The 57671-nt window shown below is 71.5% G+C and carries 42 protein-coding genes (2 of these 42 cut by a window edge); 17 read left to right on the forward strand and 25 right to left on the reverse strand.

Annotated features, from left to right (window positions below):
- Positions 1-1140, reverse strand: partial view of a peptide ABC transporter substrate-binding protein gene (locus IE239_RS31365; RefSeq protein ID WP_190152824.1) — the 5' portion only. 477 nt of this gene lie to the left of the window's left edge; the window shows 1140 of its 1617 coding nt (coding positions 1-1140); the start codon lies at positions 1138-1140; its stop codon lies off the left edge, out of view.
- A 662-nt stretch (positions 1141-1802) separates the two neighbouring features.
- On the opposite strand from IE239_RS31365, the gene IE239_RS31370 reads away from it, so the two are divergent.
- The gene (locus tag IE239_RS31370; protein WP_190152825.1) at positions 1803-2588 is read left to right on the forward strand and encodes an AfsR/SARP family transcriptional regulator; all 786 of its coding nucleotides are present in this window, start codon (positions 1803-1805) and stop codon (positions 2586-2588) included.
- A gap of 28 nt (positions 2589-2616) precedes the next feature.
- On the opposite strand, the gene IE239_RS31375 is transcribed toward IE239_RS31370, so the two are convergent.
- The gene (locus IE239_RS31375) at positions 2617-6210 is read right to left on the reverse strand and encodes an AfsR/SARP family transcriptional regulator (RefSeq protein ID WP_229878423.1); all 3594 of its coding nucleotides are present in this window, start codon (positions 6208-6210) and stop codon (positions 2617-2619) included.
- Between the two features lie 531 nt (positions 6211-6741).
- Between IE239_RS31375 and IE239_RS31380 the strand changes: the two genes are divergently transcribed.
- Positions 6742-7953 (forward strand): alpha/beta hydrolase family protein, encoded by a 1212-nt coding sequence (locus IE239_RS31380; protein ID WP_190152826.1) that lies wholly within the window; start codon positions 6742-6744, stop codon positions 7951-7953.
- A gap of 155 nt (positions 7954-8108) precedes the next feature.
- Here the strand turns inward: IE239_RS31380 and typA are convergent, their stop codons facing one another.
- Both typA and IE239_RS31390 read right to left on the reverse strand, forming a co-directional pair.
- Complete coding sequence (typA, locus tag IE239_RS31385; RefSeq protein WP_190152827.1) at positions 8109-10016, reverse strand: translational GTPase TypA; 1908 nt, start codon at positions 10014-10016, stop codon at positions 8109-8111.
- A 244-nt stretch (positions 10017-10260) separates the two neighbouring features.
- Positions 10261-12648 carry an ABC transporter family substrate-binding protein gene (locus tag IE239_RS31390; RefSeq protein WP_190152828.1) on the reverse strand — a complete coding sequence of 796 codons (2388 nt, stop codon included), beginning with the start codon at positions 12646-12648 and terminating at the stop codon, positions 10261-10263.
- 284 nt (positions 12649-12932) lie between these two features.
- Between IE239_RS31390 and IE239_RS31395 the strand changes: the two genes are divergently transcribed.
- The 4 genes from IE239_RS31395 to IE239_RS31410 are packed head-to-tail and all read left to right on the forward strand — an operon-like array spanning position 12933 to position 16840.
- Positions 12933-13223, forward strand: a complete 291-nt coding sequence (locus tag IE239_RS31395) for an Rv0250c family protein (RefSeq protein WP_190152829.1) — start codon at positions 12933-12935, stop codon at positions 13221-13223.
- A 31-nt stretch (positions 13224-13254) separates the two neighbouring features.
- Positions 13255-14091 carry a succinate dehydrogenase subunit SdhC gene (gene sdhC / locus IE239_RS31400; RefSeq protein WP_190152830.1) on the forward strand — a complete coding sequence of 279 codons (837 nt, stop codon included), beginning with the start codon at positions 13255-13257 and terminating at the stop codon, positions 14089-14091.
- Between the two features lie 41 nt (positions 14092-14132).
- A complete protein-coding gene (locus IE239_RS31405) occupies positions 14133-16073 on the forward strand; it encodes a fumarate reductase/succinate dehydrogenase flavoprotein subunit (RefSeq protein ID WP_190152831.1) in 1941 nt (646 codons plus the stop codon).
- Complete coding sequence (locus IE239_RS31410) at positions 16070-16840, forward strand: succinate dehydrogenase/fumarate reductase iron-sulfur subunit (protein WP_190152832.1); 771 nt, start codon at positions 16070-16072, stop codon at positions 16838-16840. The genes IE239_RS31405 and IE239_RS31410 overlap by 4 nt, the downstream gene beginning before the upstream one ends.
- Here IE239_RS31410 and IE239_RS31415 read toward each other — a convergent pair.
- Positions 16821-17153: a hypothetical protein gene (locus IE239_RS31415; protein ID WP_190152833.1), complete on the reverse strand. Its 333-nt coding sequence runs from the start codon at positions 17151-17153 to the stop codon at positions 16821-16823. The two genes, IE239_RS31410 and IE239_RS31415, sit on opposite strands and share 20 nt — an antisense overlap.
- Positions 17154-17254: 101 nt before the next feature.
- A complete protein-coding gene (locus IE239_RS31420) occupies positions 17255-18472 on the reverse strand; it encodes a glycoside hydrolase family 18 protein (RefSeq protein ID WP_229878424.1) in 1218 nt (405 codons plus the stop codon).
- A 263-nt stretch (positions 18473-18735) separates the two neighbouring features.
- On the opposite strand from IE239_RS31420, the gene IE239_RS31425 reads away from it, so the two are divergent.
- Positions 18736-20340, forward strand: a complete 1605-nt coding sequence (locus IE239_RS31425; RefSeq protein WP_229878425.1) for a hypothetical protein — start codon at positions 18736-18738, stop codon at positions 20338-20340.
- 46 nt (positions 20341-20386) lie between these two features.
- On the opposite strand, the gene IE239_RS31430 is transcribed toward IE239_RS31425, so the two are convergent.
- The 14 genes from IE239_RS31430 to IE239_RS31495 all read right to left on the reverse strand — a co-directional run bounded on the left by IE239_RS31430 (position 20387) and on the right by IE239_RS31495 (position 38303).
- On the reverse strand, positions 20387-23035 hold the full coding sequence (locus IE239_RS31430) for a SpoIIE family protein phosphatase (protein ID WP_190152834.1): 2649 nt from the start codon (positions 23033-23035) through the stop codon (positions 20387-20389).
- 271 nt (positions 23036-23306) lie between these two features.
- Positions 23307-23735 (reverse strand): ATP-binding protein, encoded by a 429-nt coding sequence (locus tag IE239_RS31435; protein WP_190152835.1) that lies wholly within the window; start codon positions 23733-23735, stop codon positions 23307-23309.
- 196 nt (positions 23736-23931) lie between these two features.
- Complete coding sequence (locus tag IE239_RS31440) at positions 23932-24342, reverse strand: (deoxy)nucleoside triphosphate pyrophosphohydrolase (RefSeq protein ID WP_190152836.1); 411 nt, start codon at positions 24340-24342, stop codon at positions 23932-23934.
- 114 nt (positions 24343-24456) lie between these two features.
- Positions 24457-24711, reverse strand: a complete 255-nt coding sequence (locus IE239_RS31445) for a hypothetical protein (protein ID WP_190152837.1) — start codon at positions 24709-24711, stop codon at positions 24457-24459.
- A 547-nt stretch (positions 24712-25258) separates the two neighbouring features.
- On the reverse strand, positions 25259-26011 hold the full coding sequence (locus IE239_RS31450) for a GntR family transcriptional regulator (protein ID WP_190152838.1): 753 nt from the start codon (positions 26009-26011) through the stop codon (positions 25259-25261).
- 147 nt (positions 26012-26158) lie between these two features.
- A complete protein-coding gene (locus IE239_RS31455) occupies positions 26159-27484 on the reverse strand; it encodes a DUF4190 domain-containing protein (RefSeq protein WP_190152839.1) in 1326 nt (441 codons plus the stop codon).
- A gap of 328 nt (positions 27485-27812) precedes the next feature.
- On the reverse strand, positions 27813-29492 hold the full coding sequence (locus IE239_RS31460; RefSeq protein ID WP_190152840.1) for an ABC transporter substrate-binding protein: 1680 nt from the start codon (positions 29490-29492) through the stop codon (positions 27813-27815).
- A 325-nt stretch (positions 29493-29817) separates the two neighbouring features.
- The gene (locus IE239_RS31465) at positions 29818-30726 is read right to left on the reverse strand and encodes an ABC transporter ATP-binding protein (protein ID WP_308435438.1); all 909 of its coding nucleotides are present in this window, start codon (positions 30724-30726) and stop codon (positions 29818-29820) included.
- Positions 30723-31577: an ABC transporter ATP-binding protein gene (locus IE239_RS31470; RefSeq protein WP_190152841.1), complete on the reverse strand. Its 855-nt coding sequence runs from the start codon at positions 31575-31577 to the stop codon at positions 30723-30725. Before IE239_RS31470 ends, IE239_RS31465 begins: the two co-directional genes overlap by 4 nt.
- Positions 31574-32431, reverse strand: coding sequence for an ABC transporter permease (locus IE239_RS31475; RefSeq protein ID WP_190152842.1), 858 nt, complete (start codon positions 32429-32431; stop codon positions 31574-31576). The genes IE239_RS31470 and IE239_RS31475 overlap by 4 nt, the downstream gene beginning before the upstream one ends.
- On the reverse strand, positions 32428-33426 hold the full coding sequence (locus tag IE239_RS31480; protein ID WP_229878426.1) for an ABC transporter permease: 999 nt from the start codon (positions 33424-33426) through the stop codon (positions 32428-32430). Before IE239_RS31480 ends, IE239_RS31475 begins: the two co-directional genes overlap by 4 nt.
- Before the next feature lie 136 nt (positions 33427-33562).
- Positions 33563-35215, reverse strand: a complete 1653-nt coding sequence (locus IE239_RS31485; RefSeq protein WP_190152843.1) for an amidohydrolase — start codon at positions 35213-35215, stop codon at positions 33563-33565.
- A 40-nt stretch (positions 35216-35255) separates the two neighbouring features.
- Positions 35256-36737: an amidase family protein gene (locus tag IE239_RS31490; RefSeq protein WP_190152844.1), complete on the reverse strand. Its 1482-nt coding sequence runs from the start codon at positions 36735-36737 to the stop codon at positions 35256-35258.
- Positions 36738-36842: 105 nt separating this feature from the next.
- The gene (locus IE239_RS31495) at positions 36843-38303 is read right to left on the reverse strand and encodes a benzaldehyde dehydrogenase (protein ID WP_190152845.1); all 1461 of its coding nucleotides are present in this window, start codon (positions 38301-38303) and stop codon (positions 36843-36845) included.
- A gap of 212 nt (positions 38304-38515) precedes the next feature.
- Here IE239_RS31495 and IE239_RS31500 point away from each other — a divergent pair, with 212 nt between their 5' ends.
- The 3 genes from IE239_RS31500 to IE239_RS31510 all read left to right on the forward strand — a co-directional run bounded on the left by IE239_RS31500 (position 38516) and on the right by IE239_RS31510 (position 41833).
- Positions 38516-40006 (forward strand): aldehyde dehydrogenase family protein, encoded by a 1491-nt coding sequence (locus tag IE239_RS31500; protein WP_190152846.1) that lies wholly within the window; start codon positions 38516-38518, stop codon positions 40004-40006.
- A gap of 110 nt (positions 40007-40116) precedes the next feature.
- Positions 40117-40746 carry a nuclear transport factor 2 family protein gene (locus IE239_RS31505; RefSeq protein ID WP_190152847.1) on the forward strand — a complete coding sequence of 210 codons (630 nt, stop codon included), beginning with the start codon at positions 40117-40119 and terminating at the stop codon, positions 40744-40746.
- Positions 40747-40984: 238 nt separating this feature from the next.
- Positions 40985-41833 (forward strand): IclR family transcriptional regulator, encoded by an 849-nt coding sequence (locus tag IE239_RS31510; RefSeq protein ID WP_190152848.1) that lies wholly within the window; start codon positions 40985-40987, stop codon positions 41831-41833.
- Between the two features lie 28 nt (positions 41834-41861).
- On the opposite strand, the gene IE239_RS31515 is transcribed toward IE239_RS31510, so the two are convergent.
- Both IE239_RS31515 and IE239_RS31520 read right to left on the reverse strand, forming a co-directional pair.
- Positions 41862-43364 carry an alpha/beta hydrolase domain-containing protein gene (locus IE239_RS31515; RefSeq protein WP_190152849.1) on the reverse strand — a complete coding sequence of 501 codons (1503 nt, stop codon included), beginning with the start codon at positions 43362-43364 and terminating at the stop codon, positions 41862-41864.
- Between the two features lie 4 nt (positions 43365-43368).
- Complete coding sequence (locus tag IE239_RS31520) at positions 43369-44841, reverse strand: carotenoid oxygenase family protein (protein ID WP_190152850.1); 1473 nt, start codon at positions 44839-44841, stop codon at positions 43369-43371.
- Positions 44842-45084: 243 nt separating this feature from the next.
- Between IE239_RS31520 and IE239_RS31525 the strand changes: the two genes are divergently transcribed.
- Positions 45085-46170, forward strand: a complete 1086-nt coding sequence (locus tag IE239_RS31525) for an amidohydrolase family protein (protein WP_229878427.1) — start codon at positions 45085-45087, stop codon at positions 46168-46170.
- 127 nt (positions 46171-46297) lie between these two features.
- Here the strand turns inward: IE239_RS31525 and IE239_RS31530 are convergent, their stop codons facing one another.
- Positions 46298-48478, reverse strand: a complete 2181-nt coding sequence (locus IE239_RS31530; RefSeq protein WP_190152852.1) for a DEAD/DEAH box helicase — start codon at positions 48476-48478, stop codon at positions 46298-46300.
- A 631-nt stretch (positions 48479-49109) separates the two neighbouring features.
- On the opposite strand from IE239_RS31530, the gene IE239_RS31535 reads away from it, so the two are divergent.
- The 5 genes from IE239_RS31535 (at position 49110) to IE239_RS31555 (ending at position 55089) form a co-directional block, all read left to right on the forward strand.
- Positions 49110-49379: a type II toxin-antitoxin system Phd/YefM family antitoxin gene (locus IE239_RS31535; RefSeq protein WP_190152853.1), complete on the forward strand. Its 270-nt coding sequence runs from the start codon at positions 49110-49112 to the stop codon at positions 49377-49379.
- On the forward strand, positions 49372-49635 hold the full coding sequence (locus IE239_RS31540) for a type II toxin-antitoxin system RelE family toxin (protein WP_190152854.1): 264 nt from the start codon (positions 49372-49374) through the stop codon (positions 49633-49635). The genes IE239_RS31535 and IE239_RS31540 overlap by 8 nt, the downstream gene beginning before the upstream one ends.
- Positions 49636-49978: 343 nt before the next feature.
- Positions 49979-50359 carry a CPCC family cysteine-rich protein gene (locus IE239_RS31545; RefSeq protein WP_190152855.1) on the forward strand — a complete coding sequence of 127 codons (381 nt, stop codon included), beginning with the start codon at positions 49979-49981 and terminating at the stop codon, positions 50357-50359.
- Positions 50360-50914: 555 nt separating this feature from the next.
- A complete protein-coding gene (locus IE239_RS31550) occupies positions 50915-54160 on the forward strand; it encodes a P-loop NTPase (RefSeq protein WP_190152856.1) in 3246 nt (1081 codons plus the stop codon).
- Positions 54157-55089, forward strand: coding sequence for a hypothetical protein (locus IE239_RS31555; protein ID WP_190152857.1), 933 nt, complete (start codon positions 54157-54159; stop codon positions 55087-55089). The genes IE239_RS31550 and IE239_RS31555 overlap by 4 nt, the downstream gene beginning before the upstream one ends.
- A gap of 44 nt (positions 55090-55133) precedes the next feature.
- On the opposite strand, the gene IE239_RS31560 is transcribed toward IE239_RS31555, so the two are convergent.
- Both IE239_RS31560 and IE239_RS31565 read right to left on the reverse strand, forming a co-directional pair.
- Positions 55134-55664 (reverse strand): NUDIX domain-containing protein, encoded by a 531-nt coding sequence (locus IE239_RS31560; RefSeq protein ID WP_190152858.1) that lies wholly within the window; start codon positions 55662-55664, stop codon positions 55134-55136.
- 1 nt (position 55665) lies between these two features.
- Positions 55666-56763: an NsdA family TPR-like regulatory protein gene (locus tag IE239_RS31565; protein ID WP_491591154.1), complete on the reverse strand. Its 1098-nt coding sequence runs from the start codon at positions 56761-56763 to the stop codon at positions 55666-55668.
- Positions 56764-56800: 37 nt separating this feature from the next.
- Between IE239_RS31565 and IE239_RS31570 the strand changes: the two genes are divergently transcribed.
- Positions 56801-57671, forward strand: partial view of a tyrosine-type recombinase/integrase gene (locus IE239_RS31570; protein WP_229878428.1) — the 5' portion only. It continues 209 nt past the right edge of the window; the window shows 871 of its 1080 coding nt (coding positions 1-871); its start codon is at positions 56801-56803; its stop codon lies beyond the right edge, outside the window.

Raw genomic sequence — 57671 nt, forward strand, 5'->3', positions numbered from 1 at the left:
CAGCGTGTTGCCGGGCAGCCCGCCGCTCTTCTTGTACAGCTCCTTGGCCTTCGCCGGGTTCAGCGTGCAGGCCTCACCGCAGGCGCCCTTGCGGTAGCCGTCGATGATGGGGCTGATGTAGTCGTCCGCGGGGGTGCGTGCGCCGAGGAAGATCTTCTCGGAGATCGTCTTCCGGTCGATCGACATCGACACGGCCTTGCGCAGATCCGCGTTCTGGAAGGCCTTGTTGTACTTGACCGGGAAGCCGATGTAGCCGACGGCCGAGTCGGGCTCGTCGATCGTACGGTTCGGCAGGTCCTTCTTGTACGTCGGCAGACCCGAGGTCGGGATCGTCAGCAGGCTGTCGAGGTTGCCGGCGACGAGGTCCTTGTAGGCGGTGTCCAGGTTCGAGTAGATCTTGAAGTTGACGCCCTTGACCTCGATCTTCGAGGCGTCCGGGTACTTGTCGTACTTCGTGGTGCTGATCGACTCGTTGTGCTTGAACTTGCCCTTCATCTCGAAGGGGCCGTTGCCGATCGGGGCCTCGCCGAAGCCCTTCGGGTCCTTGAAGAACGCCTTGGGCAGCGGCACGAACGCGGTGAACGAGAGCTGCGACGGGAACGCGGAGAACGCGCCGGTGAGGGTGACCTGCAGCGTGTCCTCGCCGACGGCCTTCAGACCCGAGAGCTTGTCGGTCGTGGGCTTCTTGCCCTCGCCCGGGTTCAGGTCGCTGTAGCCCTGGATGTGGCTGAACAGCGGGTTGGTCTGCTGGGCGTTGGTCTGGTTCGCGCCGTAGTTCCAGGCGTCGATGAAGGACTGGGCGGTGACCTTCTCCCCGTTGTGGAAGGTGTAGCCCGGCTTCAGCTTGATCGTCCAGACCTTGTTGTCGGTCGAGTCGATCGACTGCGCCATCGCGTTGACGACCTTGTTGCTGGCGTCAAGCTTGGTCAGCCCCGTGAAGAGGGCGTTGATGACCTGGCCGCCCTCGGTCTCGTACGTGTTGGTGGGAACCAGGCTGTTCTGCGGTTCGCCGATCTCCACCGCCACGGTGCCGTCGCCCTTGGCCGAGCTGCCCGAGTCCCCGCCACCGCCACAGGCCGTCGCACCCAGCGCCACAACGGCGGCTATCGCAACCCACTTGGCGCTCTTGGCACCACGCATGGGGCTCCTCCTCATGAGTCCATTGGTTCACCGCATGAAGGGGCACATGACACCACCGTCACCGGTGCCTGAAACAGTCAGGTGCCCCCCTGGCTCGCGAGTCGCCGCAGCTGCAGCGCGTGACCCGTTCATTCCGAGCTCTACGCGCCTAACTATCTGCCATGGGCGAAGGGCGAACCACACCCGAAAGGTCTCGGTTCGATCACACCTGATGTGTACTTCTTCCAAAATCCGGACAAACAGCTAGCAGAAAGATCCCTGCGAAACGGACTTGTTACACATCTATCGGGGATGGCTGTCCGTATTCCGGACAGCAGGGAGGGGAAAATCACTTGCCTCCGGATCGGCCGTGTGCATCGGCCGTCTCGACTGCCCCTGACGGGGCCTCCCGAAGACGCACGGAGGCGCGCTCGAAGCCGCGCAGGCCGTCCGTTCACACAGCAGGCTAGTGGGAAAACGGCTTGAAGCCGACTCGATGGCGAGGATGAAGGGTTTTCCCTACGTGTCCCTCGACCCCCCTCGACCAGCCCGCTCTCCCGGGCGGCACGCGCCCGCACGCCCGCGTCGATCCCCTCGCGCGCTTCCGTGCAGCATCCATGCGCCACCCGAACACCGCGCGCGCACAGTGGTGACTCAAGTGGTTCGAGGTACGGGGGTACGGCATGGACATCCAGTTGCTGGGCTGCGTGGAGGCCCGCACCCACTCCGGCGACAAGCTGCCGCTTCCGCACGGCACCAAACTGCTGCTGGCGGCGCTGGCATGGACCCCGGGCGTCTTCGTGGCCGACGAGACGCTGATCGAGCGGGTGTGGCAGGAGCGTCGGCCCGTGCGTCCGCGCGACGCGCTCTACATCCAGGCCACCCGGCTGCGCAAAGCGCTGGGGGCCGACGGGCAGCGGAGCGGGAGCTTCGAACTGGCCCGCAGACGGGGCGGGTACGTCCTCGCCGTCGACGAGCGGTCCGTGGACACCGCGCGGTTCCGCGCCCTCGTCCGGCAGGCGCGGCACACCGCCCGCGCCGGCGAGACCGACACGGCTCTCGGTCTCTACGGGCGGGCCCTCGAACTGTGGCACGGCGAGCCGCTGTCCGATGTGCGCACGCCCTGGGCGGAGTCGGCGCGGACGGCGCTGCGGCGCGAGCACCGGGAGGCGCTGATCGGCAGCACGGAGCTGTACCTGCGCGCGGGGCGGCACGAGGAGTGCCTGCCGCAGCTGCACTGGCTCGCCGAGATGCACCCCTTCGACGAGAAGGTCATCGGCCTGCTGATGGTCACCCTGCACCGGAGCGGACGTCAGGCGGACGCGCTGGACTGCTTCCAGCTGCTGCGCCTGCGGATGGTCGACCTCCTCGGCTGCGAGCCGGGTCCGGAACTGCGGTCCCTTCAGGAACGCATCCTGGCCCGCGACCCCCGGCTGGGGCTCGGCAGCGCGTATGCCACGTCCGTCTGAGCGGCCGCGCCGCCGGCCTCGGCCTCGGTCAGCCGTCGAAGTGCTCGGTGAGATAGAGGGTGAGACGGGACTCCGCGTCCTGGGGCAACTCCCGGTGCCGGTGCCCCGGCAGGGGGCGCGGCGGCACCCGGGAGCCGGTCTCGACTCCGATCGTCGCGTACAGCTCTTCGGCCCGGGCCCGGGCGGTGTGCGCCGACTCGGCGTCGCCGTGCGCCTCGTGCGCGGCGGCCAGGGCCGCGAGGGAGTGAGCGTGCAGGAGGCGCTGACCGGAGGCCTCGGCCAGAGCGACGGCCCGGCCCGCCTCGGCACGGGCCCGGGCCCGGGTCGGGGCCGGGGCCGGGGCCGGGGCGCCGACGGTTCCGGCTCCGGAGCCGCCGGAGCCGCCGGAGCCGTCTGCGGCGTCCGCTGCCTCCGCGTGTGCCTCTGTCCCGGCGCCCATGCCCATGCCCGTATCTGTACCTGCGTCCGCGCCTGCGTCCGCGTCCACTTCTGTGGCTGTATCTGCGCCTTCGTCCGTTTCCAGCAGCGTCAGGGCGGTGGTGAGGTGGATGCGGGGAAGGGCGAGGGGGGTGCCGTCGGTGGCGAGGCTCTCGGCGCGTTCCAGGCAGTCCAGGGCGTCGGCGGGGCGGCCCCGGGCGCGGGCCAGGTCGGCGCGGGCCAGCAGCACCTCGACCAGGCCCGCGCGGTGACCGGTGCGTTCGGCGGTCTCGAAGGCGGCGTCGAGATGTTCGGCCGCCTCCTCGGCGCGGCCCGCGCGCAGTTTCACCGAGGCGATCCCGACCAGGCTGTCGACCTGGCAGTTGCGGTTCTCCACCCGGCGGGAGACGGCGAGGGCGTCCTCGTGGGCGAGGAGCGCGCGGTCGTCCCGGCCGGCGTCGGCGCGGACCCGGCCCAGCGCCTCCAGCGCCACCGCCTCGGTATAGGTGGAGCCGGAGTCGCGGGAGACGAGGAAGCAGGTGCGCAGCGCCGCCGCCGCCTCGTCGAACCGGGCCTGCCGCTGCCGCACCTGGGCGAGGCTGACGAGCGCCATGGCCCGGTTGTGGTGGACCGTGTCGCCGATCAGGTCGAGGGCCGCGCAGGCCGCCTCCTCGGCCGCGTCCAGCCGCCCCAGGGCCAGGTTCAGGGACGCCGTGTTGATCAGCATGATCTCTTCGTTCTTGACGTTCCCCAGGGTGCGGTAGAGCGCCAGCGCCCGGTCGTAGCAGGGCAGTGCGCGGCGCAGCTCGCCGAGGAGCTTGAGGGTGACGCCCTTGCCCTGGAGGCTGCCGGCCTCGCCGTACGCCCAGCCGGCCCGGCGCGCCAGCTGCTCTCCCTCCTCGTACTCCGCGAGCGCGCCCCGCAGGTCCCCGTTGCGCCAGCGGGCGCTGCCGAGGGAGAGGCACATGGAGGCCTGGCCGACCTCGTCGCCGTGGCGCGCGGCCACCTCCCGGGCAAGGGTGGCCAGCCGCATCCAGTCGGACAGCGGACGGCGGTGATGGAAGAGGTCCTGCAGCGCGTCCACCAGCCACCACACGAACCGCGCGGGGCCGTGCTCGGCGGCGTGTCCGATCGCGGCCGCGATGTCGTCCCACTCTCCGTCGAACCAGGCGTACGCCTCCTCGACCGTGCCGAACTCGCGCGGCAGCGAGCCTTCCACGGGCCCCGGACGGGTGCGCATGACGTACAGGCCCGCCGTGGCGGCGGCGTTGACGACGCTCTGCAGATAGTGGTCGAGGACCCGGGTGACGGCGGCCTCCCGCTCCTCGGGGGCGTCCTCGGCGAACGTGCGGTCGCGGGCGTACTCGTGCACGAGGTCGTGCCACGCGGGGCGGCCGTGCTCGACGTCGCGCAGCAGGTGCACGCGCTGGGCCTGCCGCAGCAGGTCGGCCAGGCGGCGTTCGTCGGTCCCGGCGGCCGCGGCGGCCGCCGGGACCGACCGGCCGGTGCCCGGCAGCACGCCCAGCCGGCGGAAGGCCGACCGGGCCTCGTCGGGCAGCGTCGCGTAGGACAGGTCGAGCGCGGCCCGTACGGCGACGGACTCCTCCCCCTCGACGTGCAGCCGGGCCAGTCGCCCCCGGTCGGCGAGGTCACGGACGTATGCCCGGATACTGCCTGGCCGGTCGCCGATCCAGGAACCCGCCACACACAGGGCGAGGGGCAGGTGGTCGCAGAGTTCGACGAGCCGGGTCGCGGCCTCCGGATCGGCGGCGACGGCCTCCGCGCCGACCGCGCCGCTGATCAGCTCCAGCGCGGCGGCGCTGTCGAGGACGTCGCAGGACACCCGGTAGCCGCCGTCCAGGGTGACCAGGCCGCTGAGCTTGTCGCGGCTCGTCACCAGCGTGAGCGAGCCGGCCGAGGCGGGCAGCAGCCGCCGTACGCAGGACGCGTCGGCCACGTCGTCGAGGACGACGAGCACCCGGCGGTCCACCAGCAACGTCCGGTACAGCGCGGTCTGCGCCTCGGCGCCCAGCGGAATGTCGCGCGGGGCGCAGCCCAGACCCTGCAGCAGCAGCGGCAGGGCCTCGTCGGGGGTCATCGGCTCGGCGTTGTCAAAGCCCCGCATGTCGAGGAAGAGCTGGCCGTCGGGGAAGCGGTCGGCTACCCGGTGCGCCCAGTTCAGCGCCAGGGCGCTCTTGCCGACGCCCGCCGGTCCCACGATGAGGGCGAGCGGCTCGGCGTCGCGCAGGCAGGAGTCGAGACGGGCGAGTTCCCGGTCGCGACCGACGAAACGGCGCGGTGTGGGCGGGAGTTGGCGGGGCACCGGCCGCTCGGAGGCGGCGGTCGGCGCCTGTGCCTGCGCCTGCACCCGAAGCGGTGACGACGGCTGCGGCTGAGACTGCGGCTGGGACTGCGACAGGCGGACGCCGGGTCCGGCGGCGAGGACTCCGCCGGCCCTGCCGCCGCCCAGCAGGCGCCGGTGCAGGTCCCTGAGGTCGACGGAGGGTTCCATGCCCAGTTCGTCCACCATGCGCCGACGCAGCGAGGCGTACAGCTCCAGCGCCTCGGCGCTGCGGCCGTCCTGGTGCAGGGCGGCCATCAGCAGGCCGTGCGGGCGCTCGCGCAGAGGGTGGGCGGCGGTCAGCCGCAGGAGCTCGGCGATGGCGTGGCGGTGCCGGCCGGTCTCGATCTCCGCCTCGGCGACGCTCTCCCGGGCCACCAGGTGCAGTTCGCCCAGGCGTTGACGCTCCGCCTCGCGCACCGCGACCTCCGGGAGGTCGGCCAGCGGCTCGTCCCGCCACAGCGCGAGGGCCTCCTCGCCGCGGTGCCGGGCCGTCCGCCAGTCGCCGTCGGCCGCGGCCCGCGAGCCGCCCCTGACGAGGTTCTCGAAGGCCAGCAGGTCCAGTTCGGCCGGGCCTGCGTGCATGACGTAGCCGGGCCGGCGGGTGGTCAACACGTCTGTCCCCGAAGGGCCGAGAGCGCGTCGCACCTCGGCGACGAGGGCCCGTACGCGAGCCGCGCCGGCGCCGGGCGGACGGTCGTCCCACAGGCACTGGATCAGCCGGTCGACGGAGACGACGTGGTCGGCGTGCAGCAGGAGGACCGTGCACAGCGCCCGTTGCCGTCCGGTGAGCGAGACGGCCCGTCCGTCGATCTCGATGTCCAGGGGTCCGAGCAGACGGAACCGGATCCGTGGGGTGAGCATTGACAGAACGTAGTCCAGCGGCGACGGCCGGGCAACGCCGGGCTTCGCCGACGCGAACCACCGGGCCGCCCGTGGTCGGGATCCGGCCAACTGCGGGCGTCCGGGCCGGGGTCGGCGGGCGCGGCGCGGCACGAGGCGACGCGGAGGCGGGCGCCGCATGTCCCCCGTCGGTCGCCCGCCCCGCACCACCAGTGTCCGGGATCCGTCTTTCCCGGATCCTTCGGCGATCTTTCCCTGGTCTTTCAACGGCCTTTCGATCGGCCTTTCACCGCTCTTTCAGCAGACTTTTGATGCCCAGGCACATCGCAGCGAGAACCAGAGGTCGTCGGCGTGGCTGTTCGGCGACCACCTGGCATGTGGGCTTTGCGGCCTCGACGGTGGAACCGGAGGGGCGGCACCGGTGACCTTACGAGGCGTCCGCACAGCCATGACGTAGTCCCGGCGGATGACTCCGGTACCTCGCGAGGACTACGAACGGTTCAGATCCATGGGCTGATTCGATGCGGAGCTGCAAAACCTAGCGTCGATCCCATGAAACGCAATCGCCGTACCAGCGCTGTCGCGGTGCTGGCTCTCGCCGCCCTCGTCACCGGAACCGGCGCCGGGTACGCCGCCACGACCACATCGTCAGCCACACCGATGGCCACGCACGCGTTCGACACCGCACCGGCCACGGCGACGGCCACCGCGCCCACGCCGTCCTTCCACGGCACGCTCCCCGCGCCGACCGGCCCCTACGCCGCCGGCGAGGACGTCGTCCACCTCACCGACGCGAGCCGTCCCGACCCGTGGGTGCCGTCGTCCGGCCCCCGCCGACTGACCGTCACGATGGTCTACCCGGCCGTCCCCGGGACCGGGACTCCGGCCCCTTATATGACCCTCGCCGAGGCAGCCGGATCCATCCAGCGCCGGAAGTTACCGGCGAGCTCAGGAGTCACCCCACAGAACCTCGCCGGCGTCACCACTCACGCCTTCGACGGCGCGCGGCCACGGAGCGGCAGGTATCCGCTGGTGGTCCTCTCACCCGGGTTCGAGGACCCGCGCATGGTGCTCACCTCGCTCGCGACCGAGCTGGCCAGTCACGGCTACGTCGTCGCGCTCGTCGGCCACACCTACGAGGACAGCGGTGAGACGCTGGCGAACGGCCAGACGCCGCCGTGCGCGATCTGCGATGACCCGGCGCTCGACTTCGACTTTGTCGCCGCCAGCCGCGCGCTGGACGTGTCCTTCGTGATCGACCGGTTGACGCACGGCAATACCGCGTGGCGCCTGGCACACCTCATCGACAAGCACGAGATCGGCGTGGCCGGGCACTCCCTCGGCGGAGCGGCGGCCGCCGCCACGATGATCGCCGACCCGCGAGTACGGGCCGGAGTGAACATGGACGGCGCCTTCCACCCGGCCCCGATGCCCGGCCAGATCGACCGGCCGCTCCTCATGCTGGGTGCGGCCGACAACCACCCGGTCGGCGGCCACGACACCACGTGGGGGCAGACCTGGGCCGCCCTCGGCGGCTACAAGAAGTGGCTGACGGTCGCCGGCGCCGACCACTTCAGCTTCAGCGACCTGGACCTGCTTCTGGAAGAGGCCGGGTTCCCGACGCCGCCCCTCTCCCCGGCACGCGGGGTGGTGATCACCCGCGAGTACGTGACAGCGTTCTTCGACCGGACGCTGAAGGGAATCCACAGTCCGCTGCTGGACGGCCCCTCGCCGAACAGTCCGGAAGTCCTCTTCCAGTACTAGTGCAGCGCCGCGTCGGTCCTTCGGGGGCTCGTGCGGCTTCGAGTGGGCTGCCGTGGACTCACGTCGTCCTGACGCCGATCCGGTCCGCGGTCACAGATGTGCCGGGCGCCCCGCGGGGCGCCCGGCACATCTGTGTGAAGCCGACGACCGCGGCGTCAGCCGTGCTTGGCGCGGCTCGCCGTGCGGGCGCGGTCGCGCTGGTCGAGGACGACCTTGCGGATGCGGACCGCCTCCGGGGTCACCTCGACGCACTCGTCGTCGCGGCAGAACTCCAGCGACTGCTCCAGCGACAGCTTGCGCGGCGGGACGATCGCCTCGAACGAGTCGGCCGACGACGACCGCATGTTCGTGAGCTTCTTCTCCTTGGTGATGTTCACGTCCATGTCGTCGGAGCGCGAGTTCTCGCCGACGATCATGCCCTCGTACACCTCGGTGCCGGGGTCGGTGAACAGGACGCCGCGCTCCTGGAGGTTCGTCATCGCGAACGCGGTGACGGCGCCGGCGCGGTCGGCGACGAGCGAGCCGTTGTTACGGGTCGTCAGGGTGCCGAACCACGGCTCGTGGCCCTCGTGGATGGAGTGGGCGATGCCCGTGCCGCGCGTACCGGTGAGGAACTCGGTGCGGAAGCCGATGAGGCCGCGGGACGGGACCACGAACTCCATGCGGACCCAGCCGGAGCCGTGGTTGGACATGTTGTCCATCCGGCCCTTGCGCACGCCCATGAGCTGCGTGACGGCGCCCATGTGCTCCTCGGGCACGTCGATCGTCATACGCTCGACGGGCTCGTAGACCTTGCCGTCGACGAGCTTGGTGACGACCTGCGGCTTGCCGATGGTCAGCTCGAAGCCCTCGCGGCGCATCTGCTCGACCAGGATGGCCAGCGCCAGCTCACCGCGGCCCTGCACCTCCCAGGCGTCGGGACGCTCGGTGTCCAGCACGCGCAGCGAGACGTTGCCGACCAGCTCGCGGTCGAGGCGGTCCTTCACCTGGCGGGCGGTGACCTTGCGGTCCTTGACGGCGGCCTTGTTGTCGGCGCCCTTGCCGGTGCCGCCCCGGCCGACCAGCGGCGAGGTGTTGGTGCCGATGGTCATCGAGATGGCCGGCTCGTCGACCGTGATGAGCGGCAGCGCGACGGGGTTCTCGGGGTCGGCGAGGGTCTCGCCGATCATGATGTCCGCGATGCCGGCGACGGCGCAGATGTCACCGGGGCCCGCCACCTCGGCAGGCTTGCGGGTGAGCGCCTCGGTCATCAGCAGCTCGGTGATGCGCACGTTGGCCATCGTGCCGTCACGCTTGATCCACGTGACGGTCTGGCCCTTGCGCAGCTCGCCCTGCTCGACGCGCAGCAGCGCGATACGGCCGAGGAAGTTGTCGGCGTCCAGGTTGGTGACGTGCGCCTGGAGCGGGGCCTCCTCGTCGTACTCGGGAGCCGGGACGTGCGACAGGATCGTGGAGAAGAAGGGCTCCAGGCTGTCGCTGTCCTTCGGGACCGTGCCGTCCTCCGGCTTGGTCAGCGAGGCGACGCCGTCCCGCGCGCAGGCGTAGACGATGGGGAACTCGATCTGGTCCTCGTCGGCGTCGAGGTCGAGGAAGAGGTCGTAGGCCTCGTTGACGACCTCGTCGATGCGCGAGTCCGGGCGGTCCGTCTTGTTGATGCACAGGATCACGGGCAGGCGGGCCTGCAGCGCCTTGCGCAGCACGAAGCGGGTCTGGGGCAGCGGCCCCTCGGAGGCGTCCACCAGCAGCACGACGGCGTCGACCATCGACAGACCGCGCTCGACCTCACCGCCGAAGTCGGCGTGGCCGGGGGTGTCGATGATGTTGATGGTGACGACGTCCCCCCCGTCCTTGGGGTGGTACTTCACCGCCGTGTTCTTGGCGAGGATCGTGATGCCCTTCTCACGCTCCAGGTCGTTCGAGTCCATCATGCGGTCGTCGAGCGACTCAGCGGCGTGCGCGGCGAAGGCGCCGGCCTGCTTGAGCATGGCGTCGACCAGAGTCGTCTTGCCGTGGTCGACGTGGGCGACGATGGCTACGTTGCGAATGTCGTGGCGCGTGGCCATAAAGCGGCGTTCTCCCGGAGTGTGAGGGCGGCCCTGCTGCGTACGTCCGTGTTACGCGGGCCCTGCCGGGCTTGACACGCCACGGCCTCACCCCATCGTACGTGGCCCCGCGGGGGAAGGCCCCCGCAGGGCCGCACGGTTCATCCGGCGATCACCTCGCGCTCACCTACGGACCCGGTTCCGAGCCCGGTTCCCGCCCGGTTCCGGAACCGGTTTCCGCCCGGTTCCGAGCCCGGTCGCGCCCTCACTTGCGCTGCGGTCCCGCGGCGGCCTTCGCGCCCTTCTTCAGGAAGCCCATGTCCTCGTAGACGGGCGTCTGGAAGCCGAAGGCGCCCGCGTTCACCACGTCCTTCCGCACGGCCGTGAGCTGGGGCCGCTGGTAGAGGGGGATCGATCCGGCGGCCGCCCAGATGCGCGAGTCGGCCTTGCGGATCAGGGAGCGGGCCTCGTCCCGGTCCAGGGTCGCGAGCGCCTGGGCGAACAGCTGGTCGACCTGGTCGGTGCCGACCCTGGTGTAGTTCTGTTCGACGGTCAGGGAACCGTCGGCGGCCGGCCGCGGCTTGGCGTAGATCGGCCGGGCGTCGGTCGCCGGGAAGGCGGACGCGGGCCAGGAGTACAGGGCGAGGTCGTACTCGCCGGACGCGATGTGGTCCTTGAAGTAGCTCGCGTCCGAGACCTTGGTGATCTCGGTGCGGATGCCGACCTTCGCCAGCATCTTCGTGATCCGCTCGGCGACCGCCTCCAGGGACTGCGATCCCGGTCCGGACGGCAGCACGAACCGCAGGTCGAGCGCCTTGCCGTCCTTGGCCAGCGCCTTGGCCGGGGCGCCCACGGGCGTGGCGCCGGCCTGCGGAGCGGCGCCGGCCCTGAGCTCCGCGCCGGCCCCGGGCGCGGCGGTGCCCTTCGGGGCGTAGGCGCCGGGCACGCCTCCCTGGTGCGGCCCCTCGTACTGCTTGCCGTCCTGGGCGATCTGCCGCTCGCCGGCGTTGTTCTTCGCGGCGTGGTGACTCTCGTCACGGCCGGTCTCGGCCCGCGCCTTGTCGTCCTCGCCGACGACGTACGTACCGTCGCCGTCCGCCTTCTTGCCGGCCGAACCGGCCGCCTTCTCGCCCTTGTCCTTGTCCTTGTCCTTTTCCTTTTCCTTGTCTTTCGCCTTCGCCTTCGCCGTTTCTTTGTCCTTGTCCTTGTCCTTCGCCTTCTCCGTGACGGGGCCTCCGACCACCCATCCGGCGTCCGCGAGGAGTGCCTGTGCCTCGGCCGTGTCCTGGCCGCCGAGCGCTCCGCTGCCGTCGGCGTACGCGTCCTGCCCGGCCAGGGCCAGATGGCTGCCCACGGGCTCCGCGGGCAGGCCCAGCGGCTTCAGGACGACCTTGGCCAGCTCCTTGCGGTCCAGGGCGCGGGCCACGGCCCGCCGCACCCGCTCGTCCGCCAGGGGCCCCTGCGCACCGTTCAGGGCCAGCTGGGTGTAGGCGGGCTCCAGCGATCTGCGCACCTCGAACGCGCGCAGCGCCTTCCGGCGGCTCTCCCATTTCGCGATCGCCCTGGTCAGCCTCGCGCGGGAGCCGGCGCCCGCCGCGCCCCCGGCCCCGTCCGAGGACTTCTCCCCGCCGTCGGACTCGCCGTCGGACTCGCCGTCGGACTGCTCGTCGGACCGGTCGTCGGCCCCGGCCGTGTCGATGCCGTGGGCGAGGGCCCACTTGCGCAGGGCCTCCACGCCGGCGGGCCCGGATCCGGCGGGCGGTCCGGCCGTGCCCTTCGCGGCGCCGTCGACGCTCTGCGCGTCGGAGGGATCGATCTCGGCCAGGTCGATCTTCCCGGCGGCCAGCGCGGACGTCCGCTCGTCCCGCGGGACGGCCGTCAGCACGATCTCGGAGAGCTTGGCCGGCCTCCCCCACCAGCGGGGGTTGCGGGCGAGGCTGACCTGCTTGTTCTTGCGGTCGACCTTCTTCACGGAGAACGGTCCGGCGGTCACCTTCAGCTTGCGCCGCGCGCCGTCGTTGAAGGAGTCGGGCGTGCCCATGACGTCCTTCGGGTACAGCGGGGAGAACAGCGACCTCCAGTCGGCGTAGGTCCGGCTGAAGGTGACCCTGACCTCCAGGTCGTTGGCTCCGCGCTCGATCTTCTCGATGCGGTCGTAGCCGGCGTTGCGGGCGGTCCAGTACGCGCTGTCCTTGCCCGACAGGGCTCGCCACTGGGCGGCGAAGTCGGCCGCGCCGATCTCCCGGCCGTCGCTCCAGACGGCCTGCTGGTTCAGCTTGTACAGCACGACCTGCTTGGGCTCGGTGGCGACGACCTTCGCGGACTCCAGGTAGTCGGCGTCGCGCTGCGGCCGCCCGTTCACGTCGGTCCGGTACATCGACGGGAGCACGGCCTGGGCGACCTGGGCGGTCGTGGCGTCGGCGTCCGACTGGAAGGCGTTGAAGGTCTCCGGGACGGTGTCCACCGCCCAGCGCAGTGTGCCGCCCTCGGCGACCGAGGCGCGGGTGGCCCGGGCGACGTCCTGGTGGGCCAGGGGCCGGCCCGCCTCGTCCGGGGAGCCGCAGCCCGTCAGCAGGGGCACCGCGAGCACGCCCGCGGTGAGGAAGGCGACCGAGCGCGTCACCGCGCGCGGGCCGACGCCGTCGTGGGACATCTCTGGTACCTCCGGTGAGCCGCTGCCGGTGCGTTCTGATCACATTTGGCGGTATTTTGGTGTTGATCAGATCTACGGCCTACTGAAAGGGAAACGGTTCGCCTGCCGACGGCGACACGGCGGCCAGGCCGCCCAAGGCCACTCGCGCGGAGCAACGCACCCCTCGCACATCCGCCAATCGCTGCACACGCCTTCACATCCACCGGTGTGACGCGCAACACTCGCAGGCGCATGAACGTTGCCGTCCCAGGGCACAGCCGCCCACGGAAACGAGGTCATGTCACATGTCCGTACAAGACGACCTGTCAGCGGTACAGCGCTCCCTCGAGGACCTCACCCGGTCCGTCGGCCGCCTGGAGCAGCAGCTCGGCAGCGGCGGCCTGGAGATGCGCCGCGTCCGCGCCGACGCCAGTCACCTGAAGGAGAGCGTGGCACTGCTGCGCGAGGCGGCCGGCCGGACCGGCACACCGCGCCGGCCCGAGCTGGTCACCATCCCCGACACCCCGTACGACGACTCCCTGTGGATCGACACCGACGACGAGGGACTCGGCGCCCGGCACCGGCACGCACCCTGACCCGAGCCCCTGACCCGACCGGAGTCCTGAGTTGGCCACTGGCACGGAACCACCTCCCTCCACCCACCCCCGTCCCTCGAGCGGCGTACGCGGCGCCGGCCGCGCCGCGATCGCCGCACCCCATCTGCGGACCGACCGCTGGTGGCTGGCCCCCGCCGCCACCGCGGCCGGCCTGCTGGCGTTCATCGTCTACTCGACCTGGCGGGCCTTCGCGAACGCGGACTACTACGCGGCGCCGTACGTCTCGCCGTTCTACTCGCCGTGTCTGGCGGAGAACTGCCGGCCCATGCACGCGGGGCCGAACGCGGACGTCTTCGGCGGCTGGTGGGGCATCTCGCCGGCGATCATCATCCTGATCTTCCCGCTCGGCTTCCGGCTGACCTGCTACTACTACCGCAAGGCCTACTACCGGGGCTTCTGGGCCTCGCCCCCGGCCTGCGCGGTCGCCGAGCCGCACACGAAGTACACCGGCGAGACCCGCTTCCCGCTGATCCTGCAGAACATCCACCGGTACTTCTTCTACGCGGCGATCCTCGTCGCCGGGATCCTCACGTACGACACGGTGCTCTCCTTCCGCGACGAGCACTACGCATGGGGCCACATGGGCCTCGGCACACTCGTCTTCCTGCTCAACATCACCCTGATCTGGGCGTACACGATCTCGTGCCACTCCTGCCGGCACATCGTGGGCGGCAAGCTGAAGCACTTCTCCCGGCACCCCGTGCGCTACCGCGCCTGGCAGTTCGTCGGCCGGCTCAACGCCCGCCACATGCTGCTGGCCTGGGCGTCGCTGGTCAGCGTGGCGCTCGCCGACTTCTACGTGTATCTCGTCGCGTCCGGTGTCTTCGACGATCCGAGGTTTTTCTAGATGCTGCCGAACCTGATGAGCCTGATGAGTGGGGCCTGCTGATGTCCGTGGTCGACCGCCAGGAGTGGGACGTCGTCGTGGTCGGTGCGGGGGGCGCCGGGCTGCGTGCCGCCATCGAGGCCCGTGAGCGCGGAGCCCGCACGGCCGTCATCTGCAAGTCGCTGTTCGGCAAGGCGCACACGGTGATGGCCGAGGGCGGCATCGCGGCGGCGATGGCCAACGCCAACGAGCACGACAACTGGCGGGTCCACTTCCGCGACACCCTGCGCGGCGGCAAGTTCCTCAACCAGTGGCGGATGGCGGAGCTGCACGCCCAGGAGGCCCCGGACCGGGTGTGGGAGCTGGAGACCTGGGGCGCGCTGTTCGACCGCACCGCGGACGGCCGCATCTCCCAGCGCAACTTCGGCGGCCACGAGTACCCGCGCCTCGCCCACGTCGGCGACCGCACCGGCCTGGAGCTGATCCGCACCCTCCAGCAGAAGATCGTCTCGCTGCAGCAGGAGGACCACCGGGAGACCGGCGACTACGAGTCCCGGCTGAAGGTCTTCCAGGAGTGCACGGTCACCCGGATCCTGAAGGACGGCTCGCGGGTGAGCGGGGTGTTCGCCTACGAGCGCGAGACCGGCCGCTTCTTCGTGCTGCAGGCGCCCTCCGTGGTCATCGCGACCGGCGGCATCGGCAAGTCCTTCAAGGTGACGTCGAACTCGTGGGAGTACACCGGCGACGGCCACGCGCTGGCCCTGCTCGCCGGAGCGCCCCTGCTCAACATGGAGTTCGTGCAGTTCCACCCCACGGGCATGGTCTGGCCGCCGTCGGTCAAGGGCATCCTCGTCACGGAGTCGGTCCGCGGCGACGGCGGGGTGCTGCGCAACTCCGAGGGCGAACGCTTCATGTTCGACTACGTCCCCGACGTCTTCAAGGAGAAGTACGCCGAGTCGGAGGAGGAGGGCGACCGCTGGTACGAGGACCCGGACCACAACCGGCGTCCCCCCGAGCTGCTCCCCCGCGACGAGGTGGCCCGCGCCATCAACGCGGAGGTGAAGGCGGGCCGCGGCTCCCCGCACGGCGGGGTCTTCCTGGACGTGTCGACCCGCATGCCCGCCGAGGTGATCCGGCGGCGGCTGCCCTCGATGTACCACCAGTTCAAGGAGCTGGCGGACGTGGACATCACCGCCGAGGCGATGGAGGTCGGGCCGACCTGCCACTACGTGATGGGCGGCATCGCGGTCGACTCCGACACCGCGGCCGCGCGCGGGGTGCCCGGACTGTTCGCGGCCGGCGAGGTGGCCGGCGGCATGCACGGCTCCAACCGGCTCGGCGGCAACTCCCTCTCCGACCTGCTGGTGTTCGGCCGGCGGGCCGGTCTGCACGCGGCCGGACACGCCGCGGCGGCGGCGACCGGGCGGCCGCTCGTGGACGACGCCCAGGTGGACGCGGCGGCAGCGGAGGCCCTGCGGCCCTTCTCCGCCGAGGCGGCCGGCGAAGAGCCCGCGACCGGCCCCGCGGAGAACCCGTACTCGGTCCACCAGGAGCTGCAGCAGACCATGAACGACCTGGTCGGCATCATCCGCCGGGAGAGCGAGATGAAGCAGGCCCTGCTCAGGCTGGCGCAGCTGCGGATCCGGGCCCGTCGGGCCGGCGTCGAGGGGCACCGCCAGTTCAACCCCGGCTGGCATCTGGCCCTCGACCTGCGCAACATGCTGCTGGTCAGCGAGTGCGTGGCGCGGGCCGCTCTGGAACGCACCGAGTCGCGCGGCGGCCACACCCGCGAGGACCATCCGGCGATGAAACGCGCCTGGCGCAACGTCAACCTGCTGTGCCGGCTCGCCGATCCGGCCGACGGCCCGGCGGCGGCCGGCCCCGAGGACGGTCGGATCCGGCTCGAGCGGCAGACCACCGACCCCATCCGCCCCGACCTGCTCGCCCTCTTCGAGAAGGAGGAGCTGGTGAAGTACCTCACCGAAGAGGAGCTGTACGAATGAGCAGCTACGACGCCCACTTCAGGGTGTGGCGGGGCGACGTGGAGGGCGGGGACCTGGAGGACTTCACGATCGAGGTCAACGACGGCGAGGTGGTCCTGGACATCGTCCACCGCATCCAGTCCACCCAGGCGCCCGATCTCGCCGTCCGCTGGAACTGCAAGGCGGGCAAGTGCGGTTCGTGTTCGGCGGAGATCAACGGACGGCCCCGGCTGATGTGCATGACCCGCATGTCGGTCTTCGACCGCGCGGAGACGATCACCGTCACTCCTCTGCGCGCCTTCCCCGTGATCCGCGATCTGGTCACGGACGTGGGCTTCAACTACCACAAGGCGCGGGAGGTCCCGGCGTTCGTGCCGCCCGAAGGGGTCGGGCCGGGCGAGTACCGGATGTTCCAGGAGGACGTGGAGCGCTCGCAGGAGTTCCGCAAGTGCATCGAGTGCTTCCTGTGCCAGGACGTCTGCCATGTCGTGCGCGACCACGAGGAGAACAAGACGGCCTTCGCGGGCCCGCGCTTCCTCATGCGGGTCGCCGAGCTGGACATGCACCCGCTGGACGCGGCAGAGGAGAGCGGCCTGGACCGCAAACGCGCGGCACAGGACGAACACGGTCTCGGCTACTGCAACATCACCAAGTGCTGCACCGAGGTCTGCCCCGAGGGCATCAGGATCACGGACAACGCGCTGATCCCCCTGAAGGAGCGGGCCGTCGACCGCAAGTACGACCCTCTGGTGTGGCTGGGCTCGAAGATCAGGAGGCGGCCGTCGTAGACGCCGGGGGCAGCCGGGGGGCGCGGCCGGGGCGCCGGGCGCGGATCCGGATCAGCAGCCCCACCATGAACAGGACCCAGCCGGCCCACGCGACGTAGACCGACGCGCCGTGCGGCCGACCGTTCAGCGGGCCCACGAACATCCACACCGTCGCTCCGGTCGCGGCGATCAGCGACCCCCAGCCCCACAGCCGCGGCCGGAGCACCCTCGACCTGCCCCACGGCGCGACCCAGCCGGTCGCGACACCGGCCGCACCGCCCACGGCCAGAACCGTCACGGCCAGTGCGGACACCACCACCAGAATCGCGTGCACGGCGCCCATGATCGCAGGGCCCTCGGGCGCCCGCGAGAGCCTTGACCCGACGATGGCCCGGCCGATGCCCGCGCTTGGGAGACCCCCGCTCGCCGCGGCGCCTACCGCACCCATCCCTCCTCGTACGACGTCCAGTCGGTCTCGGACGCCGCGAAGTCCACGTAGGCCGCCACGCCGAAGTTCGCGCGGTCGGCGTCGGTCCGTGACAGCCCCAGCCGGACGCCCCGGACGGCGGCGGCGACGGTCTCCGCGTGCGCCCAGTGGCCGAAGCGGTTCTCGCGGTAGAACGGCAGACCCATCAGCAGGTCGGTGGAGGCCGGGGTGACCTCGAGGGCGAGCGAGGTCTGCTGGGCGACATAGCCACCGTAGGTGCTCTGCAGCGGCTGCATGGTGTCGTACGACATGACGGCGATCTGGTCGACGCGGCGGGCGACCTCGCCGAAGAACCTCTGCGACCACCACTTGGGGTGCCCGGTGGTCGCGCCCCAGAACGCGTGGAATCCGGGGACCGGGTCGATCTGGTGGGCGGCGACGGAGAGCTGGGCGTGCCGGGCGCGGGTGACGGCGCGCAGGGCGTCGAGGAGGGCGAGGTAGTCGCCGTCGCCGGAGTGCAGGGGTTCGAGGTCGAAGTGCGCGCCCTCGAAGCCGGCCGCGAGGACCTCCCGGGTCGACCGCACGACGGCGGCACGGGTCGCCGCACGGTCCAGACGCATGCCGTCCGGGCCCTCCCCGGCGAGCACGTCGCCGAGCCAGGCCTGGACGCGGAGCTTCGGCGCCTCCCGGTGCACGGCGGTCGTGAACCAGCGCGCACGGGCGTAGGCGGACGCGGGCAGCGTGCCGTCGTGCTCCAGGGGACCGGCGTGCACGTAGAGGTCCCGGATGCCGGTGTCCCGCAGCCGGCGGCCCAGAGCGTCGACGTCGGCGTCCGTCTTGCGGCCGTCGACCCAGGCGTGGCCCAGCCAGAGGGCGTCCTTGCCGCGCGTGTGCGTGCCCCCGGCCGGATCGCCCAGGTAGTTCACGCGCAGCGTGGCCTCGGCGACCAGCACCGGCCCGAGGACGAGCAGCACGACGGCTGACGCTCCCCGGCGCACCCACCGCCGCCACCGCTTCCCCGGCTCTCCCGGCCCCCGCTCTCCCCGCGCGACTCCCTCGCCGCCACCGTGGCCGTCGCCGGGGCCGTCGTCGACCTCGTGCTCGTCCTCCCGCTCGTCCTGGCGCCCGCTCCCGTCCGCGTCTTCGTCGCCGGCACGGGCCGGCGAGCGCGTGGGGCCTGTCTCTTTCCCGGTGTGTGCGGACGGTCGTCCCGGCGATCGTCGCATCGGGTCCCCCTTCGGTGTCGTTCCGCCCCATCTCCCCCGACTCGGGTGCATCCCGCTCGCGTGGCCGCGAACACGGCCATACGCTCGCAAACGTGACCTCTTCGCAGCCTCGTCGAGGCCGGCCCCGGCGAACCGGCTCGCGCCTGTCCGCACAGGTGGTTCACACCGTTCTGGGCGGTGCGGTCGGGACGGTGTGGCTCGTGTTGCCGGGAATGACGTCCGGCGCCGACGTTCCGGTTGCGATCAAGGAACCGACGCCCGCCGTGAGCACGACCGCCGTCGCCGTCACGACCGCGGGCGGCGGGCGGTCCACCGTCGATCTGGTGCTGCCGCTGGTGGCCGTCGGCGCGGCCGGCGCGGCGGCCGGGTACGCGTACATACGCCGGGTCAGACGCGCTCACGGCCGGACGACTCCGGGCGGAGCGAGCAGCCCTCCCCATCCGCCCGGGCCTCCGCAGTCCGCGTCGCGGCCCGCCCTCGACGAGCAGGCCTGCGCCGCGCTGGTCGCGGCCGACGACCGGATCCGGGCGGCCCGTTGCGAACTCGGCTTCGCCGAGGCGTTGTTCGCGGCGGAGGACACCGCGCGTTTCCGCCGTACCGTCGACGAGGCCGCGGCCGAGCTGGCCGCCGCGTTCCGGATGCGGCAGCGGTACGACGAAGGGGTGCCGAAGGAGGAAGCCGCCCGGGGACACGCGCTCGCCGGGATCGTCGGCCGGTGCGAGGAGGCGCAGGGGCTGCTGGACTCGGCGGCCGGGGCGTTCGAGGGACTGCGGGAGCCGGGCCGGGCGTCGGGGCAGGCCCTGGTGGTCGCCGAGGGCCGGTTCCGGGAGCTGACCGGACGGGTGGGGGCCGCGGAAGCCGTCCTCGCCGGGTTGCGGGCCCGGTACGCGCCCACCGCCACCGCCGACGTCGTCGGGAACGTGGAACAGGCCAGGGACCGGCTCCTGTTCGCCACCGTCAGGCTGAACGAGGCCCGCCAGTCGGCTGATTCGGGGCAGCGGGAGCAGGTGGCCCGGCAACTGCGCGCCGCCGAGGGCGCCATCACCCAGGCCGGCGTCCTGCTGGAGGGCGTCGACCGGCTGGCCGCCGAGCTGCAAGCGGCCGAACAGGCGGTGCCGGCCGCCCTCGCGGCAGCGGAGGCGGAGCTGTCCCGGGCCCGGGCAGAGGCAGAGGCGACGGAAGAGGGGTCGGAGGGACAAGGGGAAGGGGAAGAAGAGGCGCCGGACGCCTCCCCGGGAGAGCTGCACGCCCGGCTGCTGCGGACGGACGCCGTACTCGCCTCGATCCGACGCGGGCTGCCGGGTCGGCAGCCCGCGGCCGGTAAGCCCGACAGCCGGCCCGCCGGACCGGACTCGCACCGGCGGGACGCGCACGGCCGGACCCCGCACGGACCGGACTCCGACGGCGGCCCGGACACCGGCGGGCAGGGGGCGCATGAGGCGGGCTGGGATCCGGTCGGGGTGCTGCGGCGGATCGTGCGGGCGACCGCGTCCCACGGAGCGGAACGGGACGGGGCGCTGCAGGCCGCCGCCCTGATCACCGCCCGGACCGCCGGCGGCGCAGCGGCCGACTTCGTCGAGACGCACCGGGGGGCCGTGGGCGTGACCGCGCGCACCCGGCTGGCGGAGGCGCAGCGGCTCCTCGCGACGGGGGACCCGGCGGACCGCGCCTCCGCCGAGGCCCTCGCCGAGGAGGCGCGGGAGCTGGCCGAACTCGACGTCCGGGCGCACGGCAACCCCTACGGGGGGCCGGACCACACGGCGGGCGTCGGCGGAGCCGTTCTCGGCGGCGTCGTTCCGGCCGAGGACCCCGACGGCGGGACGCCCGCGGGCTTCGCCGGGCCTGCCGCGCCCGCCGCCGACGGGTGAGCGCCCGTCAGGACGGGCTCAGCGCGTCGGAGACGAGCACAGCGCGTCAGAACAGGCTCAGCAGGGCTTCCGCCGGGTCCGTCAGGGTCGTCTCGCCGTCGGGCAGGGGCAGTTCGAACCACACCGTCTTGCCCCGCGGGGTGCGGCGCGAGCCCCAGGCCGCCGAGAGCAGCCCCACCAGCTGGAGTCCCCGGCCGCCCTCGTCGGTGTCCCGGGCGCGGCGGCGACGCGGCTGGACGAGGCCCGCGTCCCAGACCTCGCACACCAGGGTGCGGTCCAGCAGCAGCCGGAGTCTGATCTCCCCCTCGCCGTAGCGCAGGGCGTTGGTGACCAGTTCGCTGACCAGCAGTTCCGTCGTGTCGACGAGGGCTTCCAGGTCCCAGGACAGCAACTGGCCCCGCGCGTACTCCCGCGCCCGGCCCACGCTGCGCGGCTCGCGCGGCAGCGTCCAGTCGCCGACCGAGCCCGCGGGCAGACCCTGCACCCGTGCCATCAGCAACGCGATGTCGTCCTCGCCGTGGTGCGAGTCGAGGGTGTTGAGGACGTGGTCGCAGACGTCCTCCAGCGGCAGCGTGGGGTCGGTGAGCGCCCCGACGAACGCGTTGAGCCCCTCGTCCAGGGGATGGTCGCGGGATTCGACCAGTCCGTCCGTGTACAGCGCCAGCAGCGCGCCCTCGGGGAGGTCGACCTCCACCTCCTCGAAGGGTTCGCCGCCCACGCCGAGCGGCATGCCCGGCGGCACGTCGAGCATCAGGGCCGGTTCGCCCGGCTCGACGAGGACCGGGGGCAGATGGCCCGCGTTGGCGAAGGTGCAGCGCCGGGTCACGGAGTCGTAGACCGCGTACACGCAGGTCGCCAGGTACACCTCGGAGAGGTCGGCCTCGCGGGGGCGGCGGGCGGCCCGGGTGGCCTGCTGGACGCCGCCCGGGGTGCCGAGCCCGCGCGCGATCTCGTCCAGCGCGGAGAGCACCTCGGCCGGTTCGAGGTCGAGCAGGGCCAGCGTCCGCACGGCCGTGCGCAGTTCGCCCATCGCGACCGCCGCCCGCAGGCCACGGCCCATCACGTCGCCCACCACGAGCGCCGTGCGGTGGCCGGGCAGTTCGATGACGTCGAACCAGTCGCCGCCGACCTCGCTGGGGCGGCCCATGGAGACGTTGCCGGGGAGGTAGCGGCAGGCGATGTCCAGGCCCGACGCCACCGGGTCGCCGGGCGGCAGCAGCGACCGCTGCAGTATCAACGCCCGTTCGTGCTCGCGCCGGTACAGGCGGGCGTTGTCGATGCAGACCGCAGCCCGCGCCGCGAGTTCCACGGCCAGATCGCGGTCCCGGTCGCCGAACGGCTCGCTGCCCTTGGTCCGCGAGAACTGCGCGAGGCCGACGACGGTGTCGTGGGCGACCATCGGGACGGCGAGGGTGGTCTGCACGAGGCCGCCCTCCTCGCCGGGGATGCTCTGCGAGCGGGCGGTGCGCAGGGCGTCCGCGCAGGGCGAGTTGAACGGGAAGTGGTGGACCGCGCCGACCGCGACGGGCGCGCCCGCGCCGGGGAAGGGAGCGTCGGAGACGGCGGAGGAGAAGGCGACCCGGCGCAGTTGCGCGCTGCCGTCGGCGAGGCCGGGCGGGGTCTCGTCTCCGGTCAGGAGCCCCTGGTAGAGGTCCACGGTGGCCAGGTCGCAGAAGCCGGGCACGACCACGTCGAGGAGTTCCCGCGCGGTCGTCTCCAGGTCGAGGGAGTTCCCTATGCGGGCTCCCGCGTCGTTCAGGAGGGCGAGATTGCGCCGTGCGGCGGCGGCCTCGCGGGCGGCGGCGCGGCGGGCGGTGATGTCGGTGCCGAGCCAGGCGATGCCGATGGGCCGGCCGCTGCCGCTGTGCACCCGGTACAGGTTGATCGACCAGTGCCGGCGTTCGTCGGAGCCGGGCACGAACCCGGTGACGTGCATGTCCGTGATGGAGTCGCCGGTCTCCAGCACCCGGCGCAGGGTGGCGCTGACGCGCTCGGCCTCGGGCCGGGGCAGGTAGTCGTGGACGCCCTTGCCGTGGTGTTCGTCGGGGGTGCCGCCGAAGATGGAGGCGAACCGGCGGTTGGCCCGGCGGACCCGCAGGTCGGGGTCGATCAGCAGGAAGCCGAACGGGGATTGACCGAAAATCGCCTTCGAGGCGGCGAGGTCGGTCTCGATGCTGCGGAGCGTGCGGACGTCGACGACGATGCACACGGCGGCCTTCTCGCCGTCCAGCGTGCGCGTCGGCATGACGTAGACCTCGGCGAGGCCCCTCTCGCCGCGTCCGCCGCCGGGCACCGGCTCGGGCATCCGAAAGGGGACCACACCGGTCCACTCCCGCCCGTCCAGGATCTCGGCCATCTTTCGCTGTCCGCGTTCGCGCAGGTCGGGGTCGACGAACGCGTCGATGGGGTCCATGCCGACGGCTCGCTCGGCGGGGATGCCGAAGATCTGCTCGGCGCGCAGACTCCACTGGTCGACGAGGCCGTCGGGGCCGATCGAGAACGAGGCGACCCTGATGTAGTCGTAGATCGAACCGGGCGGGCTGCTCTGCCACATGGCGTCACCGGGCGCCGCCGCTTCGCCCTCCCCGCCGGCGGCGCCGCGCACGGCGTCGGCGGCGAGCGCGCCCGCGGCCCTCGCCCTCGCGCGGCCCGACGGGTCCTCGGACTCCGTGGCCTTCGCTGGTATCTCGCTCACGCGAACCGTCCCCTCCAGCTCACCGCGTCCGGCACCGGTCACCGGCGGCGGCTGCCCGCAGTATCCAGCACTACGGGTCCGCACGACACGGTGTTCACGATCACAGCACGGTCCAGGCGTTTTTTGGCCCGTCCCGCGACAACACTTCCAGTCTTCTAACCAGCGGGCACGTGGTCGAATCACACCTTCCGGCACCGGTCGTGGACCGGCGCCGGACAGGCGGCGGCGGGAACCCCGCCGTACACCGGGGTCATCCCCGCATCACGCCCCGTCAACCCGGCACCGCGAGCTCGAACCACACCGTTTTCCCGGCGGCTCCGGGCCGGGTGCCCCAGCGGCGCGCGGCGGAGGCCACGAGCTGAAGCCCGCGCCCGCTCTCGTCGTCGGGCAGGGCGACCCGCTCGCGCGGCGGGTCGGGCAGCGGGTCGGACACCTCGACCAGGAGCACGCCCTCCAGGCGCGCGGGGCGCACCAGACGGACGCCGATGGGACCGGTCGCGTGCCGGAGGGCGTTGGTCACCAACTCGCTGACCAGCAGAGCCGCGATGTCACCCAAGCCGTCGAGGTCCCAGTGGCGCAGCTGGTTCCTGACGGCTCGGCGGGCGGTGCGCACCGCACCGGGCTCCGCGGGAAACGACCACTCGGCCCGGTCGCCCTCGGTGTCGATCACGCCGATCACTTCCCAGCCCAGCGAGTACACCCATGTCCGATTTCATGGGGTTAATGGGCACATACCCGATACTCAGAGGCCAGTATCGCTCGACAGGGCGCACAGTGGCACGGACGGCGTACAACCCGCGACCGCTCCGCCCGCCGACGCGCCCCGCTGACACACCTCCGCCGTCGTGCCTCCGCCGTCGTGCCTCCGCCGACGCGCCTGCCCCGGGGGCCCTGACTCAGCGCGCGCCGGAGGCGAGTCCGGCAAGCGTCGCGCGCACCGCCGGCACGTCCTGGTCGAGCCAGTCGACGTCCCAGACCTCGTCCGGGGCGAGCCAGCGCAGCGCGTCATGATCCTGGAGCGGCTCGGGGGCGGCCGAGCCGGGCCGGAGCCGGGCGGTCCACACCTGGAGGACGTAGGGCGGCCTCAGGGGCCACTCCCCCGGGACCGGTTCGACGGTCTCCGCCTCGACGCCGAGTTCCTCGCGCAGTTCGCGCACGAGCGCCGCCTCGGGCCCCTCCCCGGGCTCGACCTTGCCGCCGGGCAATTCCCAGCGTCCGGCGAGTTCCGGGGGCGCGCTGCGGCGCGCGGCGAGCAGGCGGCCGTCGTCGAGCAGGGCGGCTCCCACCACCACGATCCGTTCCGTCATGCGGCGGAGCCTACGGGACCGACGCCGGGTCCGGGCCGGGGCCGAGACCGGCGCCCGGTGCGGGCGGGGAGTGACGCCCGGTGCGGGCCGGGTCCGGGCCGGGTACGGGTCAGTTCAGGGTGCGTCGCCGTTCTGGGCCTGCGCCTGCGGCTGTGTCTGGGGCTGATGCGCGGTCGGGGAGTGGCGTGACGACGGCCCCTGCTGGCCCACGCGCTCGACCCAGTAGAGCTGCTTGTGTCCGCGGCCGTCGAGGCTGTCCGCGATCTCCTGGGCCTCGGCCCGGGTCGCGTACCTGCCCACGCGGTAGCGGTTGCCGTTGTCGTCCTGCCGTATGACGAGCCAGGGCAGAGAGGTCGTGCTGTCGTTCATCACGCCGCCCGCCCCCTTCCCGTCCCGGCCGGGCCGGATCCTGTCCGCGGCGCGCCGCGCGTCCCGCCTGCCAAGGAAACCGCAATCCGCATATGCCCGAGCGTACGCCTTACCTTTACGCACCGAACACGACTTTGCACAAAGAGGTACGCAACCAGCCAAGACGCAGGGGGCGCACGAGACCGAACGCGCCGTACGTACGACGCAACGCGTCCGGTCGGCGGCGTTCCGGGCGCGCACCGGGCGACCTGCGGGAACGATCGGAAACGACCGGATTCCGACGCCCTGCGGCCGCGCCCCGGGCAGGCGAGTTCCGGAGGCAACTGCCGGAAGGGTGTGCGCCGCCCGACCGTATGCGCTACAGCACCTGCCCGCGCCCCCGCCTCCCCGGCCTCCCCTTACCCGGACCCGTGTCCTTACCCGCCCTCACACCCGCGTCCTTACCCGCCCTCGCGTCCGCACCCGCGTCCTCGCGCGGCCGGACGCGGCCTCGGGCGGCCCCCTCCGCCGCCCGGCCGCTCCGGCACGCGCCCCCGCTACGGGCCGGCTACTTCACCGGCAGGTGGTACGCGACCCGGTAGCGGTCGGCCGGGATCACCACGTCCGCCGTCTCGACCGGACGGCCCGACGCGCAGTACGTGCGCTGCACGACCAGGACCACGTGACCCGGGACGCCACCGAGGGCGAGGAGTTCCTCCGCGAGGCCGGGCCGCGCCCCCACCTCCTCGGTGACGTTGTCGACGATGACGTCGATGGCCCGCATCCGCTCGACGACTCCCATGCCGCCCAGGGGGCCCTCCTCGGGGAGCATCACCGGGGTGCGGCCGGTGACCGCGAGGGGCTCCCAGGAGGTCGAGAGCATCATCACCTCGCCGGACTCCCGGAAGACGTACTTCGTGCGCATCACGCGGTCGCCGGGCTGGATGCCGAGCCGCTCGGCGACGGCGACGCCCGCCTCCACCTGCTCGCTGCTGGACTCCCACGTCCCCCGGGAGTGTGCCTCGGCCTGCTCCTGACGGAACGGCGTGGCCCCGCTCACCGGGCGGTAGCCGGAGCGGGCGATCCGGCGGGGAACGGGCCGCTCGCGCACGTACGTCCCCGAACCGGAGCGGCCCTCGACGAGCCCCTCGGCCATCAGCACCTTGCGCGCCTCCAGGGCGACGGTGTCCGAGACGCCGTACTCCTCGCGGATTCTCGCCTGGGAAGGGAGGCGGGTGTGCGGTGGCAGCGATCCGTCGGCGATCTTCTTGCGGAGATCACCCGCGACACGCAGATACGCCGGCTGCTCACCGAATGTCACTGGCCACTCCCATCAGGTTGTACAGACAGCTACAGCCTGGCAACCGTGGGTTGGGCCGTGCAAGCAAAGGCCAGAGAACCACTCGATGTGATGACATCTGCCTGCGAAACGCTTTAGCCAGGCACTTTCTCCCCGCTGCGGACGCGATCACACATCGAGGCCGCTGTCGCTGTCGCTCCCGGCCCTGTCGCCGCCCCCGGTGTCGGAGCTCTCGCCGTAGGCGGGCGGCGTGGTGGCCAGGCCCAGAGCCTCGCGGGCGGTGACGGTGGTGGTGCCGTCGACATACCCGTAGGCGGTCTCGTAGTGCTCGTAGAATCCGTCGGCGTCGCCGGCCCTCGCGGCGGCCGCCCACTCCCTGCTCGCCGTGCGCATGTCCTTCACCAGGGCGGCGACCGGCCCCCGGGCCTTCGCGGACCAGGTGCGGGCCTTGAGCGCGACCGCCTGCTCGCCGGTGACGTCCCCGGCGTCCGCGGCCCACGTCCGGTCGGCCGTCAGGCTCCCCTCGGCGGAGTCCTCCGGCTCCTGGTAGAGAACCTCGTCGACGGCGGCCATCGCCTTGAGGAAGGCCAGCTGGTCGGCGTCGAGGGTCGTCTCGTCCGCGCGCAGCGATCCGGTCAGGGTGCCCTTGTCGTCCACGGGGCCGAAGACGCAGGTGATCTCCCGGTCCCCGAGGTCCCAGCTCCCCGAGGTGGGCGTGAGGTAGTAGACGTCCACCTCGTCGGTCAGCGCCCAGGGGTCCATCGCGTAGGCGTCCCGGAGCCGGTAGCACTTGTCGTCGGCCACCTGCGTGACGCGGTCGTCGCCCGGGAAGCTGCCGCCGGACAGCGGGACCGTCGCGAAGACCTCGGCGTCGTGCTCGCCCGAGCAGGGCACCTCGTCGACGTCGTAGACGTCCTCGTCGAACGTCCCGCCCGGCATGTCGAAGCAGTCGCCCTTGGCCAGCGAGAAGCCGGAGCGCGCGCCCGCGCCCTCCTTGAACCCCTGCCAGAAGTCGGACGCGCCGCCCGTGGCCAGTGCCAGGACCCAGAGCGCGAGCCCGGCGGAGGACAGGATCATGCCCGCGACCGCCATCCCCTTGCCGCGCTCGCCCCGCTTCCTGATCTGCGTCAGGGCGACGATCCCGAGGACCAGGCCCACGGCCGGCAGGAAGCAGAGGACGCCGAGCACGAGGGCGGCGATGGCCAGGCCGTTGACCGCCGGAGTCCGGCCGTAGGGGCTGTGTCCCTGCCCCCAGACCGGGTAGGGCCCGGCCCCGTAGGGGGCCTGCGCGTAGGGGGCCTGCGCGTAGGGGGCCTGCGCGTACGGGCCCGGGGATCCCGGAGGGCCCGGGTAGCCCTGCGGACCGTACGGCCCCCGCGCGTACGGGTCCTGCGGCGGGGCGAACGGATCCTGCGCGTGCGGGCCCGGCGGCGGTTGCGGAGGCTGGTACGGGTCCTGGGGCTGGTGAGGCTCTGGAGGCGGAGGTATGGACACGAGCACCGTGCTCCTGGTTCTGGCGGTTCAAGCGATCAGGCGGTTCAGACGGTTCAGGCGGTCATGCAGGGGCCAGGCCTCGCACGGACTACCGGTCGGGTGGTCCGGCGAGACGGCCGATCATGTGCTCCGGTCAGTCTGGCAGGGGATTCCGACAACGGATCCGAACCGGCGTGCGACAGATCCGCCCCGCTCATGGCCGGCGGTCGACGGGCCGACCTCAACGGCTCTGCCCGGTCGGCCAGTAGGCCGGCCGGGCAGAGCCGTTGAGGGGTCGTCAGAGGTGGGAAAGGGAGGAAATCCGCCTCACTCCTGAGTCAGTCCTGCGTCACTTGGTCGCTCCCAGTTGCTGCGCCCAGGGGTAGTACCAGTTCACGAAGGAGGCCGGCGGGCCCGTCACGCTGTTGTTCAGGTACAGGACATTGGCCACGTCCACCACGGGAATCCACGGCATCCGGTCGAACAGTCGCTTGTCGGCTTCGGCGAGCAGCCCGTCGCGTCTGCCCTCATCGCCTTCCGCGCCCGCCTGCTGGATCAGCTTGCTCGCCGCGCCGTCCGCGAACTGCGAGTAGTTCGAGGGGTCCTCGGGGTTCGCCCACACCGAGAACAGCGCCTGCGGGTCGGCGACGGGGAGGCTCCACTGCGAGCCGAAGGCGTCGGCGCCGGTGCCGCGCCAGCCCTGCGGACCGGAGAAGAGCTCGTAGAACTGCCCGACGGTCACGGGCTTGTAGACCGCGTCGAGGCCGATCTTCCGCGCCGCCTCGGCGACGGCCTGCAGGGTCTGGGTGAGGGAGTCGCTGATGGCGGGAGCTCCCGCGAGGACGATCTTCCCCTTGGGAGATCCCGCCTCCTTGACGAGCTTCCTGGCCTGCGCGATCTCCTCGGGGCTTCCTCCGGCGCCCTCGCTCCTCGTCGCCTTGACCGGCCCGTACACGTCGGCGGGAAGCATGCTGCGGGAGGCGACCGCGGCGCCGCCGAAGGCGGTGCGGGCGACCGCGGTCCTGTTCAGCGCCAGGAACAGGGCCTGCCGGATACGCGGGTCCCGCAGCGGGCCGCTCTTCGCCGTGGGGACGAGGTAGAACGACAGCAGGGACTTGCCGTAGTACACCTTGCCGTGCTCGCCGAGCCTGCCGAGGGCGGAGGCCGGCGGCTGGTACATGCCCTCGATCCCGCCGCCGGTGAGCGCACGGGTCTGCGAGCTGTCGCCCTGAAGGAAGCTGAACACCACCTGACGGGTTTTGGCCGTGACGCCGCGCCAGTAGTGCTCGTTGCGCTCGAGCGTCAGGCTGGACCCCGTCTTCCAGGACTTGAACGTGTACGGCCCGGAGCACATGGGCGGAACGCTCGGCTTGCCGTAATCGGGGTGAGCGGTGGAGTACCGCGCCTGAACCACGGCGCCGGCGAACGTCGCCATCATCTTCCGGAAGAGGAGATCGGGGCGCGTCAGGTCGACGGTGACCTCACGGGGCCCGGTCGCCCTGATGCCGCTGACGGCGGCGAAGTACTGGTTGTAGTCGGGCGCCTGCTGGGCCGAGGGATGCCAGGCACGGTTCAGGCTGAAGGCCGCGTCGGCGCCGGTGACCGGCTGTCCGTCCCAGAAGCGGGCCTTGGCGTCGATGGAGTACACCAGCCGCTTCCCGCCGTCCTCGACCTTCAGCGACGCGAGGCCGTCGCTGATCGAGAAGTCGGGGTTCAGCGTCTGCAGGCTCTCGCACATGTTGGCCAGGACCTCGTTGACCCCGTAGTTGTTCGCCTGCTGGGGGTCCAGGGTGGTGGGTTCGAGGATGAGGTTCCAGTGGGCGGTGTCGAGGTTTCCGGCGGCCCCGGGGGTGGTGGTGGCCCAGCCCTTGCTGCTCGGGGCCTTCTCTGCGGTGGTGGTCCCGCCGCCGCAGGCGGTGACGAGGGCGAGGGCGGCCGCCACAGCCGCGACCTGGACGGTCCGCCGCCGCTGTGTGTCGGACGGCGTGTGGTGGCGGGCGCGACGTGAAGGACCGAGCGGGAGCGACATGAGAGATCCCTTTCGAGGAGGTCGGCCGACGAGGGCGGGCGCGGTGTCCGGCCCGGACGCGGGCGCCGAGGCGTCATATTCAGCCATCCCGCGGTCACGGGCTCTGGCGCGAGGGGAGGCGATTCTGCGGTGTGGAAGATGCGTCCGGAGGAACGGTCGTCGGCGCGGTCGCGGGCGTCTGCCGCGAGGCGGCCGGCACGGCGAGGGGCCTCGCCGGGCCGGCCGGCACGCGTGCGGACAGAGGAGGAGGGACGTCGACGTCGGTGAGCCGACGAGGAGCGCGGGGTGCGAGGTGCGAGGTGCGGGGGTGGAGGGCCCGGCGGCGTCAGGCCGGGACCGTCGGGCTGTCGTCCGCGGGACGGCGGGCCGGTTTCCAGCCAGGCCGGGGAACGGAGTCGCGCAGGAGACGGGTGTAGGGGTGCTCCGGGTGGTCCAGGACCTCCCCGGCGGGCCCGTGCTCCACGACGCGCCCGGACTTCATGACCAGGACGTCGTCGGCGATCTGCCGCACCACCGCCAGGTCGTGGGTGACGAACAGGTAGCTGACGTCCGTCTGCTCCTGGACGTCCGCCAGCAGGTTGAGGACCTGCGCCTGGACGAGCACGTCGAGCGCGGCGACGGCCTCGTCCAGGACGATCGCGCGCGGGTTCGTGGCGAGCGCGCGGGCGATGCACACGCGCTGCCGCTGGCCGCCCGACAGTTCGCGGGGCAGGGCGTCGAGCAGGTTGTGGGCCAGCCGCACCATGTCGAACAGCTCGGCCGTCCGGGCTCTGCCGTCCTGACGGCCGAGGTCGAAGTGGTGCCGCAGGACCTCCTCGACGGCGGCGCCCACGCTCTGACGGGGATCGAGGGAGCGGTAGGGGTTCTGGAAGACCATCTGGATCACCCGGGCGTGGGCCCGCCGGTCGCGGGTCCGCATCCGCCGCGGCTGCGCCCTGCCGAAGAACTCGACGGACCCGCTCGTCGGCGGCTCGAGTCCCATGATCATCCTGGCCAGGGTGGTCTTGCCGGACCCCGACTCACCGACGACGGCGAGCGTGGAACCGCCCGCAAGGGCGAAGGAGACCCCGTCCACCGCGACGACCGGCTGTCCGGCGTTCAGGAGACCACGGGGCTGGAAGGTCTTGCGCAGGTCCCGGACCTGCAGGACGGGGGCGGCCGCGTCCCCGGGGCCGGCGGCCGATTCCCGTGGTCCGTGCGATTCCCCTGGTCCGTGCGATTCCTGACTGATCACTGGGCGGCCCAGCCTTCCTCGAACGCGCCGGCCGGGACCGCCGGCAGCCGGTGGCGGCGTCGCGTGATGTCCGGGCGGCAGGCGAGCAGCGCTTCGGTGTACGGGTGTGCGATCTTGCCGCCGTGCAGTCGGTCCGGCGTCAGCTCCTCGACGATCCGGCCCTTGTACATCACCAGGATGCGGTCGCACAGGGCCCCGACGAGTTCGATGTCGTGCGTGATGAAGATCAGCGACGTGCCGCTCTCGCGCCGCAGATCGGTGATCAGGGCGGCGACCTCGGCCTGCGTCGTGACGTCGAGTGCCGTCGTGGGCTCGTCCGCGAGCAGCAGGCGCGGACCGCGCAGGAGGGCTGCGGCGATCATCACGCGCTGCAGCATGCCGCCGGAGAGTTCGTGCGGGTAACAGCCGAGGATCCGCGCCGGATCGTCGATGCGCACCTGGTGGAGCAGTTCCAGGGCGCGGGCGGCGGCGACGCGCCGTTGCTCCGGGCCGTCCTTGCGGTAGGTCTCGGTGAGGAAGTCGCCGATGCGGTGCACCGGGTTGATCGCCGCGTGCGGATCCTGGAACACCATGCCGACGTCGTCGCGGCGCATGCGCATCAGCTCGCGGGGCGACATCGCGGGAACGGACCGTCCGTCGAGACGTATGTCGCCGTCGATCCTCGCGCCCGGCGGGTGCAGTGCGGCGACCGCCCGGATCGTCAGGGTCTTGCCGGAGCCCGACTCACCGACGATTCCGACGGCTTCCCCGGCGCCCACGGTGAACGAGACGCCGTGCAGGAGTTCCTGTCCCTGTGGATCCCGGCCGCCGACCGTCAGACGGAGGTCGTCCACTTCGAGCAGCGGGGTCATCGGCGGCCTCCGTCCCGTCGTTCGGACAGGAGGTCGCCGAGGCTGAGGAAGCACACGACGGCCAGGACGAGGACGATCCCGGAGTAGAGGGATTCCTGGGGGAAGCCGCGGACGATGCTGCCCTGTCCCGTGTTGATCATCGCGCCCCAGTCGGCGGTGGGGTCCTGCACGCCGAGGCCGAGGAACGATATGCCCGCCAGCTCGACCATCGCGTAGCCGAAGGACATGGTCACCTGGGCGACGATCACCGGCCACAGATTGGGCAGGACGTGACGGACGCACAGCCTGACCGGTCCGAATCCCTGGGTGTACAGGGCTTGTACGTACGGCTCGTTCACCTCGCGCAGCGCGGTGGAGCGGACGAGTCGTCCGATGGCCGGCACGAAGGCGATGGAGACGGCGAGCGCGGCCGAGAACAGCCCCGGGGACATGACCGTGACGAACAGCAGCGCCAGCAGCATCGAGGGGAAGGAGAACACCAGGTCGAAGAGGCGGCCGATGAGGGAGTCGACCCATCCCCGGTTCCAGGCGGCGAGGACGCCGAGGGCCGTTCCCACGGACGTGGCGATCAGGACGACCACGAGCGGGCCGAGCAGCGCGGTCCGTGAGCCGAACACCAGGCGTGAGAACAGGTCGCGGCCCGACGCGTCGGTGCCGAGCCAGTGCTGCGACGACGGGGGCTGCAGGACCGAGAGGACGTCTCCCGCGTTCGGATCCGCGGGGGCGATCAGCGGCGCGCAGAGGGGGAGGAGGACCAGCAGCACGGCGAACGCGCCGAAGCACCGGATCGCCACCGTGGCGCCGCCGCCGGAGCCGCGCAGGGGTCCGGTCCGGGCCGGCACCAGCGCGCTCACCGGGTGCCGCCGTCGCGGGTGCGCGGGTCGATGACGCCGTACAGGAGGTCGACGAGGGCGTTGACCACGAGGAATGCGGTGATGACCAGGATGCTCGTGCTCTGCACGACGGCGTAGTCCTTCCGTGTGATGGCCTGGACCAGCAGGGAGCCCACCCCGTCGAGGCCGAAGGCGTTCTCGACGATCACCGTCCCCGCGATGAGACCGGCGGCGACGATGCCGGTGATGGTGGTGATCGGCAGCAGCGCGTTGCGTATGACGTGCCGGCGCAGAACGGTCGGGGTGTCGAGTCCTCGCGCGAGGGCGGTGGTCACGTGGTCCCGGCGTTCCTCGTCCTTGACGGCGGCCCGGGTCACCCGGGCTATCGCGGCGCTGCTCGACAGGGCGAGCGTGACGGCGGGCAGGGTCAGGTGGTGAAGGCGTCCGAGCAGGCCGTCCCCGCTGCCGAAGACGGGAAACCAGTTGAGGTAGAGCGAGAACACCGTGATGAGGACGATCGCGATGACGTAGGTCGGTGTGGCCAGGGCCACCGACAGCAGGACGGAGATTCCCGTGTCGACCGTCCGGCCCGCGCGGGCCGAGACGAGTCCCGTCACGAATCCGAGGACGAGAACGAGGAGGCCTCCGTAGGCCACCAGCAGGGCGGTGGTGGGGATCCGGGCGGCGATCAGTGACGAGACGTCCTCCCGGAAGATGAACGAGGTGCCGAGGTCGCCGTGCAGGAGTCCGGTGATCCAGTGTCCGTACTGGACGAGGAGCGGCTGGTCGAAGTGGTACTGCGCGTTCAGGCGCCGGACCGCCTCCGCGTCTCCGGCCTTGTTGCCGAGCATGATGTCGACCGGGTTGCCCGGTGCGCGTTGCAGCGCCACGAAAATCAGGAAGCTCGCCGCGAGGAGCGTGAGCGCCATCTGGGCGAGGCGGCCCGCCCCTGCCACGAGCACCGCGGCCCACTGTCTGCGGGCGGAGCGCGGCAGACTGTGTTCGACGATCGCCAAGACTCCTCCTCTCCGTCGTTGCCCCGTGAACAATTGCTGCACCATAGGCGTTTTCCAGACATCGGACCGGCGCGAGGGCCGCCGATTCTGCGGCGCGGAAAGTCGCGTCGTCCGCACGCCGGCGGCGCCCCGGACGTCACCCGCGCCGGTGCACACACCGGCCGCCGAGCCAGGTGCCGACGACTGCCGTCCCGGCGATCTCGTGCCGTGGTCCCAGGAAGGGGTCACGGTCGAGGAGCACCAGGTCCGCGAGGTACCCGGGCTCGAGCCGGCCGGTCTGCCGCTCGCGGCCGTTGAGGCGGGCGACCCCGTGGGTGTAGGCGTCCCACGCCACGACCAGGGGGAGGCGCTGCCGCGGCAGGAACGGCTCGGCGTCGGCCGGCGCGTGCTCGGCCGTGCGGTTGACGGCGACATGCATGCCCTCCAGGGGACTGGCGCTGGTGACCGGCCAGTCGCTGCCGCCCGCCAGCGCGGCGCCGGCCTCGTGCAGGTCCAGGAACGGGTACTGGAGGTCCACGAGGGACGGGTCCAGGAACGGGATGGTCAGCTCTCTCATCTGCGGGTCGTAACGGGCCCAGAGCGGCTGGATGTTGGCGACCGCTCCGAGCCGGGCGAAACGCGGCACGTCCTCGGGCCGCACGATCTGCAGATGGGCCAGGTGATGGCGGATGCCCGAGTCGCCGTTGACCCGCCGCGCGTGGGCGACCGCGTCCAGGGCGTCCGTCACCGCCTGGTCCCCGATCGTGTGGAAATGCGCCTGGAAGCCGTGGGCGTCGACGGTGGCGACGACCTCCCCCAGCACCTCGCGGTCGATGAAGCTGAGTCCGTGGTTGGCGGTCTCGTGCCCGCAGCGGTCCCGGTACGGCCTGCTCAGCGAGGCGGTGAAGTTCTCCGGGATCCCGTCGATCATGATCTTGACCGCGTCGGCCCGGAACAGGTCGTCACCGGCCCGGTCACCGCCCCGGGCACGCTCCCGGCGGGCGACAAGGCCGGCGATCTGGTCGGGGCCACGGTCGCGGTCCCACCACAGGGCGCCGGTGACCCGCGCCTGCAGCGCGCCGTCGGCCTGCGCGTCCACATAGACGTCCATCGCGTCGAGGCCGGGGCCCATCTCGCGCAGGAGGGCGTCCTGCCACTGGGTGATCCCTTGGGCCAGGCAGTGCTCCTGGCCGCGCAGCAGTCCCTGGCGCAGACCATGGCGTGTGGGCGGTGGCGCCACCCTCGTCACCAGCTGCGCCGCGCCTTCGTGCAGCGTTCCCGCGGGGCTGCCGTCGGGGTCCCTCTCGATGCGGCCGTCGCGCGGATCGGCCGTGGTCGCGTCGACGCCGGCGATCTCGAGCGCGCGGGAGTTGGCCCACGCGCCGTGGTGGTCGCGGCTGCGCAGGAACACGGGCCGGTCGGGCACCAGGCGGTCGAGGAGACTCCTGTGCGGGGTGCCCCCGGGGAAGTGCGCCATGGTCCACCCCCCGCCGAGGATCCAGGGCTCGTCCGGATGGTCCGCGGCATAGGCCGCGATGACGTCCAGGCACTCCTCGGCGGACGTGCAGTGGTCCAGGTGGCACTGCCCGAGCTCCATGCCGCCCACGATCGGGTGCAGATGCGCGTCGCCGAAGGCCGGGCTGATCAGGCCGCCGTGCGCGTCGACGATCTCGGCGTCCGGGCCGGCCGCGTCGAGGACGTCCCTGTCGGTCCCGACGGCGACGACGCGCCCGTCCCGCACGGCCACGCCGCCGGGCCGGGTGCCGACTCCGGTGACATAGCGGCGGCCGTTGACGAAGGCGGTGCTCACAGGCTCTCCTCGGGGTCGGCAGCGGTTGCTGGTCGTGTGTTCACGCGGGTGTCCCGTCGAGCGGCGGCACGGCGTAGCCGCCCGCGCTCTCGGAGATCAGGCGGGCCGCGGCGATGGCGCTGCGGTCGCGGTAGGGAGCGGCGACGACCTGCATGCCGACCGGCAGCCCGTGCCGGTCGAGCCCCACGGGCGTGGAGACCGCGGGAAGGCCGAGCACGCCGACCGCGCCGCACCAGCGCGTCAGCGCCGGGCGCCACGGATGGCGTTCGCCGTTCAGCTCGAAGCGCCTGGCCGGGACCGGCTCGCTGTGATCGTGCGGAAGAGCGGTCGTCAGGACCGTGGGGGTGACGACGACGTCGTGGTCGTCGAACAGCCCCTGCCACGCCTGGAGCAGCATCAGACGCTCTCGGTGCAGGGCCAGCCATTCGCGGTGGGTGAGGCCCAGCGCGCGGTGGTGGAGTCCGGCCATGGGCGACTCCGTGCGCAGCAGCCGCATCGCGCCGCGCAGTTCCTGGAAGCCCGCGTCGCCGGCGCCCCCGCCGACGTCCGCCATGAACAGCAGCTCGAAGAGTTCCTCGAGCCGGTCGAGGCCGCCCGGCGGCCGCACTCCGTACGTGACACGGGCTCCGTCGGCCTCGAGGGCGCGACAGGCCGTGTGCAGCACCTCGCGTGTGGCCGGGTCGACCTCCGTCACGGGGTCGTCGAACCAGGCGAGCACGCGCAGTTCCCGGTGTGCCGTGAACGGGGCCCGGGGCAGGTGGGGTCGGAGCCCGCCGTGGTCGTCCCGGGGCGTGGTGAGGACGGTCAGGGCGAGGTCCAGATCGTCGGCGCCCCGGGCCAGCGGACCGCACACGGCGATGTCCGGCACGGTCAGGCCGGCGCCTTCGGGCTCGCCCGGATGCGGAACGGCGCCCTGCACGGGCACGACGCCCCAGGTCGGCTTCAGGCCGAAGACACCGCACCAGGCGGCCGGGATGCGGATGGAGCCGCCCATGTCGCTGCCGATGTCGAGCGCGGTCATCCCGGCCGCCACCGCCGCGGCCGAGCCGCCCGACGAGCCGCCCGTGGTGCGCTCGCGGTCCCAGGGGTTACGGGTGGTGCCGTGCAGGGAGTTGTAGGCCTGCCCGTCGGTGGCGAACTCGGGCAGGTTCGAGCGGCCGAAGACGATGGCGCCCGCGCCCCGCAGCCGGGCGACCGCCTCGGCGTCGTCCTCGGGCACGTAGTCCCGCAGGCTCTCGGATCCGTAGGTCGACAGGACGCCCCGGACCTTCTGGTCGTGCTTGACGGTGATCGGCAGACCGTGCAGGGGTCCCGTCGGGCCGCCCGCGTCGCGGATCTCGTCGGCCCGGCGGGCTTCGGCCAGGGCCCGGTCCGCGTCGAGGGTCACGATCGCGTTGACCCAGGGGCGGGCCTCGATCCGGTCCAGGTACGTCCGGAGCAGTTCGACGCTGGTGAACTCACCCCGTCGCAGGCCCGCAAGGGTCTGTGTCGCTGTCGCGAACTCGATCGGTCCCGTGTCCATGGATGGCGTCGCCTGCCTGCCGGGGTCGTCGGGGGGAGTCCCCGTGTCGGATGTGCCGGATATGCCGAATGTGACGGAGGTGCCGGACGTGCCGCGAGGGGTGTCTCAGAACGGGTAGGGGGCTATGTCGGCCCGTGCGGTGAGCCACTGCGTCTCCGTGAACGCCTCGATGTTGGCGGCGGCGCCTCCGAACCGGGCGCCGGTCCCCGAGGACGCGACGCCGCCGAAGGGCGCGTGGGCCTCGTCCGCGACCGTCTGCTCGTTGATGTGGACGATGCCGCTGGGCACCGCGTCCGCCACCCGCATCGCCGCCCCGGTCTCGCCGAGGATCCCCAGCGACAGTCCGTACTCCGTCGCGGCGGCAGCGGCGACGGCCTCGTCGACGTCCGAGACGGAACGCACCGGCGCCACCGGTCCGAAGATCTCCTCCGACCAGGCACGGTGCCCGTCCTGGACGTCCGCCAGCACGGTCGGGCGGTAGAACAGGCCGTCGTACTGTCCGCCGGTGAGAAGTTCGGCCCCGGCGCAGACGCTGTCCTGCACCACCTCGTGCACGCGGGTGCGCTGTTCCGCGTCGATGAGGGGGCCGAGGGCCACCTCCGAGGTGTGGGGATCTCCCACCGGCAGCCGCGACGCCTTGTCGGCCAGCAGCGCGAGGTACTGCTCGTACAACGACTCGTGGACGAGGTGCCGTCCGGTGGTCATGCAGATCTGCCCCTGGTGCAGGAACGAGCCGAACGCTCCCGCCGAGGCCGCCCGCTCCACGTCCGCGCCCGGGAGCACGATCAGCGCGCTGTTCCCGCCCAATTCGAGGTGGGTCCTCTTCAGGTGCTGGGCGCCCAGCGCGCCCACCCGCCGTCCGGCCGCGGTGGATCCGGTGAAGGAGACCACGCGTACCGGCGCGGCGGTCACCGCCGCCTCGCCGACGTCGGCGCCGCCCGGCAGGACCTGGAGCACGCCCGCCGGGAGGCCCGCCTCCTCGAAGATCCGGGCGAGGACCGCTCCGCCGCAGACGGCGGTGCGGGGATCGGGCTTGAGCAGCACGGCGTTGCCCAGCGCGAGGGCGGGCGCGACCGAGCGGATCGAGAGGACGAGGGGAAAGTTGAAGGGGGAGATCACGGACACGACACCCGCGGGCCGGCGTCGGGCGAGGCTCCACCGGCCGGCCGCGGAGGCCAGCACCTCCCCCGCGGGATGCGTGGGCAGGGCCGCCGCCTCGTAGCACTCCTGCGCCGCCGTGTGCACTTCGAGGTCGGCCTTGAGCCGTACCGAGCCCGCCTCACGGACCAGCCACCCGGCCACCTCGGCGGCGTGCTTGTTCCACAGGTCTCCGGCCCGGCGCAGGAGCGCGGCCCGCTCCTCCGGCGGCGTCGCCGCCCAGTCCCGCTGTGCCGCCGCGGCGATCTCCGCGGCACGGTGCACGTCCTGCGGCGCGGCGAGACCCACGGTGCCGAGGCTCTGTCCCGTGGCGGGCTCGACGACGTCGGCCCTGCCTCCGCCGCCCTCGCACCAGGTGTCCAGTCGGATGCGCGTCGACCACTGTCCGTCGTCGAGTAGTGATGCCATGCCTGCTCCTTGCGGGGAAACCGCCCCCCCGGGGGAGCGGTTGGACCGGGCGAGTCGTACGGGAGGCATCCTGTGCCGGTGGCCGGACGGCTGCGGAGGATGTGCCCGGGAAGTTCTGCCCGGCAGAAATCCGTGCCCCGGCCGGCGCCGGGCGCCGCCTCACCACCGTTGACTGACGCCGGTTCCCAACGCCGATCGCTTCGGAGGCAGCGGTGCACAGTGCGGCAGATACGACATGGACGGCTCAGGTCGTCAGCGCCGGCCGGAAGTACACGGCCGAGACGGCCCCGGTCGTGAACCCGGCGCGGACCGGCGAGATCGTCGGGACGTACGCGCTGGCCGGCTCACGGATCGTCGACGAGGTCGTCCGCAACGCCCAGGCCGCGGCGGCCGTCTGGGGCCCCCTGAGCGGAGCGGAGCGCGGACGGCTCCTGCACGCCGCCGCCGACACGCTGGAGCAGGACATGGCGTCCCGGGCCGAGCTCCTCACCCGCGAGCAGGGCAAGGTGCTGTGGGAGTCGCGGCTCGACGTCGGCGGGGCGCCCGCGTTGCTGCGCTACTACGCCGGCGTCGCACCGGCCGTGGACGAGGAGACCGTCGTGCGCGACGCACGCGGCACCACGGTGATCCGGCGACTGCCCATGGGCCCCACGGTGGTGATCGTCCCCTGGAACTACCCCGTCTACCTGTGCATGATGGCGCTGGCCCCGGCCCTGGCGGCCGGCAACCCGGTGATCGTCAAGCCGTCCGAGTTCGCCCCGCTCGCGCTGACCGAGACCCTTCGGCTGCTCGCCTCGACGCTCCCGGACGGCGTCGTGAACGTGGTGCCCGGCCTCGGCAGCGAGGCCGGAGCCGCCCTGGTCTCCCACCCCGGCGTCCGCAAGGTCCTGTTCACCGGCGGTACGGAGAGCGGCCGTGCCGTGCTGCGCGGCGCCGCCCGGAACATCACGAGCGTGAGCCTCGAGCTCGGCGGCAACGACCCCGCGATCGTCCTGGACACCGCCGCGGTGGACGACCGGCTGATCCGGGAGATCCGCCGCTCGGTGTACACGTGCGCGGGCCAGGTGTGCTTCAACATCAAGCGGCTGTACGTCCAGCGCGGTGTGTACGACGAGTTCGTCGACGCGTTCCGGCAGGCCGTCGACGAGATCGTCGTCGGCGACGGTCTCGACCCGGCGAGCACGATCGGGCCGCTGAACAACGAGCGGCAGCTCGCGTCGGTGACCGCTCTCCTGGAGGCCACCCGTGGGGCCGGCGCCCGGGTCGACGTACTCGGACGCGCCGCGGACGACGCCGACTGGGACCAGGGCTACTTCATGCTCCCGAGCGTCGTCACCGGCCTGCCCCACGACTCGGCCCTCGTCTCCCGCGAGCAGTTCGGGCCGACCGTGCCGGTCGTCCCGTTCGACGACGTCGAGGACGCGGTGCGGATGGCCAACGACACCGAGTACGGCCTCGCGGCCTCCGTGTGGAGCGAGGACACCGAGCACGCCCTGGCCGTGGGCCGCGGTATCGCCGCGGGTTCGGTCTTCGTCAACTCCCACCGCGTCGGCAGCTCTGACATGACGATGCCCTTCGGCGGGATGAAGCACAGTGGCCTGGGCCGCAACCATGGGATGTGGGCGATCGACGAGTGCAGCGAGCTGCAGGCGCTGAGCCACCGGCCCGACACGTCGGCCTTCCCCGGGCCGCCCGTCCGGTGAGGCCCCCGGGCCGGACCGCACCCGGCCGTCACCCCGTCGGCGAACCCGCCCCCCCGGACGGTCACCCGTCGCCGGGGACCAGGAGAGACCGAAGAGAGCAGGAGAGGCACATGTCCCACACCGACCCGCACCAGCAGTCCGACAGCACGGCCCTGGAGGCGATGGTCCGCCGCAACGCCCTCCTGGAGAGCCGGATCCAGCGGCTGGAGGACATCGAGGAGATCAAGAGCCTGCACCGGCGCTACATCCGCAAGCTGGCGGACCGGGACTGGGAGGGCATGGCCGACTTCTTCACCGAGGACGCGGTCACGGACATCCGCTGGCACGGACGCACCGAGGGAAAGAAGCAGCTGGTCGAGGAGGTCTTCGATGAGCTGCACAGCCTGGTGAAGAGCGCGGACGGCTACGTCCTGTCGTCACCGGTCATCGAGCTCGCCGCGGGCGCGGTCCAGGCGTACGGCGAGTGGACCTGGCACCGTCACATCTGCGAGTTCCGCACCACCGGCGGCCTGATGCGCGTGTGGGGTCCCTGGCTCGAGGGCAGATACAAGTGCCATTACGAGCGGGTGGACGGCCGGTGGAAGTTCAAGGACATGTGGTTCCGTGTCGTGCTGCCGGACGCGGACCCGGGCCACGACGAGATGCAGGAACGCCTCGCCGTGGCCGGGACGCAGCCGCACCGGACCGGCACCGGCCTCATCCGGCGTGACCAGGACGCGCCGGGCGACGCCCGCCCCTGAGGAAGCGGCGTCCGGCCCGCCCGCCCGCCGTACCGGCCGAAGGCCACCGCACCGGACGTGCTCGGGGCTGTGCCCGGTGCGGCGAGCGGGGACGCCTCCCCCGCCGTCGAGGCGAGTGCCGGGGGACGGCGCCGGGCGTCGCCGGCAGGCGGGGCCTCCGCGACGGACCCCGGGGTGAAACGGCGAGAGGGGAGGCGACGTAGCCTTGACCAGCGGCGCGAACAGCTCGGAGGTGACCGTGACCGTCCAGCATGCGAGTGCCGGAGGGCAGGCAGGGCCGGACGGCGGTGAACTGCCCGCGTACCACATAGCCTCGGTGGGGCGCGCGCTCACTCTGCTGACCGCGTTCATCGAGCGCCCCCAGCTGACCGTGTCGGAGGCGGCCGACCTCCTGGGCGTGGCCCCCTCGACCGCCCACCGGCTGCTGCAGATGCTGCTCCACCACCGCTTCGTGGAACAGGGCGAGCGGCGGGTCTACGTGCGGGGGCCCGCCCTGGTGTCGCTGGCCGAGACCGCCGAGCGGGCGCCCGACGTCGCGTCCGTCGCACTGCCCCACCTGCAGCGCATCCGGGACGACCTGCGGGGCACCGCTCATCTGCTGGCGCTGGAAGGCAACGGCGCGCGTTTCGTGACGGGAGTCGAGTGGCGCGACGAGACCCGGATCGCGACCTCACGGGTGGGCTGGCTGTTGCCCGCGCACACCCTCGCCGGCGGCAAGGCCATGCTCGCGAAGCTGAGCCGTTCCCAGATCGAGTCGCTCTTCCCGGACGGCCTGCCGGTCACCCGCTACGCACGGGTCCGGACGCTGGCCCAGCTCCAGGCCGAGCTGGCGGACGTCCGGTCGCGGGGATACGCCCGCAGCCGGGAAGCCCACGAGAACGTCACCGCCATCGGCGTCGCGCTGCATCTGCCGCCGGGCACGGGACCCATGTCCCTGTCGGTCGCCTGGTCCGACACCCGGTTCCCCAACAGGCAGGAGCACCACGTCGTGGACGCCCTCCAGGCTGCCGTCCACAAGATCTCTCTCGAGCTCGCCCAGTGGGACGGCGGGTCCGGTCGGACGGACCCGCCGGCCCCACGGTGCTGAGCTTCGGCAGCCCGCTTCCCGGCGCCTGTCAGAAGCGCCCGGCGCAGCGGCAGAAGTCCTCCACCGCGTCGGCGACGTCCTCGGGCAGGTAGCAGCCCCGGTCGGCCAGCAGCCGTGCCCGCTCGCCGGCCAGCCGCCGCAGCCGCTGCGGGCTGGTGTAGCGCCGTGCCAGTTCCGCCGGTCCGAAGGGCTCGCGGTGCCAGGTCCCGATGGTCGTCGGCCCGTCGGACGCGCGCAGGGAACGGGCGACGGGCAGGTCGGCCTCCAGATGGCGCATGCCGCCCAGGGCATACCCGTCCGCGTCCCTCAGCGCGTATGTCCCGGCGTGGTCGAGCCCGTCCGGGTCGAGCCGGCTGCCGGGGCGGGCCATGACGGCGATCGGATCGATCCGGGGCGCCGCCACACCGTCCGCCCAGCGCAGCAGGTTCTCCACGGCGGCCGCGAGGAGGTACACGGAGGACCCGTGCCGCAGCGGGGCCGCCGCCTCGACGTCCTCGGGCGCCTCGGCGTCACCGGAGGGGGCGGCGGCTCGGTTCCCGTCTGCGTGACCGTGCGCGTGACTCTGCGCGTGATCGGCGGCACGCAGCGAGTCGTCGAGCAGTCCGGACTCGTGACCGCGCCCCGGCACCTGGTAACAGCGGTAGAGGTCGCCGGGGACGTCACTGTCGGGGCGCTGGTGCCACAGGTGATGGAGCGCCTCGTCCTCGCTCATCAGCTCCATGACCGGGACCCGCGAACCGCGTACGGTCCTGCGGGCGTCGTCCATCGGCAGCTGCTCGAGCCGCCCTCCCACGGGCCGCAGATCGGCGTCGAAGTCCATCTCGCCGTGCCGGTCCACGTTGACGTAGCCCATCGGACCGAAGCCGCCGCTGGACACCCCGATGAGGAAGGCGTCCACCACCGTGCGGCCCCTCTCGGCGCAGTGCAGCTCGTGCAGCCCCTCGGAGAGATAGGTCCGCAGGAACGAGCCGGACTGCGACCAGCCGGTCGCCAGGATCCGGGCCGGCTCGCGCAGGCCGGGCAGGAGGCCGCCGCCGTGCGGTGACCGCAGCGTCGCCGCGAGGGAGCCGAGCAGGTCCCACACGGCCCCGTCGTGCGGGAGCGACAGGTCGCCGTACCGCTCCGGCGCCATCCGGCGCAACGCCTCGACCGTGACGTTCTTGCACGTCATGCCGACGTAGGCGTCGCCACGTCGGATCAGGTGGCCGGCCAGGTCCGGCCAGTACATGGGGAAGTCGTGGCCCGTCGACGGATTGAGCAGCTCGACGTGCACGCGACCGCTGAAGGCCTCGTCGGTCACCGGCCGCACCACCAGCACCCGCGTGGTGCAGTGGGCCGTGCCGGTGGTCGCCGGAGGCCGGGCCGCTCCGTCGGCGTACAGGCGGGCGACGCCGGAGACCGCGTACTCGAACACGTCGTATCCGTGGTCGCCGAGCCGGTCGTGCGGTGCGACGGGCCAGCGCGCCGGGGACAGGAAGGCGGCGTCGCGGGCCCCGTCCAGCGGGACCGCCCGCAGCGTGCTCAACGGCATGGTGTCACTCCTCACTGCCGGCGCGGGGGCGGGCGATGTCCTCGCTGTCCAGCCAGGTTCCGTGCAGGCCGTTCCGCAGCCGGAGGGGCAGGCGGACGGTGGCGAGAGGCTCGCCGTCCACGTTCTCCGCGTCCAGGATCAGCAGGTCCGACCGCATCTCCGCATACCGGTTGACCAGGGCCATGATGTAGCCCTCGCCCTCGCCTGCGGCGCCCCGGCGCGGAACGAACAGCGGTTCCTGGGTGGCGGACGTGTCGCCCACGTAGTGGGTGGCCGTCGTCCCGGTGGCGAGGTCCACCCTGCCGATCAGATCGAACCGCATGCCGCTGGCGCTCGCCGGCATGGTGGGGTCCGGGACACCGCTCTGCATGCTCATGTACCCGTACCGGTACGAACGGGTCGCGCGTCGCTCGTCGATGCGGGGGAACTCTCCCGGCACGTCCGACAGCCGTGTCTGGGTGAAGTCGTCGGTCGCGCGCCGCAGGTCGAGCGTCCAGCGGGACATGTACGGTGTCGCGGCCTCGGGGTCGAACGGGGCTCCGTTGATCTCGGGGAAGAACGGGAAGACGACGCTGTCGCCGACCGACATGTCGATGTGGATGCGGCCGTCCTCCTCGAAGGCGTTCATGGTGTGCGAGGCGAAGCGCGGATCCCCCACGAACCACCGCACGTCCGCAGTGGGATCCCGGCGCGGCAGCACTCCCAGGTAGACCGGCTGCGACGGGTCCCACGCGAAGTGGGGCAGGCCGTCCTTGAGCCGCTGGAGGTCGCTGACGAGCGGCACGACGGGAAACACCACGTGGTTCTCGGTCACCGCGAAGTCGTGGACCATGCTGCTGTAGGGCGCGGTCAGCCACCGTTCGAAGACGACCTTCCCGTCCGCGTCGGCCTCGTAGTACGCGATGTCCGCGGTCGTCTCCCCCTTGGCCGCGTAGCCGAAGAAGACCAGCGTGCCGGTGTCGGCGTCCACCTTCGGGTGCGCCGTCGCCGTGGCGCTCGTCAGCGCGCCCTCGTAGTCCCAGGGGCCGATGGTCCTCAGGGTCAGCGGGTCGATCTCGACGGGGTGACTGTCCTCCTTCAGCGCCAGCATGCGGCCCGCGTGCCACAACAGGTTGGTGTTCGCCGTGCCGCGGCTGAGCCCGCGCACCCTCGGATCGTCCGTGAAGGGGTTGCGGTACGCCCCGAACAGCGCGCGTCCCGCCTCACGCTCGGCCAGGAACTTCGGTGTGCGGACCCACCGGCACGTGAAGTCGACCCGGCCGTCCTCGAAGCGGAACACGCTGACCATGCCGTCGCCGTTGAGGAAGATGTCGTCGCCGAGCAACGGGGGGAACTGCGGGTCGGGCCCGACGCGGTAGTAGGCGCCGTCGAGATCGGCAGGGACTTCGCCCTGCACCACCTCCAGGTCGCGGATGTCGGCTTCGAAGCGCCCGGGGGCCTGGAAGCCGCGGAACGTGGGAACGTCGGGGAATTTCATCGTCTCCGTCCTTCGGGTGACTGCGACCGCACCCTAGGCACGCGCCGGAGAGCCCCCGCCGGTCTTCCACCGCCGTTCCGCAGACCAGAAAGCCGCGCGTGCCCGAACAGCCGGAACCCGGGCCTGTGGCTGGATACGCGGCAGCAGCAAGAGGCACAGCGTTCGTCACCGGCCGCCCTCACGGGCACGGCCCGGACACCGTGTGACATGCCAGCACCCGGACCTCACCCACACAGGAGAGACGTGTCCAGTTCCTCGCCCTCGGCACCCTCACAGCCCTCGGACGGCAGCCACCTGCGGATCGCGACGGAGGAGGCGTACGCGCCCCGAGCCGTGATCGACGAATACCGTCGGCTGCTCGACACCGACGGAGGCGACGCGGGGTTCCGCAGCCTGTGGAGCTACTACCTGCTCAACCGGACCGCGCACACCGACCTCTTCCGCTCGCGGATCACCGACCTCGGCGACCGCCGGCTCTCCGACATGGCGGACCTGGGGATCGATCACCAGGTGCTCTCGCTCGTCACTCCGGGCGTGGAACTGTTCGAGCTTCCGCTGGCGCGGGAACTCGCCGCCCTGACCAACGAGAACATCGCGCAGGCGTGCCGGCAGCACCCGGCGCAGTTCAGCGGTCTCGCCGCCGTCGCCCTGCAGGACGTCGGGTTCTCCGTGCGAGAGCTCCGCCGGGCAGTCCGGGAGCTCGGGCTGAAAGGCGTGATCGTCAACTCGCACACGCGGGGCGAGTACCTGGACGCGCCGAAGTTCGAGGAGTTCTGGGCGACCGCCGCGGAACTCGACGTGCCGGTGTATCTGCACCCCAACACCCCGAGCGACCCGCTGATCGGCCCGCTGCTGGACTCCGGCCTCGACGGGGCGATCTTCGGCTTCGGGGTGGAGACCGGCATGCACCTGATCCGGATCATCTTCTCGGGGGTGTTCGACCGCCATCCGAACCTGCGTCTGGTGGTGGGCCATCTCGGCGAGGCGCTGCCGTTCTGGGCCTCCCGGATCGACCACTTCCACGACGTCCAGGACAGGACCGGACGCTACCCCTGGCGTCCGTCCCTGAAGCAGCCGCCGAGCCACTACCTGCGCACCAACATCTGGCTGACCACGAGCGGCATGGCCTGCGAACCGGCGATCATGTTCGCCCGCCAGGTGGTCGGCGCCGACCGGGTCCTCTACGCCATGGACTACCCGTTCCAGGTCTCCGCCGACGAGGTCGAGGTGCACGAGCGGCTGCCCGTCACGGACGCCGAGAAGCGGACCCTGTTCGAGACCGCCGCCCGGGGCGTGTTCGGGCTGCGGCCGGATCCGCGTCGTCCATGACGACCCCCGAGGGGCTCCCGAGAGGCTCTCGGGGGCTGAAGGGGGCTGAAGGGGGCTGAAGGGGGGTGAAGGGGGCTGTCGAAGGAGGGCTGGTCGGGGGGCGTCCCCGCAGCGCGACCGACGGCGTCTACGCGGATGCCGTGGGCCTCGCGTCCGTCATGCCCAGGCGCGCCTGCTCCTCCTCGACGATCCGGCGGGCCAGCTCCGTGTCCGAGACGTCGATCGCGTCCGGGGTGGCCTCGGCGACGGCGCTGCGGCGGGCGTAGGCGTCGAACAGGCGGGTCTTCTCCTCCAGCATCCTCACCATGCGCTCGTCCACTCCCCCGGTGGCGAGAAGACGATGCACGTGAACCGACCTGACCTGGCCCATGCGGTGGGCCCGGGCCACTGCCTGGTGTTCGATGGTCGGCTTGATCTGCGGCTCACAGATGACGACGACGGAGGCGGCCTGCATGTTCAGGCCGACGCCGGCCGCCTGGATCTGGGCCAGGAGCACCGCCGGTCCCGGGATCCCGCCGAAGTCGTCGACGATCTGCTGCCGCCGTCCGGCCGGGACGCTGCCGGTGAGCGGACCGAGCACCGGGGCGCCGGCGGCGGGATCCGCGGCGAGCGCCGCCCTCACCACGCCCAGGACGTCCTTGAAGTTGGAGAAGACCACCGTCTTCTGCCCGTTCTCGGCGGCCTCCTGAACGATCTCGCGGAGCCGGTCCAGCTTGGCCGACTTCTCGGGGCGCAGGTACGCGGCCCTGCGCATCGCCATGAAGTTGCCCGCGCGGACGGCTTCGCGGTACGCCTCCTCGTCCGACGCGCTCAACTCCTCCCACTCGTCGGTCTGCTGAAGACTCGGGAGTTCCGTCAGCACGTCTTCCTGGTTGCGCCTCAGGTAGACCGGGGCGACGGCCTTGCGGAAGGCGACCGATCCCGCCAGGGCGTCCCGCTCGCCGAGGGAGTCCGCCACCCCCGCGTCGAGCATCTGGACCAGGTTGCGGAACTCCACGACCCGGTTCTCCATCGGGGTCCCGGTCATGAAGAGGCCGCGCTCACACCGCTCGGTCCACAGGGCGACCGTCTGCGACCGCTTGGTCTTCGGGTTCTTCACGGAGTGCGCCTCGTCGACGACGAGCAGTCCGATCTCCCCGCCGCCCGGCGCCGGGAATCCGCGCAGTGCGTCGAACGTGGTCACCGCGACCCCGCCCCGCCCCTTCCAGTCGGCGAACGCGTGGTGCCGGTCGGGGCCGTGGAGCACCGTGACGCGAAGGGCACTGCGGGCCTCGATCTCCCGGGTCCAGTTCACGAGAACGCTCGCCGGGCAGACGACCATGAAATGGCTCTGCCCCTCGGCGGCCAGGTGTGCCAGCACGGCGATCGCCTGGATGGTCTTCCCGAGACCCATCTCGTCGCCGAGTATCACCTTGCGCTGCGCGAGGACGAACCGCGCGCCGAACGCCTGGTAGCCGCGCAGGGAGACCCGCCGGTGCGTGTCGTCGAGCTGTTGTGTCCGTACCCGCTCGGCGATCTCCTCCGGCAGGAACCCCTCGGCGGCCGCCGCGTCCGGCAGCCGCCCGGAGATCTCGGCGAGCAGGCTGTAGTACTCCGCGGAGCGGAGTTCGAAGTCCACCCAGGCCGCGACGTCGGACGAGGAACCGCGCAGTAGGTCCACCGAGGCCTGTGCGAACAGTTCAGGCAGGCCGGCCTGCTCCGCCTCGTCCACCAGTGAGCGGATCTCGGCGGCCGCCGCCAGCGCACGGGCCTTCTTCTCCTGGCCGGCAAGGAGCATCCTGAAACGCCCCGCGGCGGGTCTGGCGTCGGCCAGCAACGGGGCGAGCCGTTCCGACAGGGCTGCGGCCCGGTCCACCGCGCGGCGGGCGTCGGGCCCGGCTTCCACCAGCACGTGCAGCGCCATGACGAGCGCGGTGGTGCTCGGCTCCGGCCGGTCCATGTCGATGTGGACGGCCACCGTCTCGTGCACCGCTTCGGACAGCCGGTTGGCGGCGGCAAGGATCTGGTCGACGGTGCGCTGCCCGACGCCGGGTATCTGCCGCAGCCGGTAGGGGCCCGCTTCGAGAACACGGCCCACCGTGGCCAGGCCGCTCTTCTCGACGCTCCCCAGCCGCAGGCGTCCTTCGGTGACGTCCTGCAGCCGGGCGACGGGGATGGCGTCGAGCTCCCGCGTGACCGCGGCGGAGTGAATCGGCTCGAGCGCCGCCCGCACCGCCTCGACCGCCCTGCCGTGGTCACCGGCCACTGCCTGCGCCGCCTCGTACAGCCGCGCTCCCCTCGCGACCGTGTCCCGCTCGCCACGACCCACGCGCCCCGCCCTTCTCTCACCGTCCCCGCATCCTCCCACCCCCCGCTCCGTACCCGGCCGGGACGCCCGCCCGGGTCCGGACAAGATGCCGATGCCCCGTCGGAGGAGGGCGCCTGACCAGTACTTCCGCAGGTCAGAGGTCCTCTGCGGGCGATCTCCCGGATGCGGGAGAAGTCGGCGCGAATCCGTCGGACCCGCAGGAGCCGTTCACCACCCCTCGACGCCGCCTTCGCCGTCATCGCCCGCGACGCACTCCGACCGGTCACCGTCCTCACGTCCGACTCCGGGGATCTGACACTCCCGTGCGGCCCTGACGCGGAAGTCATCAAGGCATCAAGGTCTGAGGCGGTGCCACTGCCCGCCGACCAGATCTGCCACTGCACCTCGTCACGGGCGTCGACGCCCCGCGGCGACATGCTCAGCCCGACCCGCCGACAAGCGGGTCGGGCGCAGTCCCTTGACGAGGCGTCAGAAGTTGAACCGGCAGGCCGAATGCAGAGCTGTCACCTGAGGAAACACACTCTTTGAAGATCGCATCCAGCACAGATCCAGCACAGTGGCGGTTCACCCGGCATCTCCGGGCGATGGTGAGCCTTTGTGTACACATGAGACACCCGGTACGCTTGGGCACATGACGCAGTCGCTGCCCGTAGAGTCCATCCGCGATGTCCGGGCACACCTGGCCGAGGTCGTGGAACGAGCCGACCGTGACGACGTACCCACGGTGATCACGCGCCGAGGCAAGGAGGTGGCTGCCGTGGTGTCCATCGACGTGCTCCGGAAATACCAGGAGTGGGAAGAGCGCGAGATCAACCGGATCATCGACGAGCGCATGGCCGACCCAGCACCCGGCATCCCGATCGAGGACATCATGAGGGAGACGCTGGCGCGCAGTGAGTGAGTACCGCACCGTCTTCCGGCCCGAGGCTCAGGCCGAACTCCGCAAGGTCCCGCGAGACATGGCCCTCCGCATCCTGGCCAAGTTGACCGAGCTGGAGAGTGACCCTCTGGGGTTCAACACCACCGCCCTCGTCTCCCAACCCGACCGCCGCCGCCTACGCGTGGGCGACTACCGCGTGATCTACACGATCGACAACGGCGAGCTGGTGGTGTGGGTCGTGCACATCGGGCATCGCTCCACCGTGTACCACACCTGACTACGCCTGACGTCGAGTCAGAAGATCCAGCACCGATCCAGCACGGGATGGACGAAGGGGCCGGCCTCTCGCGAGCCCGACCCCTCCTGAACTGTATGTTTGCCACGTTGAGCAACGTGGTGTTACGTGATCTGCTCAGACGTTGAAGCGGGATTGCCTGCGGACCGATCCTGACCTGCGGCGGAGCCCCCTCCGGGGCTCTGACCTGGGATTTTATCGTTGGCGCGCGTTGGCTCCCGACAGCCATTTACGGGTGTCCTGCGGACTGGCTGCGGACTGGCCAGGGGTGCCGTGGCAGAGAAATCCATGGCACGCTGGCGGGACCTGCAAGGAGACTGCGCAGGTGAGCGCCCCCTACCCCTGCCCGTGCTGCGGGCACCGCGTGCTGGGCACGATGCCCGGCTCGTACGAGATCTGCCCCATCTGCTTCTGGGAGGACGACGGGGTCCAGTTCCGCTGGCCGACCATGGCCGGAGGGGCGAACAAGGTCTCCCTGATCGAGGCCAAGCGCAACTATCAGGACTTCGGCGCATGCGACCAGCACGGCCGGCGGTACGTCCGTCCGCCGGCCGAGGACGAGCCGCTCGACCCCGCCTGGCGCCCCATCGACCTGACACGCGACTCCTTCGAGGACTGGGCAGCCGAGGACCGCGCCCCGTGGCCCGACGACCACTCGGTGCTCTGCTGGGGGCTGCCCACCTTCTGGCGGCGCGATCACCCATGACCACTCACATCGAGAGACTCATCCAGCAACTCGACGACTCGACCGGCCCGTCGTACAACGCCCGCGCAGAACTGATCGGCATCGGCTCCGACCCCATCCCCGCCCTTGTCGACGGACTGTCCTCCCTCGACGGCTTCGGGCAGCTGACCGCCATCGAGGTCTTCGAGTCTGCCCCTCAACTTTCCTACTCTGAGGCAGAATTACCGCTGCACGCTGCGACTGCGTCCAGCAGCACACCTGCACAGTCTTGGAGACGTCATGCACGTGGGAAATCAGGCTCTGCTCGAACGCTTGGACCGTGGGCCGTGTTTCCTGCTGCTCGGCCAACGCTACCTGTCGATCGAGACCGGCTCCGACCCCCTGGCTGGCCCACTGGCCAGGGCTCTGGGGGTCAATGAGCCTCAGCAGAGTGTTTACCGAGCGGTGCTCGGTCTCGCCCCAGGTCAGCGTCAGGCTGCGGCCAAGGCGCTGACCGAGGCCGGGCGTGCGCTGGTGCTACCGCCCCCTGTGCGGACCACTCTGGAGTTCCCCTGGAATGGGGTACTCTCCTCAGCCGTGGACCCGGCGTGGCGAGCGGGCCTGCAGCGTGAGTGGCGAACCATTCAGCAGATCGTCCCGCAGCGCGATCGGACCCGGGTCTCGCGCAATGCCTTCGACGTCCAGGCGCTCATGCTCTTCGGCGGAGTGGACCAGCCCGCCGACGACCAGCCTCCCGCGACCAGACCCGAGCTGACCCGCCGCCGGGCGATCGCGGCCGAGGCGCTCGGCCGTGTGGTGTCCGACGCTCTCACCCCCAGAGGGCTTCTGGTGATCGAGGGCTGGGGTCTCGACGACTGGCTCACCCCCGAAACGCTGTACGCACAGATCTGCGACGCCGTGCCGGGCCAGGTGCACCTGTTCTCGGCCACCGACGAGATCGTCGCGGACGACCACATCCAGGAGGCCATCGATCTTCAGGTTCTCGTCCCGCACCGGGAATCCTTCGCGTCGGTCGTGGTCGAGGCCCGCAGTACGGGCCGACTGAGCGAGGAACGTCCGGCGACGGCACTCACCCGGGCCCTGCGCATAGGTGACCGGCTCCTGACGATGGACCGGAGCCGGTGGCAGCGCATCCTGCCGCACGCCCGTCCCATGGACGTCGACCTGCTCGACGATCCGCCCGCCGAATCGTCCGAGCGCCGATACCAGAAGTTTCGGGAGTTCCTCGGCACGAGCGACGGCTCCCCGGCGTGGTGGGCCCATGCCCGGGGGCTGTCGTTCGAGCGGTCCTTCGAGCAGGCTCTTTCGGACCTCGTGGAGCAGTCCGCCGGCGCCCGGGAGCAGAGGGGCCCGCTCCTGGTCGTCGGACAGTCCGGCACGGGCAAGAGCGTCGCGCTGGCCCGGCTGGCCTTCCAGACCGCACGCAGCGGACGACGCGTCGTACTGCACATCCCCAGGCGCTCGACCCGACCTGAGTACGAGGCACTCGACGACTTCTGTCTCTGGGCCGAGGAACAGGCGGGCGGTAACACTCTGATCGTCTGGGACGGCATGATCGAGCCGCAGGAGTATCAACGGCTCTTCGACTATCTGCGCAGCCGCGGCCGGAAGGTCGTCGTCGTGGGCAGCTGCTACTGGGACGCGGACCTCTTCGCCGGCCCCCACAAGCGCAGACAGCGGCCCTCTGGGAAGTCCTCGCCAGCCAACTCCCGTTACGTACCCGGGCGGGACTTCATCCAGGCCCCCGCGACACTCGCTGGCAAGGAGCTGCAGCGCTTCCTGCGCTACCTGGGGGATTTCGACGTCCGGCTCAAGCCCGGTGACGAGCAGGCCGTATCGCGCGACGGGTCGTTCCTCGCGGCACTGTACCGGCTGCTGCCCGAGGTGCACGGCTCGCTGTCCAGCGGGCTGGCCCTGGAGCTGCGCCGGTCGGAACATCTGCTCAACACGGCCGCGCGCACCCGTATGGACTTCCGGGCGAACAGCGCCATGGCGGACGCACTCGAAAGAGCCGGACTGCTGCACGGTCTGGAGGTGGTTCTGGACCACAACGGCGACACCCTGGCCTCCGCGGAGAACGACCCCTACGAACGGCTGCTGGGCCTAGTTCTGCTGATTCACAGTCACGGTCTTCGCATGCCTCTCGAGTTGGCCCTGCGGACCATCGGCCGCGACGGTGTACGCAACCTCCCCGACCTGCTCAGCGGCATAGACATCATCCGCTGGGACGAGGACGAAGTTGGCAACTATACCCTCGGCGGCCGCAACCAGCTGGAGGCCCGGCTGCTGACGCAGGCAAGGGGCTCGGGAAAGGGGCGGGAGGCATCCCAGATCGCCGAGGTCCTCGAACTCGTACGCCCCGACGCACGGGCACGGGGCGGCGGCCCCGAGATCGACTTCGCCCTTGAACTACTGACCCGCATCGGACCGCAGAGTGACCGCGACCAGCGCCTCTACGGGGCGCACTACCTCGAATTCGCCGACTCCGTCGCGGAACTGTGCATGCGCGTGGCCGACCCGGTGGTCCACGCCAGACTCACACACAAGGAAGTCAATCTGCGCCGGGAGTGGGCGGTTCGGGACCAGCGCCGGGAGGGTACCGACCCCGACATGCGCATGGCCGCTCTGGAGGCGGCTCAGGAAGCCGTCGACGAGGTTCTCCGCTCGGCAGAGGACGTGGGCCTGAGACCGCAGATCAGACTCAACCTCTACGTCGAGCAGGCCAGTGTGCGCGGCTCGCAGCTGTACGAACTTCTGCACTCGGACTCGGACGGCCGGCTGCCCTCTTCCCCGCCCTCCGAGGCGTACATCACCGACGAACTACAGGCCATTCAGCGAAGCGTGCAGTCCGCGCTGTCCTGTGAGGGGACGAACTACTACCCGGTCGACGTCCTGTGCTGGGTGTGCCTGAACACGCTCAAGGCTGGCGTCCTGTCCGACGAAGCCTCCGCCACCCTGCTCGGAAACTGTCTGTCGATGCTGACGGCGATCGACCCGGACACGCTCGACCCACGCCAGGCGGCCCGCTACCACAGCAAGTTCGAGGAGATCGCGACCCTGGCCGGGGACACGGTGCTGGCCGAACAGCAGCTCAAGAAGCTCGAAGCGTACGACGAGCCACTGGCCGCCTTCTTCTACGCCCTCAAGGTGAGCGGCTTCCTGCAGAAGAACCCCCAGCAGGAGAGTGCCCGGCGGGCGCTGGAGCATCTCCGCGAGCGGCCGGACCGGCTCCAGGACGAGAGGTGCATCCGTCTCGCGGTGGATCTGCTGTGGTTCGCACGGACGGGCGAGCGGTTCATGTCCGGCGAGCGCCAGACTCTGCCTCTGGACGGCGCGGCCTGGCAGGAATGCCTGGATCTCACCGAACTGGCGACGATGCACGACGTGGTGAACTCACTACGCGTAATGTTCATGCGGGCGCTGGCCTTGTTCCACCTGGGCAGGGTCGAACACGCGCTGGACGCCTTCCGGGAGTTGGACCGCCTGTCCTTCGAACAGCGCGACCGCAGGCGTGTCATCAACGTCTACGTGGCGAGTTCCGAGGACGGCATGCCCAGAGTGTTCCGCGCCCGGGTGCTGCGGGTGGACTCGGACTCCCGGAGCGGTCGCTGCTGGGTCGAGGACTACCAGCGGGAGTTTCCCTTCGACCCGGTCAATTTCGGTGCGGACCAGGCGATCGTCGGCCGGACGTTCGACGCCTACGTGGTGTTCAACATGCGTGGCCCCTGGCTCGAGCCCCCACGGGAGCCCGGAGAACGGCGCGGCCCCACGCTTCTCGGTCCCGCCGGGGAGCGTCACCACGAGGCGAGGGGGGTCCAGTGACGACGCCACCTGCCGTTGCGCCGGAGGCCGCCTGGAACCGGATGACCCGGTTGCACATGGATCTGGACCGGCTGACCCGCCGTCTCCTCGAACGGCAAGCAGGCATGGACGTCAGCCTCCCGCCGCCGGACTTCTCTCATCCACAGACTGCGTTCTTCGCCACGACCGTCTGGACGAGTGCGTGGTACAAGGAAGCATGGTCGGTGAGCCACGGCTGGCTGGAATCCCAGGCGAAGGCTCTGGGGCACACGGTGCCCGACGCGAAGTTTGTCCATGTGCTGGGGCGGCTGCGTACCTTCCTCGTCCACCACGTCGACCGAAGTCGACCCAAGGACGAGAAGACGGAGAAGACCTGCGTCGAGTGGTTCGAGGCAGCGTGCGGATCGGCAGTACCGCACGCTGCCGACGAGTGGCACGAGTGTCTGGCACGATTGCTCGCTCAGAATGAGGCGCACACTCAGTTCGTCTTCGACACCGCCAAGTCGGTGGAACGGAGCGCCAATCGGGACACTCTTGTCGACCAGTGGCGCTCGGTTCTCGAGCGACGGGACTATCCGAGATACCAGCGCAGCCTCCAGGAGGCTGCCGGCGATCTGGGGCTTGAACGGCTCGATGACCGGCAGCTCAATGGCATCCACGACCAGTACCGGGCCCGCTGGGAGAAGGCGATCTCCCAGCTGCCGCACGAAGCTGATTTCACTAGTGCCATGCGGCTCATGGCCGAGTGGGCCCTCCTCGCCGACACTGGTAGATCACTTGCCGTGGGCGCGGCCGGTGTAATACGCACGCTCGGTCTGCCACCGGGGGTGAAGGTGGCTCAGGCACTGCGGCTCGCTCAGTTGCTCCACGAGATCCACCCGGACGACACCACCGACGAGCTGCTGCGCCGCCTGTCCTGGCACTGGAAGGGGTTGTTCACTCCCATGTGAGCCTCTCCACGCCAGCCGCCCATCTTCTGTGCCGGGATTAAGGCTCAGACCCATCCGCTAAGAGAAACGAGGTGTCCGCCAGACAAGTACTGACGGAGAGCGCTGGCTGTGGTGTCCACGAACGCTTGGGGGATGGCGTCGGCGTCGACCCAGCGAACCTGGGAGTGCTTGCGGGGTTCGCGGTTTTCGGGTTCGCCGGTCCAGTCGTGGGCGGCGAAGACGACCGTGAGGAAGCCGTTGGGGGCTTCGACGCCCCAGGCACCGTGGATGATGTGGGCGACCTTGAGGGACTCGGGCTTCACGGTGAGGCCCGTCTCCTCGTAAAGCTCGCGCACCGCAGTTTCGGTGATGGGTTCGCCTGGCTCGCTCTTGCCGACGGGGAGGTCCCACAGTCCCTGAGCGAACTTCGCGTTCTCGCTGCGCTGGAGGAGGACGACGCGGTTGGTGGCCTTGTCGTGGACGATGACGGCCGCGACCAGCAGGGTCATCGATTCGAGCGCCGGCTTGAGGGCCTTGGGCTGGTCGTCGGTCTGCTGGGTCACGGTGTTCCCTTCGTCGGGCGGGTTGTTGGGCATGTTAGGCGAGGGCCTCGCGGGTGCGGCGGGCGAGATCGGCGGCACCGGGCACCCTGCGCCGCTGGTAGACCGCGAGCGTGGAGCGGATTGAGGTGATTGCCTTACGGGTCCGGTCGGAGGTCATGCCCGCCATGAGGACCAGGGCCTGGGTCCAGGCGGCAACCGCCTCGTCGGCGCGGGCCTGAGCGGCGAGGCTGTCGCCGAGATCTGCGTAGGTGAGGGCGTGGACGCGCTTGTACTTCTCGGGGTCCCAGCGGGTGAGGGCGTCGCGGTGCTGCTGTTCGGTGCCGATGTGGTCGGCAAGGTCGGTCAGGGTACGGGCGGTGTGGCTTGCCACAGTGCCGGCGGCGGGTCCGCTGACGCGGGAGTAGCTGGGCTGGGGGCCGTCGTCCCGTAGGAGTGCGTCCTCGGCAGCGAGCAGGGCGCGTGCGGCCGACGGGTTCTCGTCGGTGGCGGCGTAGGCGCGGGCGTGGGTGATGTGGAGGAGGGCCTCGGTCTGGCCGTCGACGTGGCCGAGACCCGTGCGTAGGGCGCCTTCGACGAGGTCGACGCAGTGGTGGGGCTGTTTGAGGCTCAGGGCTTGGTGGGCGAGGGCGCGCATCATCCAGGCGGCGTGGCCATGGGGGTCGGCTTCGCAGGCGAGCTTGAAGCCGACCTGGTAGTAGCGCTGGGTGGCGCCTTCCTGGCCGAGGTCGTGGTGCTTCCACCCTGCGAGGTAGGCGAGTTCGGCGACGGCGCCGAAGGCGGCCCGACGTAAGGCTTCGCTGGGGAAGCGTCCGCGCAGCATGGGGGCGGCTGTGTCGGCGAGGTACGCGGTGACGGTGGTCAGGCCGTGCCCGCCGCCGAGGCGCTCGTCGGCCGCACTGAAGGCCGCGGTGATCTGCCGTACGACTTCCACGTCCTCCATGCCGACCAGGGACGTGCCGGTGCGGGCGCGGAGCATGCGGGTGGTGGCTTCGTGGTCGTATCCGAGCGGCATAGCGACGCCGGCGGTGGTGAAGGCTGCGATGGCGAGGAAGCGGCGGTGCTCGACGTCGGCCCGGCCGGCGACATTGAGGACGGCGGCCACTACTGACAACCGACACGAAGGAGAGGCCACTTGGCCAACAGTCAGAAGCGCCCCAACGGCAAATGGCGTGCTCGCTACCGCGACCTCGACGGCAAGGAGCACGCGCGCCACTTCGACCGCAAGGTCGACGCAACGGTGGATCGACGAGGTCACGGCTAGCCTGGTCACCGGTCAGTATGTCGACCCGCGATCGGCGAAGAAGCCCTTCAAGGAGTACGCGGAGGAGTGGCGAGCCATCCAGCCCCACCGGCCTTCCACGGCCAAGGCGGTGGCCCAGCACCTGCGCTGCTACGTCTACCCGGCCTGGGAGAAGCGGGCACTCGGCGCCATCAAGCCCGGTGACGTACAGAGCTGGATCACCAGCCTGACGACCACCCACAAGCTCGCCGCGAGCACGTCCCGCACCGTCTTCAACACGGTCAACGCCGTCTTTCGCGCGGCGGTCCGCGACCGCATGATCCCCCACAACCCCTGCACCGACGCGAAGCTGCCCTCAGTGCCCCGGAAGAAGGTGGTACCGCTCGCGGTCGAGCAGGTGCGGACGCTGGCCGAGGAGATACCCCGGCGCTACAAGGGCCTGGTCCTGCTGGGCGCTTCCACAGGGCTCCGCCCCGGCGAGCTCTTCGGCCTCCAGCTCCGGCACGTAGATCTGCTGCACGCGACCGTCTCGGTCGAACAGCAGATCCAGCAGACCGCCAAGCACGGCGTGTACGTCGGCCCGCCCAAGACCGCCCGCTCGCACCGCACGGTCCCGCTCCCCCGCATGGCGGTGGATGCGATGAAGGCCCACCTGCGGGACTTCCCCGCCGATGGGCCCGAGGGCTGGATCTTCACGGCGCCTCAGGGCGGACCCGTGGTCTACACGCACTTCATGGACGGGTCCTGGCGGCCCGCCTGCGCGAAGGCCGGCATACCAAAGGGCACCGGACCCCACGCCC

Origin of the sequence: Streptomyces humidus (assembly GCF_014649655.1) — a bacterium.
Classification (GTDB): Bacteria; Actinomycetota; Actinomycetes; order Streptomycetales; family Streptomycetaceae; genus Streptomyces; species Streptomyces humidus.

What these genes read in the sequence shown, in the direction of transcription:
- IE239_RS31370 (WP_190152825.1), top strand. Translation starts at nt 1,803, where the DNA reads ATGGACATCCAGTTGCTGGGCTGCGTGGAGGCCCGCACCCACTCCGGC.
- IE239_RS31375 (WP_229878423.1), bottom strand. Translation starts at nt 6,210, where the DNA reads ATGCTCACCCCACGGATCCGGTTCCGTCTGCTCGGACCCCTGGACATC.
- IE239_RS31380 (WP_190152826.1), top strand. Translation starts at nt 6,742, where the DNA reads ATGAAACGCAATCGCCGTACCAGCGCTGTCGCGGTGCTGGCTCTCGCC.
- typA (WP_190152827.1), bottom strand. Translation starts at nt 10,016, where the DNA reads ATGGCCACGCGCCACGACATTCGCAACGTAGCCATCGTCGCCCACGTC.
- IE239_RS31390 (WP_190152828.1), bottom strand. Translation starts at nt 12,648, where the DNA reads ATGTCCCACGACGGCGTCGGCCCGCGCGCGGTGACGCGCTCGGTCGCC.
- IE239_RS31395 (WP_190152829.1), top strand. Translation starts at nt 12,933, where the DNA reads ATGTCCGTACAAGACGACCTGTCAGCGGTACAGCGCTCCCTCGAGGAC.
- IE239_RS31405 (WP_190152831.1), top strand. Translation starts at nt 14,133, where the DNA reads ATGTCCGTGGTCGACCGCCAGGAGTGGGACGTCGTCGTGGTCGGTGCG.
- IE239_RS31410 (WP_190152832.1), top strand. Translation starts at nt 16,070, where the DNA reads ATGAGCAGCTACGACGCCCACTTCAGGGTGTGGCGGGGCGACGTGGAG.
- IE239_RS31420 (WP_229878424.1), bottom strand. Translation starts at nt 18,472, where the DNA reads ATGCGACGATCGCCGGGACGACCGTCCGCACACACCGGGAAAGAGACA.
- IE239_RS31440 (WP_190152836.1), bottom strand. Translation starts at nt 24,342, where the DNA reads ATGACGGAACGGATCGTGGTGGTGGGAGCCGCCCTGCTCGACGACGGC.
- IE239_RS31445 (WP_190152837.1), bottom strand. Translation starts at nt 24,711, where the DNA reads ATGAACGACAGCACGACCTCTCTGCCCTGGCTCGTCATACGGCAGGAC.
- IE239_RS31460 (WP_190152840.1), bottom strand. Translation starts at nt 29,492, where the DNA reads ATGTCGCTCCCGCTCGGTCCTTCACGTCGCGCCCGCCACCACACGCCG.
- IE239_RS31470 (WP_190152841.1), bottom strand. Translation starts at nt 31,577, where the DNA reads ATGACCCCGCTGCTCGAAGTGGACGACCTCCGTCTGACGGTCGGCGGC.
- IE239_RS31490 (WP_190152844.1), bottom strand. Translation starts at nt 36,737, where the DNA reads ATGGACACGGGACCGATCGAGTTCGCGACAGCGACACAGACCCTTGCG.
- IE239_RS31495 (WP_190152845.1), bottom strand. Translation starts at nt 38,303, where the DNA reads ATGGCATCACTACTCGACGACGGACAGTGGTCGACGCGCATCCGACTG.
- IE239_RS31505 (WP_190152847.1), top strand. Translation starts at nt 40,117, where the DNA reads ATGTCCCACACCGACCCGCACCAGCAGTCCGACAGCACGGCCCTGGAG.
- IE239_RS31515 (WP_190152849.1), bottom strand. Translation starts at nt 43,364, where the DNA reads ATGCCGTTGAGCACGCTGCGGGCGGTCCCGCTGGACGGGGCCCGCGAC.
- IE239_RS31520 (WP_190152850.1), bottom strand. Translation starts at nt 44,841, where the DNA reads ATGAAATTCCCCGACGTTCCCACGTTCCGCGGCTTCCAGGCCCCCGGG.
- IE239_RS31535 (WP_190152853.1), top strand. Translation starts at nt 49,110, where the DNA reads ATGACGCAGTCGCTGCCCGTAGAGTCCATCCGCGATGTCCGGGCACAC.
- IE239_RS31560 (WP_190152858.1), bottom strand. Translation starts at nt 55,664, where the DNA reads ATGCCCAACAACCCGCCCGACGAAGGGAACACCGTGACCCAGCAGACC.